We start from the raw sequence: 57,030 nt of genomic DNA, 5'->3' as shown, positions 1-57,030 counted from the left end.
GATTGAGTGATCGGTTGCTTTTCAGGTGAGCGAAGCAGGCCTCTCATTAGAGCAGGCTTAGGGCTCATACCGCCTCCAGCCGGAACTGACCTCTCAAAGCTGGAACAGCTGGGAACACATTCGAGCCGTCGCGGAAGTGAAAGGAGAGTTCAATGTCTGGTGAAGCACGGTCTCCTCGTCTCGCCGTCCTGATCGATGCCGACAATGCTTCGGCTAAAATTGCCGATGGCCTGTTTGAGGAAATCGCCAAGATCGGAGAGGCCAGCGTCAGGCGCATCTACGGAGATTTCGCCAGTGGACGATCGAAAGCATGGATCGAAGTGCTGTCGCGTCACGCAATCATACCGCAGCAGCAGTTTGCGTATACCACCGGAAAGAACGCGTCTGATATCACCCTCGTGATCGACGCAATGGATCTGTTGCACAGCGGTCGCTTCGATGGCTTCTGTCTGGTCTCGTCCGATAGTGATTTTACACGTCTGGCGTCGCGGATCCGCGAGCAAGGCACCGATGTTTTCGGCTTCGGCGAGCAAAAGACGCCGGAAAGCTTCCGTCAGGCATGCCGCAGATTCATTTACACGGAAAACCTCCTACCGATCGTCGCGTCAAATGGTGCGGAATCGGCTCAGACGCCCACTCCGCTTCAGCAGCCGAAGGCCGCGACCCCCATCATCAAGAAGGTCATCTCCCAGATGGAAAGCGAAGACGGATGGGTCCCGCTTGGGTCCATCGGCACGCAATTGGCGAACCTGGCATCGGACTTCGATCCGCGAACCTACGGCTTTCGCAAGCTCAGCGATCTCGTGCGCAAGACAAACGCCTTCGATATCGAGCAAATGGAAGGCAAGCCGCTACGGATCCGCGTTAAACAACAAGCATCTAAAAAAAAGGCCTGAGTCCCCGCCATTCGAACTCCCGGAAGGTGTCGCCCTGTGCGTGACCGCCAAATGCGAGCCCCTTGCTAAGATCGCCTCTTGCCGAAGCCTGCTCGCAAGCTGGAGCATAGTCGACGCGGATCGATAGCACAGCTCTGTGTGTCGGGAGTGGCGCAAGACATTGCGAGCACCATCAGACCTTGTTTTGCTCAATGAGCGCTTCAATGGCATGAACCGCTGTGGGATAGCCTGTAGCCCCCAGACCCGCTATTACCGCAGTAGCACGCATCGAGACGTAGGAGCGGTGATAGATCGGTTCACGCCTGTGAACATTGCTGATGTGAAATTCGATGATCGGGCCTGGAAACATCTTTAACGCATCCAGCAAAGCAAGCGATGTGAACGTGAACGCGGCTGGATTGATGATGATGCCTGCAGCGTCCTCATCGATCGCTTCGTGCACCCATTCGATAAGCCGTTCCTCGCTGTTCGTCTGGCGAAATTCCACCGGCCGCTTTCCAGCCGCCTGCTTGCACCACGTTTCGATTTCGCCGAGTGTCGTGTAGCCGTAAATCTCCGGCTCGCGTTTTCCAAGCCGGTTGAGGTTTGGTCCGTTGAGAATGAAGAGGGGTTTGGGGTCTGTCATGATCGCTTTACCTGTTACCCCTGGTAGCCCGTGAGGCGCGGCAACCAGAGTACGAGGTCGGGAAAGAAGGTGATGAGCGCCAGGCAGAGCACCATCCAGCCAAGAAACGGCAACGCGTCGCGAATGATGTCGCGCACCGGCGCACCGGAAATGTTGGTCATGATAAAAAGCAACAGCCCGTAGGGTGGTGTAACCAGCCCCAACATGACGTTGACGACCACCATGACCCCGAAATGCACCATATCGATACCAAGCGCTTGCGCGGTCGGGATGAATACGGGAACGATAATCAGTAGGATTGCTGTCCCCTCCAGCACGCAGCCTAGCAGGAGCAGAAGGACGTTGACGAGGATCAGAAAGCCAATTGGTGACAGATCCCAACCCGTCAAAAGCACACGCAGTGTCTCCGGGATGTTCTCAATCGTGACAACGTAGTTGAAGACCAGCGAGCCGGCGATCAGCATGCCGATTGATGCTGTCGTCTTCGAGCTGGTCTTTAATGCGTCGTAGAAGGCCACCAACGAAATACTGCGATAGATCACGACGGAAATGGCCAGCGCGTAGGCCGCCGCAAGAGCTGCAGCCTCAGTCGGTGTCGTGATGCCCGAATAGATGCAGCCAAGCAGAACGACCGGCATCATGAGCGCCGGAAGCGCCTGCCAGGTGATCTTCGGGATATCGCGAAGCGGTACGGGGTCCTCCACCGGAAAGTTCTTGCGCCGCGCGGTGATTGCAACCTGCACCATCTGCAGAAGTGCCATCAACAGTCCAGGGATCATGCCGCCGATAAAGAGATAGCCGATCGATGCGTCCGAAACGAGCGCGTAGATTACCATTGGAATGGAAGGAGGAATGATCGGGCCGATGACGGAGGTCACAGCCGTCAACGCGGCGGCATAGCTTGGCGTGTAACGCCCGTCTCGGGTCATCATATTCTGCATCATGCGCCCGCTGCCCGCCGCATCCGCGATCGCAGAGCCGGACATGCCCGCAAATACGATGCTCTGCACCACGTTCACCTGCGCAAGGCCGCCGCGGAACCGACCAACGAGAACATTACAGAAGTTGAGAAGCCGCTCCGTCATCGAGCCGATGTTCATGAATTCGGCAGCGAGCACAAACAGCGGCACTGCAAGAATGATATAGTTGGAATACATGCCGTTCAGAAATTGCTCGGCCACCGTTCCCATGTCGGCTCCGACAAGAAACAGGTACAGGATCGAACCAACGATCATCGACAGCCCTATCGGCAAGCCCAAAAAGGCAAGAGCCGTGATGAGGACAATGGTAAGCGAAAAAGGACTGGTGAAATTCATACGCCGGAGCTCGCTTTCGTGGGATCGAAAGCGTCCGGCGCTTTGCCGAAGGCTGCCTGCCATGCAAGCCAGATGTAGCGCACGATCATTGCTACCGCAAAGACGACGTAGATCGAGTAGAGATAGTCGAAGCGGATCTTGAGATAGGCTGTCTTCTCGACCTTCATAAACATGACGTAGTCTATGACGGCCGGCAGCGAGACGCCGAAGGCGACGACAAGAGCCACGGCAAAAATCAGCGTCATGATGCGGCGGGCACGGGCGGACGCGCTAGCCCAGAAGAAATCGAACCGGATTTCTTCACTCTCGCCGATCACGAAAGCGGACCCGAAGAGCACTATCCAGATCCACAGAGCAACGCTGACTTCGTGCGTCCAGCCAATGGAGAGATTGAGGACATAGCGGAACAGGATCTGCAACAGAAACACGACGAACATGCCCAACAGCATGAGGGCCAAAATGTTTTCAGCCCGCCGGCGCAGCCACCGGCCAAAGGCAAGCAGTCTCTCGGACACGAAATTCCTCCTCACCTCACCCAATCGGCCGGGTCGAACCCGGCCGACATCTTTTTGTCGCTGATACGACTACAGGGCTGCTATTTTCTCGAGGATGCCTTCAGGCCACGATTTTGCGAGATCGGAGGAGAGATACTTCTCCTGTGCATGCTTCCGGAATGCGGCAATGTCCGGTTCATAGATTTTGAGGCCGGCTGCCTTGAACTCGTCGACCAGAGCCTTTTCCTGCGCCAGGTGCTGTTCCTGGCTCCAGGCCATCGCCCTATCCGCCGCCGCCTGGAACGCTGTCTGCTGTTCCGGCGACATGTCGGCCCACACCTTGCTGGAAACAGTCAGCAGATCGTAACCGATCAGATGCGAGGTCAGCACGATCTGCGACATCACTTCATAGAACTTCATGTTCTTGACGTTCGGAAGCGGATTGTCCTGTCCGTCGATCGCGCCGGTCTGCAGACCGGTATAGACTTCGGCATAGGCCATAGGCGTCGGATTTGCGCCGAGCGCAGCCCCCAGGAACTGCCAGGCGTCGCCACCCGGCATCCGAAGCTTGATACCGGCCATGTCGGCAGGTGTTGCAATCTTCTTTTCCGGTTTAAGCCCCACCTGACGTGCACCGAAATAGGTCGGACCCAAAATATGCACGCCGAGCTGATCTTCCGCCATTTTCTTGAATTCCGCGCCGGTATCGCTGTCGAAGAACGCCTTGAGATGGGCGGCATCGCGGAACAGATAGGCTGAGGTCAGCACAGACCATTCGGGAATCTGGTTTGAGATATCCTGCGGGGCGATATTGCCCATCTGCAGGTTGCCGCGCTGGAGAGCCACCAGTTCGGTGCCCTGCTTGAAGAGCGTTCCGCCATAGAACGGCTCCAGCGTGAAGCTGTCCTTGATGGCATCCTTGAAGGATTTCATCATCTCGGCGCGGATGTCCTGCTCGGAGAACACCGCCGAAAACTTCAGCACGGGTTTGTCCTGTGCAAATGCTGGGAAAGCAAAAGCCGCGGTCGCCGCCGCGGAAACGCCAAGAAAGCGGCGTCGGTCGATTTCAAAAACCATTGATTTTCCTCCCGTTAGCCGACCGTCGAGTGGCCGGTCTCTTTCCCACTTTCACTCTTCCCTCCTCGGAAGAGCACCTTGTTCATGCACGGACCAGTTAGTTAAAAAAGGCGCGGACAAGCGGCCAGCTATAGCCGGAGTTTCTGATGTTCAATATCTCATGTCAAATAATTTTTATCATAGATTTTTCATTTCATAGGATATAATTCGAGTAAGGGAGGAAACATGATCGTCCAAAATATACCATCGGAAACTGCGAGCGAGATGGCGTTTCGCCAAATCCGGAGCGATATCATCGCGGGCACATTATCTCCGCGTCAGAAGCTGAAACTCGACGACCTACGTGATCGATACTCAGTAAGCATCTCCACCCTCAGAGAAACCTTATCGCGGCTTGCCACCGAAAACCTTGTGATTGCCGAAGGGCAGCGCGGCTTCCATGTCGCACCGGTTTCCGCGAAGGAGCTGCGGGATCTCGGTGACATGCGCCTTCTGCTCGAGAGTCATGCTCTTGCTCTGTCTCTCGCCGCGGGTGACCTTGAATGGGAAGCGCGCGTTGTGGCAGCCAGACACAAGCTTGCCGCGGTGGAGCAGCGTTTGCTAACCGGCGACGTCGACCGAACGCCGGATTGGGTGCGCTACGACTGGGAGTTCCATCAGGCGCTCGCGTCGGCTTGCGGCTCTACGGTGCTGATGGAAACGCTGGCAACGACGTTCGATCGATTTCTACGCTACCACTTGCTTGCGCGCAGCTTCCGGGGGAAACCGGTTGCGGACGATCATCGCAAACTCTTCGACCTTGCCATGGCCCGCGACGTGGAAGGCGCAAGGTCTATGCTGCGCCAACACGTGGAGCACGGCATCGATCACGTGCTACGCACCGGTCGGTTTGACTGAATGCTTCAACGGAGACGGGAGATTGGAAAAGCGAGAACAGGTATCGCGCAAAAATGACCCCGAAAGAACGCGAGAGAACATTCTGGCCGTCGCGACGGAGGAATTCGCCGCTCATGGGTTAGCAGGCGCCCGGGTCGACGCGATCGCGGAGCGAACGCGCACATCCAAGCGCATGATCTACTACTATTTCATCAGCAAGGAAGACCTCTATCTCGCTGTCCTTGAGAAGGCCTACCGCAAGATCCGCTCACGCGAGGCCGATCTCCAGCTTACCGAAATGCAGCCAGTCGCGGCGCTGCGGACGCTGATCTCAAACACCTTCGACTACGACGAAAACCATCCGGACTTCGTCAGACTGGTGAGCGGCGAGAACATTCTCCTGGCCGCGCACATGCGTCGCTCCACCGAGATTGCCGACCTCAACGTCTCGATCATTCGAACGCTGACGGACATTCTGGAGCGCGGCAAAGCGGATGGAAGTTTTCAGCGTGAGATCGACGCAATCGATCTGCATTTGCTGATCAGCGCCTTCTGCTTCTTCCGGGTCTCCAACGCCCATACCTTCAGTACGATTTTCCAGCGCAATCTTTCGGAAACTGCCACGTACGAACGGCATAAGAAAATGATCGCGGACGCTGTAATCACTTACCTGCGTCTAGCAATATAAATTATCGCTCTCGAACGGATTCGAACCAGCTTCTATTGATGTATCGCTAATTAAGCGAATGCGTTAATTAACAAAAATGCCGTTTCGCTTATTAAGACGTAGTGCTGTTTAACTTCAGCACAACAATCGACTTGGGAAGCCATGGTCAACAAAGACCCCAACACCAACGGGCGACTAGGTCGCTTCGTGGAAACCGCCCTAGGTGGCGAACTAGACAGGCGTTTGTGCCGCCTCTCCTCCCTCCGGTTCCGTTCGATGATGATGTAAACTACACTGCTTGCGAAGACTTCGGCCAATGGCGGCTTTCGGACCGTCGCATCAGGTGACTTGGCGTGATGCCGAACTGCCGGCGGAAGGCCGTCGCGAAGTTGGCCGCGGAAGAATAGCCCGCAACAACACTGGCCTCCAGGACAGTGGCTTCGCCGTTGCTCAAGGCCGCGAAGGCCTGTGCCAGTCTCAGTTTGCGCACATATTCGAACACGCTCTGGTTCTCCGCGATTCGGAAAAGACGCTGCAGGCCGCTCGCGCTGATACCGGCGGCACGCGAGATCACTTCAACATTGAGCGGGTCGGCCCATCGCGCTGCGACGTAATTCTTGGCGCGATCGAGGCAAATGGCATCCTGCCGCGTCAGAATCATGCCGGTCGGTTCACGCCGGCTCGCCTGCAATGCCGCTGCCATCGTTTCTGCCACAAGTTCCACGGCGCGGCTTTCGAGATAGAGGTCGCGCATTGCGGGCAAAAGCGGTGGGGGCGCGAAGATCTGGCGAACGATCTCTATCAGGCGAGGAGTGACGGTCCAGCGATGTTCGAAGAGGTGTTCGCGGAGAAGCCTTTCGCCGCCCTTGGTGTCGGCGACTTCATCGAGCGCGTCGAGATGCAGCCATTCCGGCGTCGCGGACACGACGAGATGGCGCAGGTGCTGTCCTCCCAGAGAGGCACGACTGAAACTCTCAGGGGAGGCGTTCATGATCGCAACGCCCTGTACGACGCCGCCATGCGCATCAAAATGAAAGTGGCGGTCGCCGATTGAGAGATCGACATTGCCGTCCAGAAAGAAGATGCAGGAAAGTTCCTCGCCACGACGCGACGTGGCGGTGAAGGGCCGCTCCTCGATCGCATCGCTGACATGCAGCACGAGCCCACGGCGGAGTTCTCGGTGCAGGAATTCTCCCCTCATCAATGTATCGTCGGGAGAAAGTCCGTCGGGGCTTTCGAGGACGATCCCGTCCTGGCGCAAGAGATCTCGGACACGGAGGTGCCGCCTCGTGCGGCTCTCATCTGCCTGCACCTCGCCCTCGGCATCAGGTTTCAGGCCATTGCCGTACCGGCATACTGAAGTTGTCATTTCCAACCCTCGCGGCTTGTAGTGCACACGGCATTCACCAGCAACCTTGCAGCGCCATTGAAGATGGCAGTCCGAACAGGACATTTGCCGTCACGCAAAGATATCAGCGCGTTGCGCAAAGGACCCGCCGTTGCCCGTCGTGGAACAATTGCCCTAAAGCAATAACTTAACTTGATTTAATCAGTCAAGTTTAACAAAAGATGCAATCGACTTGGGGTAGGATCATGACGAGCGAAGACGGCAGGTTTGGCAAAAGACGCGACGCGAAAGAGCGTGCACGCACGTTCGCTGCGCACCGCAAAGAGACGACCCTTTTTGCCTCGACATTTGCTGGCGTCCTCGGTCTCGCGGCACCTGTGTTGGCACAGGATGTGGCCCCGGGAACCCGGCTCGAGGCGATCACCGTAACTGCTTCTAAGGACAACCCAAGGGGGCCGGACAATGGGATTGTCGCCAAGCGAAGCCTCAGCGCGTCAAAGACCGATACTTCTCTCCTCGCGACGCCACAGGCAATCAGCGTCGTCACGCGTGACCAGATGGACGAGCAAGGGGTGAACACCGTGTCGGAGGCGCTGCGATACACTCCGGGTGTGTTGACCGAGAGCAACGGCTACGACATCCGTTACGACTGGCTCTATATCCGCGGCTTCAACACCTACGGTACGATGTGGCTCGACGGACTGGTGCTTCCGGGCGACCCCAACAACTATGCCACTCCGGCCGTGAACCCCTACGCACTTGAGCGCATCGACGTCATCAAGGGGCCGGCGTCGGTTCTCTACGGCCGGGCGGTCCCAGGGGGGCTCGTCAACCAGGTCAGCAAGCGGCCGCAACCGGAGCGCCATAACGAGGTAGGCATCCAGACCTCGTCTTTCGGTGGCATCGAAGGGATGTTCGACTTCACAGGACCGGTCAGCGAAGGAAGCGACTGGACCTACAGGCTTACCGGACTCGGCAAGAACATGGGCAGCCAGATCGATCGAGAGCAAGAACGCCAGCTCATGCTTGCGCCGAGCTTGACCTGGGCGCCGACCGACCAGACACAACTCACTCTTTATGGCTACTATCAGAAGGATCGCCCGAAGGACTTCAACCCCCGTTTCTACCCGGCGATCGGGACACTGATCGACAATTCATTCGGACAGATCCCACGAGAGCTCTATCTCGGCGATCCCAACGCCAGCATCTTTGAACGCAATTTCTATACGCTCGGATACGAATTTTCCCACGAGTTCAACGACACCTGGAGCGTGCGTCAGAACCTGCGCTACGGCCGCGCGAGCCAGAACATGTTCCTCGCCCTCGTCAACCCGGCCTTCGCCTATCGGCCCGACGGCCATACCCTCAATCGGGCTTCGGCAGTGTCGGATGATTGGCTGACAAGCTTCAACGTCGACACCCAACTGGAAGCCCGGTTCGATACCGGTGCCCTCGATCACACGGCTCTCTTCGGCATCGACGTCCTCCGGGCCGATTCGTCGACCAATTTCGGCAACGGCACTGTCGGAGTGCCGCCCCTCGACTATCTCGACCCGGTCTACGGCACCGCACCGATACCAGTCCCGGCCATCCAGCGCTCTGGCCTGCAGAAGCAACGGCAGGTCGGCTTCTATGCCCAGGACCAGATCCGCTACGACAACTGGGTAGGGACGGTCGGCCTGCGCTACGATCTCTCGGACATCGATACCCAAAACCGCCTGGCTCCGGATCGGTCGACCGTCTCCAACGATGATCGCGAAGTGACGTGGCGGGCCGGCCTCTCCTATCTCTTCGACAACGGTATCGCTCCCTACGTCAGCTATTCCACCGCCTTCTTGCCGGCCCTGGGTGCCAGCCGGTCCGGAATGCCCTTTGAGGCGCAACGGGCCGAACAGTACGAAATTGGCGTGAAGTTCGAGCCGCCGGGCGGCTGGGGCATGATCACGGTCTCACTGTTTGACTTGACGCTCGAAAATGGCCTCACGCCCGATCCTGCCAGTTCGCTCTACAGCGTGCAGACCGGCAAGCAGCGCGTGCGGGGATTGGAGCTTGAAGGGAAGTACGAGATCACCCCCGAATTCGACGTCCTTGCCTCCTACGCCTATTCGGATTCCGAAGTAGTCCAGTCTACGAACGCGGCGGCCAGGGGCCGCGAGATGTTGAGATCGCCAGAGCATCAGGGCAGCGCCTGGATAAACTATCGTCCTTCTGCCATCGAGGGCCTTTCGCTGAGCGCCGGGGTGCGGATGACCTCGTCTTATCAGACCGACGCCACCTATCGAGATGATTTGCGCATCCCCAGCCGCGTACTGGTCGATATCGGCGCCGCGTATGACTTCGACGCCTTGCACAAGTCTTTCGAAGGCACGAAATTTCGCGTCAACGTCACCAATCTGTTCGACGAGGAGTATGTCTCGCATTGCCTGAACATTACCGGCGGAAGTTGCAACTACGGTGCTGGACGGGCGGTTACGGCCAGCCTGAACTACGCGTGGTAGGCCGCATGATCCTGAAAATGCCTGTCCAGACAACCGTCCCATTGGTCCGACTTGCGGCAGCATTCGTCATCGCGCTCTTCCTGGGCGTGCCGGCGGCGGCGGAAATCCGGCTCACCGACGCCGCAGGGCGTGACGTCCGCCTCGCAATCCCCGCCCAGCGCATCGCTACCAATGAAAGCCTGCTGCTCCTGTCGCTGGCGCTTATCGATCCGGATCCGGTTTCGCGCCTCGCCGGCTGGGCGGCGCCGCAAAGGATCGACAGAGGTTTCTACCAGTCGTTCCGCGCCCGCTTTCCCAGCATCGATTCTATCCCGGTGGCGGGTGGCGTGGTCGGTTCAAAGAACTCGCCTGAGGCCATTCTCGCCGTCAAGCCGGACGTCTTCGTCGTCTCTCTCTGGGACCAAAGCTGGACACAGGTCGCTGCGACACTGGAGGCCGCCGGGGTGCCGGTGGTATTTCTCGATGGCCCCGCCAACGATGGACGCGGCCCGGCAGAAACTACCATTTCCTCGATCGAACTTCTTGGAAAGGTGATCGGCCGAGAGGCGCAGGCCCATGCCTTTAGCGATTTTGTCCGGCCGCGTTATGCGCTCATCACGGATCGCACGCGCAATCTCAGGCGCCCTTCGGTCCTGATCGATGCCCACGCCGGCGAGGACTGTTGCTCAACGCCGGGGCGCGACAACCGCATGACTGAATATCTCAAGCTGGCCGGAGGCGAGAGCATTGGCGTCGGCGTGCCCGGCTACGACGGAAGGCTGAGCGCCGAGTACGTGCTGGTAAAGGACCCGGAGGTCTACATTGCGACCGGAGGACCGCACCTTGCGGCCCAGAACGGCCTCGTTCTTGGCGATGATATCACCGCGGATGCGGCATCGAGATCGTTCGCCATGCTTGTTTCGAGCGACTTGCGCTCCAGTCTGACAGCAGTGCGTAGCGGCCGTGCCCACGCAGTGTCCCATCAACTGTCGATCTCGGTTCTCAATGTTCTGGCCTTTGAATGCTACGCGCGATGGATTCATCCGGATCTGTTCACTGACATTGATCCGGCCGCGACCCTTGCCGAGATCAACAACCGGTTCTTGAGCGTGCCACTCGAAGGCACCTTCTGGCTCGACCTCGACGTTTCAAGGATCGCGCAATGACAGGAATGTCCCCATGGTAGGCAGAACCTATTCGGCTCAGGCATTGATTGCCTTGCCTAATCCTGAACCCGTCATAACCCGGCTTTGCCATCACATGCTCGAGCACGGCGCAGAGGTCAGCAGGCAGGCGGGCGAGGTCGTGCTGCGACTATCCGGCTGCACCGCCCGCTTTTTCGGCGAGGGCGCACGCACGTGCGTCGAGATAGAGGCGCCTGATTTCGAGCACCTCTATTTCGCGCGTATGACGATCGCCTCCCATATCCTGGAGTTCGCCGGAGAGGCGGCCCCCGAGATCCGCTGGAGCGGCGATAGCGACGGTCAGACACGGCCACCCAATTTCCAGGTCCTGACGGTCATCGGCAGTCACGACGTGACGCCCCATATGCGGCGCCTGAGGTTTCGCTGCCAGAACGCCGCCCGTTTTGCAGGTCTCGACGCGCTCCACCTCAATCTTCTGATCCAAAGACCGGAACTCCGAAGCCCGGTTTGGCCATCGGTGGCGTCGAGTGGCGTGATCGAATGGGAGGATCCGGACCACAAACCATTTTTGCGTAAATATACGGTCCGCTCCGTCGACGTCGAGACGGAAGAGATCGAGATTGACTTCGTGATCCACTCCGATGTCGGGCCTGGCTCTCGGTTTGCCGAGACAGTAGTCATCGGCACGGAAGTAGGCGTATTCGGACCTGGCGGCGGCGGACTCGTCGTGGCGGACTGGTATCTGTTTGCCGGAGATGAGACCGCCCTTCCCGCGATTGCCCGGATGTTCGCCAACCTGCCTTTTGCTGCGACGGGGATTGCCTACATCGAGGTGGCTGACGGCGAAGAAATCCAGGCTTTAGAGAGTTCGGCGGCGGTCGACGTGCGCTGGCTCGTGCGCAACGGGGCAAAGCCAGGAAGTCTGCTTGTCGATGCTGTCAGGAATAGCGAATTTCCGGAAGATGGCAGGTCGATCTATCTCTGGGCTGCGTGCGAACATGGCGCGTTCAAGACGATCCGCCAGTTCGTCCGCGAGCAGACGAAGCTAAAGCGCGACGAGCAACTTGTCGTCTCCTATTGGCGTGCTGGGACTTCTTCCTGACGCGCCTTAACCGGATCAGCTAGCCAATGAAGCAGGCCATACCCATTGCCGACCGCGGAATGGACCAACCACATTTAATGGGCTACCAGTTCCCGTCGATACTTTATGCGGATCTTTCGAGCACAAAGAAAGTCCGGCGTGGCAGCAGATCTTCGCCCCCTGACCAGAAGGAAGATGGCTTACGCGGCACGATCAAGACGCCAATTCAAAAGACCAGAAGCGAAAAGAATACCATGGCAGTCGAAGAGGTGCGTCTTGAATCTCTCCACGCCACGAACGGGCTCGCGACGGCCCCAGAGCTTTCAAACGGATCCGATCTGTTCAGGGTAGACGACTGCGCTTGCCGAGCTGGCAACGCGCTTTTCGGAGTAGTTAAGCAGGAACAAATAAGAAAGTGGTTCAGTTGATTCAGTTGCTCGACTCTCGAGGGGACCGCATTTAACATCTTCAGTAAGATCAGCAGGTCGCCATAAGGATAGGGAGAACACATGGCCGACTCCCTCGACCACGCACCGGCACAAGCGAAAAATCTGCCGCAGTTTCTGGCGCTGACCGTCGGGGCAATCGGCGTGGTCTATGGCGACATCGGGACCAGCCCTCTCTACGCCTTCCGCGAGGCACTGCGCCCGTTTGGGCCAGGTGGCGTCGGGCGGGACGAAGTCATCGGTCTCGTGTCGCTGGTACTCTGGACGCTGACCGCCATCGTGACCATTAAATACGTGCTCTTTCTGCTTCGCGCCGACAACGATGGTGAGGGTGGCACTTTGTCCCTGCTCGCCCTGTTGCTGAAGAAGGGCACCAAGTATCCGGTCCTCATGTTTTTTGCCGGCGTTCTCGGTGCCGCCCTGTTCATCGGTGACGCGATGATCACTCCGGCGCTGTCGGTGCTGTCGGCCGTCGAGGGATTGAAGCTCGTGACGCCGGCGCTTGACGACTACGTGCTGCCGATCTCTATCGTGATAATCCTGCTGCTTTTCGCCGTCCAGTCACGCGGGACCGGTGCTGTCTCGATTTTCTTCGGTCCAATCACCCTTATTTGGTTTCTGGTGATGGCAGCTGCTGGCATTGCGCATATAGGCGACGATTTGGCGATCCTTGCAGCCTTCAACCCGCTCTATGCGGTTGGCTTCTTGTGGGATGCCGGCCTCGTCGGCTTTATCGTACTCGGCGCCATCTTCCTTACCGTGACCGGCGCTGAAGCGCTTTATGCCGATCTTGGTCATTTCGGCCGGCTGCCCATCCAGTCGGCGTGGTTTACGGTCGTGTTCCCCGCCCTCGCGTTGAACTATCTGGGACAGGGCGCGCTGGTTTTGTCCCATCCCAATGTCATCGACAATCCGTTTTTCCTGATGTTCCCGAACTGGGCCTTGTTGCCGATGGTGATCCTTGCCACGGCCGCAACGATCATCGCCAGCCAGTCGGTGATCACCGGAGCCTTTTCGCTTATACGGCAAGCGATCCACCTCGGCTTCCTCCCCCGCTTCGAGATCTACTACACCTCGGAAACGCAAACGGGTCAGATTTACCTACCCTTGGTCAACACCATCCTTTTGACCGGTGTTCTCGCCCTCATGCTGATGTTCGGTAGCTCCGAAGCCCTTGCCCCCGCATACGGCGTATCCATTACGGGCGCGATGGTGATCGATACGATCCTCGCCTTCGAATTCGTTCGGCGCCAATGGGGCTGGTCCGCTTTGACAGCCATAGCCGTCTTGCTTCCCCTGTTCAGTCTCGAACTGGTCTTCCTCGGCGCCAATTTGTTGAAGGTTCACCACGGAGGGTATGTGCCCATCCTGATCGCCGGCATCTTGATCACGATGATGTTGACCTGGCGGAAGGGGGTCAGCCTGCTGCGCGAGAAGACCGCCCGTCACGACATTCCGCTGAGCCAGTTCATGGCCATGGTCGAACGAAAGTCCGAGCACGCTCCTGTCGACGTCCCCGGAACAGCGGTCTTCCTGACCGCTACGCCCGACACAACGCCGGCAGTTCTGTTGCATAACATCAAGCACAATCACGTCCTTCATCAGCACAACGTCATCATGACCATCAAGACCGCCAGGGTCCCGTATGTGCCCGAGAAGGACCGCTACACAATTACACAGCTGTCTGATCGGTTCAGCCTGCTGGAGCTGAGATTCGGCTTCATGGACGATCAGAATGTCTCACGGGCACTGGCGCGCTGTCGAAAGGGGGGGTTCAAGTTCGAGATCATGTCGACGTCCTTTTATCTCGGCCGGCGCAAGCTGATAGCCGACCCCCAGTCAGGACTGCCCCACTGGCAAGACAAGCTCTTCATCGCCATGGCCGACTCGGCGATTGATCCAACTGATTACTTTCATCTGCCCGCCAATCGAGTCGTCGAGCTGGGAGAGCAAGTCATTATCTAAAGTGCGCAGGCCACGCTTGGAAGCGGCATCACTGGGCCTCAGCCGCGGAGCTTGATCTGCACTCGATTGAAGGAACATTTCAACAACAAGAAGTTTGAAGAGCGTTCCTATTTCAGCAGGATGTTCTCCTCTGAAATGTTGGCTTAGCGGACCGTCAAGTCGACCAACTGCAGCGCTCCTTTTCAGTCTACCGGGCGCCCTGCTTTTCTCTTAACTTTCGACAGCTTCACCCGGAAACATATCGTCGGCTGCAGGGTTGAGCGCGACAGACAGAGGCAGGCCGAATGGGCCCGGTCAACGTCGCCGGCATCATGATCCTCTTGGTATCGTTACGATATTTGCCATGACCTGGCTCGCGGCCTGAGGAGTAAATCGGGACTGAGTTGCAATTAGATCAGCTGTTGAATCGCAAGAAAGCCGTAGATCGCGATCACGAGCAGGACAAGGACCAGCAATAGAAAAATTATCGTCGATCCTCTCTTGCCCATTCCGAGTGAAATAAGGGTTCACAAACGGGTTTGAATAGGACTGAAGTCTTACGCCAACGAGTTTCTGCAACCTCTGTGGGTCCTCTCTCGTCCTCCCTTTTAGAACATCCGGGCACTCCGCGCCGCGGAGGCTGGCTGGGATTGGCGGCCGTCGCTGGCGGTGCAGCGTGGTTGATCAACATTCCGCCCCTGGCATTTCACTTGAGCGCCGCACGATGAATCGGAAAATGGGCTCACCTTTACATAGACATGCAACGTACCCTTGGCAGGTCGCTTGGATACCCCAGGTGTTCGGTCAGATTGCTGAGGTTGCAACCCGATTTCCCGATCGCGCACCATATTCACGCGTTTCGTGCCGCCGTCCTCTCCGGAGGAGAGGCCGCCATACTACGAAATATATCCCTTCATTTCCAGAGCAGCGGTGGCCGTCTCCATCAACGACATGCCGTCCGGCGGACTGCCGAGCTAGAGCGATACGATCAACTCCGACGCCTGCGCGCCTCAGCAGAGGTGTTTAGCAGAGAGGTCGACCAGTCCCGAAACCGCCCCAAGCCTCGATGCATCGCGCCCTCGAACCAAGCTTAAGTTAACAGGCTGCGCAGCCTTCTTGGCCGGAACCGCTCTGCCTTCTACACAAGCTCTTGCAAAAGGCTGCGTAAACATCCATATACCATCCAGGTAGATGGTCAGTGGATGGTATGAAAGACAATCTCTTACGCGACAGGGGCGGTGAATCTGAGAAGATCACCATCAATCTTGGTTATGTCGATCTCGGTCGCATCGACGTTCTCGTGCAGGAAGGATGCTATTCCAATCGCAGCGACTTCATCCGCACAGCGATCCGCAACCAGCTCACGGCCGAGGCCGAGGCCGTCAAGCAGTCGATCGTCCGGCACAGGCTGGAACTGGGTTTGCGCGACTACAGCAGAGCGGAACTGGAATCGCTGAAGGCGGCCGGCGAAAGAGTTCACATCAAAGTGGTCGGGCTTGCCCGCATCGCGTCCGACGTCACACCAGAACTTGCTCTGGCAACAATTGAATCCATCACCGTGCTCGGCGCCCTCCAGGCCAGCACCGAGTTGAAATCAGCGCTTGCCGAACGCATCCGGTAAAACTGCGGCCCGACCAAGAAGGACAACTCCATGAATGACGATTTTGAAGCGGCCATGCGCCGTGCGCTACGGTCCACGCGCGCCTTGAACGTCGCCGAGGCGACACGCGTGATCCAGGATGCGCTGGCCGGCCGATCGGTCTCCGATACTCGCATCTCGTCATCGGACATCACGCCACCGCGGCCAATTCAGCGTTCCGCCCCCTTCCCGGTCGATCCGGATGCCGAGATCATCGAGCCACCGACACGGTCTGATGCCGAAGAGCCCGCCCAAAAGGTTGGCAATGGCACGTCGTCGCCGAAGTTGCGGAAGCCCTTGCGAGAAACGGTACGGATTTTGAGCGAGAGTCGGCTGGCGCGGGGCGTCTTCGGATCGCTACACGACGTCGGCCTGCCGGGCACGGCAAGACAGGTCCGAGAGCCCGTCATCTCGGATGGGGCACAGTTCTTGGCACGATCCTTCACCTGCCCCGCGGGTTCGCGAAGCTACAGGCTCTACGTTCCCGCGTCCGCACCCGATCGGCCGCGCGGCCTTGTCGTCATGCTCCATGGCTGTAAGCAGGATCCCGAAGATTTTGCTGCAGGAACGGGCATGAACGCGGTTGCCGAGGCGCACGGTCTCATGGTCGCCTATCCCCGTCAAAGCGGTGCTGACAATGCGTCGTCCTGCTGGAATTGGTTCAGGCCCACCGACCAAATGCGCGACGGGGGAGAACCCTCGATCATTGCCGGAATCACCAAGGAGATCATGTCGGAATTCGGCCTCGATCGCGACCGGGTCTTCGTGGCAGGCCTATCGGCAGGGGGAGCAATGGCGGCGGTCATGGGCGAGACCTATCCCGATCTCTATTCGGCCGCGGGGATCCATTCCGGCCTGGCCTACGGATCGGCCAACGACGTCATGTCAGCCTTCTCCGCGATGCGCGGCGACGGCGGTCTTGCATCCGATCCGAAGCGGCTCGCTAATGGTCACCGTCTCCGGACGATCGTCTTCCAGGGAGGTGCTGATCGGACGGTCCATCCCTCCAACGCCGATCGGATCGTCGCCGAGGCAACGCCTACCGACGCGCGATGCGCGGTCCGTAAGGAATCCGGCCGCTCCGCGAGCGGGCGGATCTATACAAGAACCATCGTAGCAGATTCCGGTGGAAGCCCGGCGGTCGAATACTGGCTGGTAGAGGGCGCCGGTCATGCCTGGTCCGGCGGCAATCCCTCGGGAACGTATACGGACCCGCATGGTCCGGATGCCTCTTGTCAAATGGTGCGCTTCTTCCTCGATGGGAAGGAATGAAGGCACTCGGCCGCCGGAGGAATGCACACGTGCCGGCATGCTGGTCCGTCAGTCATAAGCGCTTGCGAGGACCAATGGTATGTTCCGTGCCCGCAACGGGCGGCAAGAGATACTGTTCGGCAGGCGCAAGAACAGGTTCGCACGGCAGCTTCAATGCTTTAAGCCTCGTCTACGGCAACTTTAACTGCGTCCTTTAGCTTTCCTTTGGCTTGCTGGGCACCGCGCCTTGCCTCTTGTGCCGCGCCTGCGGCTTGCTTGGCCTTACCACCGGGCTTATTGGCCTTGCCCCCAACTTTGTCCTTTGCACTGTCCATGCGGGTCTCCCGATTTGGAGGACGCGACTTGCGCCCCAGTTGTTCGAACGGGCGGCCCGGCAAGGCTCGGCACACGTGTTCGATCTGGCCTTCATTGCTCGTCGTAGGCGACCATATCAACGACAGCGTCTTGAGTGTCCGAGCCGGCGCGGCTCATCAAGTGAACTGATGAGGAAAAGGCGCTGAACGCCGCATTCTGACATTGCGGAACGAGGTCTACTCATTCCGACGGGTCGGCCTATTCCTTTCTGCCATGGCAATCCGAAGGCTTGACCACGGGCCCACGCCAGCGGCCCAACGCGACCCGCAGAATTCAAGGTGGAGCCACGCCGCACTTTATTGCCACACATCACTGTGGGGGTCGGTGCTGTAGTGCCACTGGCAGCATTCCACCCAATTCCAAACGTCTCACGCGAGTGTTTTCAGGTACACTTCACCTGACGGATTATTCCGCTCCTGGCTCTTCGGCTTGCGAACTGACGGGCATCCTGACCTCGAAAGTGGTTTTCTCGTTCAACGACGAGACTGTAACCGTTCCGCCGTGGGCTTTTGCGATCTCGGAAGCGATGTGCAGTCCAAGACCCAACCCCTGCTCGTGACGTCCCCCGGGGTCTTCGCCATGGAAGAAGGGTTGGAAGATCGGGCGGAATGGGAACGCAACCTTTTGAGACGGAAATAATCACGGTTTCTTCGACCACTTGCGCAGATAGCTCAACGGGCTTGTGTTCCGCTCCATGAGACAGGGCGTTTCCGAGCAGATTGGAGACCAACTGTCCAACACGCCCGGCATCCACGAACAATGGCTCAGGCGGCAGATCGATCGCGACGTCGATGTGCTTTCCGCTAGCGCTCGACAGTTCTGCGACTACCTGCTCCAGATAAAGACGAAGCTTGTCCTCCCTCCTCCGCGATATTGGAAGGCCGATTCCCATTCGACGTTCGGAACGATCCTGCCCAGCTTCAAACCCGCGCGGTATAGAGTGAAGGGCGCATGTCCGCAGGCTCGCCAAGCGCAGGCCAGCCGCTCCTGAACCGACCATAACCCTTTTGGCCAGTGCACAGCGACCATGTGAACCCATTACTTCCATCGCGTCATGTTCTCGCCTGATAGGTCGCGGACCGGAACTTTATCAGGTCTCGAGGATTCACTGAGCGGACAGCCATGTCGAGGGAGGTTCGAAGTTGAAGACAATCGTACGAACGACGGGAGCAACTTCGGATCGAACGGACCCATGCCGAACCCAAACGCCGAAGGCTAATTGCACCGCGCGTCGCCGAGGCGGGTGATGGTCCGCCTTGGAAAACCTGGGATATCGGGTCGGAGGAAAAGGCGATGCATTTGATCCAGATATTTTTGCCGCTTGTCGGCAACAAACGCGATTCTTCGAAGAGATTCGCGGAGGTCCGCGACCAGCTGACAACTCGTTTTGGCGGAGCCACGCTCTACCGTAACGCCCCTGCGGAGGGTTTGTGGGAAGACGAAGGGGCGGTGGAAAAGGACGTTATTATAATCGCGGAGGTGATGGCCGTCGAGCTGGACCAGAATTGGTGGGCCGACTACCGCAAGGAACTCGAGCGCCGCTTCAAGCAAGACGAGATCGTCGTCCGCGCGGTGTCGATGACACGCCTGTGATATTCACCAAGATCAACGCTGTCGCCCACTTGCCAGTCCGCGTCTGTCGTCTGGGTTACATCTACCCAGTTTCTATTGAACCTCCTGGGCGTGGGCATCGGCGTGGCGCACAGGGCTTGTGAGAACAGATCCGCTGGCCCTTTTCTGCCTTTCCGCCGCAAAGCCTGAACGGGATTCCTGATCGCTTTTGACTGTCGCTAGCGGCATAGCGGATGGCCGCTTTGCGCGCCCACGCTAATCGTTGAGGTCGATTGGGCTTCGCCCCGAAAACAGCCAGTCAACCATTGCATAATCAACCAAGGCAGCCCCAGGCTCCGGAGCCCAGCGAAAGCTGGGTCAGTAAGTGGAACGTGTGGGCAATGTCGTCACGCTCGGTGGCTAGCAGTAGAGCGACCGTCGAACGCAATTCATTGATAAGGCTTCGCCCCGTGTTTTAACGGTCGAGACCCCAAACGTCCGGGTTCCGTTTGAAGTACTCGGTCAGCATTTCGGTAAGCACACGCACTTTCCGCGTGGGATGCTGACCCGGCGGGCGGACGACATACGCCGCCCCCGGAGGGACCGGATAGCGTGTCATGATCGGGACCAGAGCGCCGGAGGCCACATATCCATATGTGATGCAATCGGGGAGCCAGGCGATGCCGAGACCTGCCGCCGCCGCAGCGGCAAGCGCCGTGGCGCTGTCGGCCTTGAACCTGCCCTGCGGCTGAACCGTGACGACCTTGTCGCCATCCATGAACTGCCAGGGTTCCGTTCCCTGCATGAGGGCCTGATGGGTGACGAGTTCGTCCAGGGTCTCAGGTGACCCGTGCGCTTTGATGTAATCCGGGCTGGCGACAAGCTTGCCATGGATCGGCCCAACGCGCTTCGCGATCAGGTTTGAGTCTTGGAGGTAGGCACCCCGAATCGCGCAATCAAAACCCTCTGCGATGAGATCGACGAAGCGATCGCTGTAGGAGGTATGGATGTGAAGCTGCGGGTGCTGGCGCGCCATGTCCGCAAGCACGGGGGCGAAGTGGGTCGGGCCGAACGTAAGCGGCATGGCAACCCTCAGGCGGCCGCGCAACTCACCCGTGGGGAGGATCGTTTCCTTGGCGGTGTCGATCTCGGCGCTGGCTCTGGCCGCATGGTCCCTGAACGTGATTCCCGCTTCCGTGAGCGCGGCGCCGCGGGTCGTTCGTGCAAGAAGCTGGACGCCAAGCTCCGCTTCGACCCGGAAGAGTCGCCGGCTGACGATCGATTTGGAGACGCCAAGCCGGCGCGCGGCGGCCGATACGCCCCCGGCATCGGCCACTGCGACGAATGTCTGTAGGTCTTCGATGTCCATTCCGGCGTTCCTTATTTCGCGACACAGCTTGCCCGACTATGGCACTACCGCACCACCAAAAGGAACAGCAAATTGCGTCCAGGCAACGTCACCCGCTGGCGCATGTCTCCCGTGAACCCATCGCCGTCCATAGCGGCAGAGAAAGGAAGTCTTGATGCCCCCTCGTAACGGCCTCGATTCGCTTCTTCGTCCCGAAGATTCCGTCCTCGTTCTGATCGATCACCAACCTTATCAACTCGCGAACCTGAACAGCCACGATCCGCATATGGTGGTCAACAACACGACCGCGCTGGCGAAGCTGGCAAGAGCCTTCAATGTTCCGACCATTCTCACCAGCGTGATCGCGGCGCGCGGTGGCCTTCTCTTTAAGCAGATCACCGACGTGTTCCCTGGACAGGAAGTCATCGATCGCACCTGGGTGAACACCTGGCAGGACGAGAATGTGGTGAACGTCGTCAAGGCGACCGGCCGCAAGCAACTGATCATCGCCGGACTGTGGACCGAGGTCTGCGTTGCCATGCCTGTGATCCACGCCGCCGGCGAAGGCTGGGACGTCACCGTGATCACCGACGCGTCGGGCGGGATTTCGAAGGAGTCTCACGAAGTCGCCATCCAGCGAATGATCGCGGCCGGCGCGAACGTGATGACCGTGATGGCGCTCGCTGGCGAATGGCAACGCGATTGGGCGCGCACCGAGCATGTCGAGGAGCTGACCGAGATTCTCATCCAGCACTTCGGCGGCAGCGGCATCGCGTATCTTTGGGAGCAGCAGCTTCTCAACACGCCGGTGCCGAGCGAAGGCTGACCCGGGCCGGGTGGCCAAAGCCGTCCTCGTCGCCGCCATTCCGCCGCTGATGCTGAAGACCGACGACAAGCCCGAAGGCCGCCCATGGAGGTCTTCGACGGCTTCCGGACGGCACTGGCCTGCAACCGTTCATAGTCTCCTTCCGCGACGTCCCGTCAGGCCCGTTCTACGGCTTCAACCGCGAGGGCGCGGCGGTCCATGAAGGCGTGCTCCAGAACTGGTGGCGGCAGGGCATGATGGGAGCGCCAAGGCGCACTACGATGGCATCAAGGCCTTCTCGGAAACCGACCAGACCGATGACCTCAAGGCGATCACCGTGCCGACGCTGGTGCGGCACGGTGAGCACGACCCGGTCGTTCCGATCGCCGCCGAACGGTTCGTTGAAGACCTATCCCGGTGTCTCGCACGGGATGCTGACAGTGAACGCTGATGTGCTGAACGCCGACCTTCTGGAGTTCAGCAAGAACAGCAGGGGCTGGGGGCGCGGCTCCCGGCCCCGTCCCGTAGTTCGAGTCGATGCTTAAAAGGTTGTGCGTGCGTCGGTAGAGCACAAGAACTCCATCTCGCACGACAGAAGCGCTGCGCTCATAGTGGCCTCGCTGCGCGTTTGTCAGCTAATCTTATTACTGGGACCGAAACTAGACGGTCTGCCATCGGCCCCAATTGAGACGCAGGGGTCACGCTGGCCAAGACTACGCTCCTGACGCTTCCTCGGCGTTCAGAGCAAAGGCAGTAACGCGAATGCACTCCACCCGACTTAGTCGGCCGGAAGCCGGCAACATATCGCCCCGACCGGGTGCGTCCCTCGCCTTGATGGGATCAGAACCAATGACCCAGTTTTTTACCATTTCCCTCTGTTACACGTTCATTCGGCACGATATGAACTTGGCCGGGCTGGAATGACTGATTTATGGCCGATCGCTACCCAATTGTTTGGGCAGCCCGCCCGGAACGGCGGCGGGGTCAAAACTTGGGTGTCAGGCCATTGAAGGTGATCCGGCCGTCCAAATGCGACCTGTCTGGCGTCAATGGAAGCTTCACGAAGCCGAGAACTTCACCGTCACGCCGCGCTGGCGAAAGTAGGCCTGCATAAACTTCCTGCCAGAACGATTATTTTGCATGAGCTTAGCAGGGTCGAACACGGCCTCTTTCAAACCTGCCCGCACCAACGCTTCCTTGAGGGTCGCGATATGCACATCGATGTCGGCATTGTCCGCCTGGAGCGATTCATAAATGCGGTTTGTTGCATCTGCTACGGTCGGCTCACTCACGATTATTTTCCCTTTGGCTGGCGCTTACCACGTTTTCTTGCTTGATCCTATGTTGGGGAAAAATGCCCACGTCAAGGCGAAGGCCGTCGCGCCGCTTCAGCACCGTTAGTGCATCGGATTGCCCGTTGGGGTCCCTCTGCCCCGGGCGCCTCCCTCGGGACAGCGCCAGTGACCGCAAACCGGGGCGGGTCGCGCTGGTCTGCGTCCAGTGCCATATGTCTTCGCATGCGGACCGGAAGGTTCCAACCCATCGCCTTCCGTTGGCCGTCGACGCTCAACGTCCCCAACTTGGCCTCGCTCGGTGGTGGTGGTCCGCTAACCTGAGCGAGAATAATTGATGCGATTGAAGTCCGCGCTCCAAATGGGCCTTACCGCAGACTGTGCCCTGCCCGATATCCGGCCCTCTTCGTTTAGAACGCCACTCTCGACCTCACCCTCGGTTCCACTGAATTCAACCGGATTGATGAAGTCGAGGTAGCTACCCGGTTCGATGATTGCGAGATACATGCCCGATGCCTTCGGGTCCGGGATGACCTCGGTCACCTTGGCAACACCAAAGTAACCGCGGGTCGCGGCGACCTTGCGCGGCTCGTAGTAGATGATCCAATCGCCTACAGGCCACGCACCCGTCCAAGATCTTGGCTCGGAAACTGGCGCAAGACACAGGCCGAGCTTGATGCCGAGATCGTGACCGGCGCCAGACCGCCGTCGCGCAGCGCATATGCGTTGATCAAGTCCTCGAACGCGTCGGGATTGTCCCCACCCGCTGTCACATCTCCGGCAGGCCAGCCTTTCGGAAGCCGTCGACAAAATGGTCTCGTACAGATGCATCGCGCAGCGGCTGGGAGCTGAGCCAATGGCCGATCGTGAAATGAGGGTGGGCAATCAGGAACAATTCTGCTTCTCGCCGCGCCTCCTCACGCTGGCCCAACTGCGCAAGCGCAGCAGCCAGGAATTTGCGTGAGTTGGTACGATACGTGTCTTTCCTGCGGAGTGTAGCGGTTGCCGCCTCATAGTCACGCGCGGCGTATTGCGCCTGCCCAAGATGACATAGATACCAGCAGGTTGGATAGGGATTGAGCCGCAGAGCTTTTTCGATCTGCGCTAGTCCGTCGGCAACCCTGCCGTCCAGCACGGACATGTCCGACATGGCGGCCCAGGTGTCGGCGTGGTTGGGGTCCAGCTCCAGGGCCTTGGCGAAGGCGGCCTCCGATTCCTCCCATCGCCGCTCATAAGCCAAAATGGTCCCCAGAACGTAACGGCAGCCGGCATCGTTGGGATCTAGGTCGACCGCCTTCTGCGCAAACGTCGCCGCCATCCGACGGTTAGGATCTTCGGGTTCGCCGAAATGAGTCCAGGCGAGCCAACGGTTATAGGCGAGCAGACCGACCGCCTCGGCATATGATGGCTCAAGCTTAACCGCGCGTTGGAGCAGCATATAGGCCTCACGCTCAGTTTGCGGCGACTCTTCCGTCAGGAGGCGGGCGCGCACACACAGATCGTACGCCTCAAAGTTCTTCGGCCGATTGCGCTGCGTCGGGATGGTCAGCCGGCCGACGAGGGCTTCAACAATCTTGGCGTTAACTTCATCCTGTAATTCGAAAACATCTTCCACGGTCCTGTCAAACCGGTCGGCCCACAAGTGCTGGCCGCCTAGCGCGTCGATCAATTGGGCATTGATGCGCACACGGCCCATTGCGCGTCTGGCGCTCCCCTCGAGGACGTAGCGGACGCCGAGTTCCTGGGCGACCAGCCGTACGTCGACCGGCCTGCCCTTGTAGCCGTACACGGAATTGCGCGCGATGACGAACAGGCCAGCCGTACGGGAAAGGTCGGTGATCAGGTCTTCGGTCAAGCCGTCGACGAAAGGCGCGTCCGCTTCATCCCCACTCATATTCGTGAACGGCAATACAGCGATCGAGGGACATTCGGGCAGCGGCAATATGCTCTGCAGCGCATCCGGCCAATGCCACAGGTGGACCGGGCGAGTCAGGTTCTTTAGGTAGCGTTCGCCTGCATCAAAGAACCGGTCGCCGATCTTGCCGACGATCTCGCCGTAAACTTTGGCTGAAATGCAGATACCTCCCGGTGCGGCCTGCGTCTCGAGGCGCGCCGCGACATTGACGCCGTCGCCGAGGACGTCTGAACCGTCGTCAATGACATCTCCCAGATTGACGCCTATACGCAAAAGCAGGCGCCGGTCTCCGGAAGCCTCAACAGCAGTGGTGGCCCGTTGCATTTCCAACGCTGCTGCGACAGCGTCCACCGCGCTACCGAATTCGATTAAGAAACCGTCGCCCATGACCTTGAAGATGCGACCGTTGTGGCGCATCACAGCCGGCTCGATAACGCCAGAACGGAGTTCCCTGAGGTTCGCCAGCGTTGCGACTTCATCAGCCTCCATCAGACGTGAATATCCCACCACATCGGCAACGACGATGGCAGCAAGGCGACGCTGAAGAGATTGATCCGTCATGTGAGGACAAGCCTAACGACCGAGTTCGCAAGTTATTGTTCAACCGCGGGTGAGTCAACAAGTGGCAAGAGGTAATGTCCAGGCGATCTCCACCTCCATCGAGCCGTCATCCTTCTTTGTGACTGACGGCGTCGAAGTGGGCTACACGGAAATGAGTATCCACGGAAAGCGAGGATCCTGCCGCTTTGGGCCGACCGGCATGGAACGTCGGCCGAAAGGTCGGCGTCAAGAAGCCTCTGAAACAGCGTCAGATTTGGGCAATCCGCTTCTTCCTAGACCGGGAGGAGCGTATGAGAGATCGCGCGCTGTTTGATCTCGCAATCGACAGTCAGGTCGAGAGATTCGAACCCGCGCTATGGTCGTTCAGCAAAAGACCGGCCGTCCGGTTCAGTTCGAAATCACGGCGGACGTGAGGGCAAGTTTGCTTGCGTGGCTTGAGCGGCGAGGCGGAACAGTAGACGACTACGCCTTTCCCAGTCGGGTTGACCATACCGATCATCTGTGTACTCGCCAGTACGCTCGATTGGTAGATGAATGGGCGACCGCGATCGGGTTGCGATGCGAAGACTACGGCACGCATTCGCTCCGGCGCACGAAGGCCGCAATGATCTACAAAGCGACAGGCAATCTTCGCGCTATTCAAATCCTATTGGGCCATACCAAGATCGAAAATACCGTCAGGTATTTGGGTGTGGACATCGAAGATGCGCTGGAATTGGCGGAGCACACCTAAATCTAAGAAGCGTGGGCTCCGCTGTTAGCGTGGCCGCATTTGCGGACTGACATGCCACAATCGAGACGTTGCAACGGGCTACTACGCGCGCCCATTTCGGTCGTAGGGCCCGCGGTGGCGTCTTCCCGAAAGCAGATGTCGATCAAGCCAAGCTTTGACGGCATCAATGCGCCATGAGCGATCGTCGCTTAGATCGCTCCAACTTCGGCAAGTCGCTGTTTCGCGTATTCGTCATCCCAACAGACGGCGGCTTCCCATGCGGCCGATGCTTGCGCGGCGATGTCATACGCCCCGGTTTCCAGATCGGCAGCATTATGGGGCAAGACGAGGTCAAGGTCGGGGACGTCGATATGCGACTCATCCCAGTCGATCAGTGCGACGCGGTCCGTGGTCATGCGGATGTTGGCAGGGTTGTTGGGATTGCCGTGGACGACGCTTGTCTTACGTCCGATAAGCCGTGCCCATGCCGCGCGGCATCGAGCGACGCCATCTGGCGGCATCGCGGCAAGATCGATCCTCGTCCCCGTCTCGGCATGCAGGAGGTCCGTCGAGGATTGCCACCCTGGGCGCTGCGGCCAGCCTTGCGTCAAACGATGCAGTTCGCGCAGGGTCTCGGCTACGCGACGCCAGTCGCCCTCAGTCTCGGGTGGTCCGCCATGCATGTATTTCATAACCATCAGGCCATCCGCGAATACCCGGCCGTCCTCCGCCGGGATCGGCACCGGCACGCTCAGACCTTCACTGTCAAGGTGCCGGAGGAGTTCAACCTCCCACGCCAGATCAGCGTTGCTCCTGGTACCCAGACGACCGACTGCAAGTTGCCCGTGGATGTGCACGCTCCAGACGTCATTGGCAACCCCGCCAGCGAGCCGTTCTATGCGAACCGCGTCTTTCCCCCACAGCTCTAATGCTTCCCATCCCACTCGCAGCATCCTTGATCAACCCGATTGAGACCTGGTTAAACCAAGCGCAGGAACGGGACAACGTGGATCAGCTCGGCTACGATAACGCTGTTAAGCTTGTGCGCACTAGTCGCGGATCGAACGAGCCCGGGTCACCAGCGTCCGAATTGGCCCGGTAGCATTGCGCCCCCATTTCAGTCTTAGAGATAGCTTTGGCTCTTTCCGGGAAGACGACATGTTAGGCGCTTAGGGAAGGACAACCGCATCTTGCAGCATTCGCACCGGTGCGCCCCACTGCCATCAACGGTGGTGCGCGTGAGCGGGACGCTAGTAAGCCAGCTGCGTGCGTAGGCTTGGGACGATCCAGTCGAGGAAGCACCGCACCTTCAGCGGCAGAGGATCCACTGGTCCATGGATAACGTTCACAGGTAGCGGTTCCGGTGCAAAGTCCGTCAGCAATTCGTGCAGAGCACCGGAGCGCAACTGATCGGAGATCTGGTAAGACAGCACGCGGATAATGCCGATACCGGCTATTGCAGCCTGAATGGCAGCCTCCGTCGTATTGACCGCGAATTTGGGGCGCGGCTCGATGGTAAAGGCCGCGCCGTCCCGGCGGTAGCGCCATTCCGGCGCGGTCGCAAAGCCCTGAAAGCTTATGCCGTCATGCTGGCTGAGGTCTTCCGGCTGACGCGGAACGCCTCGGCGGGCAAGATAGTCGGGGCTCGCGCAGATCACCCGTCGGACGGCGCCGACGCGCGTTGCGATCAGCGCGCTGTCCGCCAAGTGTCCGATCCGCAGGGCCACATCGACGTGCTCATCTGCCAGACTTAGCTGCCGATCGGCGAGGGTCAGGCGCAGGTTGATATCGGGTTGCTCCTTCAGGAACTCCAAAGCTATTGGCAGCAGATGGCGCTCGCCGAAGGCAATCGGTGCGGTCACGTGCAGCCCTCCACGCAGCGCGCCATAGTCGCCGCTGGCCTGCCGTTCTGCCGCGTCCAGTTCCTCCAGAATACGACGTGACGCGGCGACGAAGCTGCGGCCCTCATCCGTCAAGGTGAGGCCGCGGCGGGTGCGCCGGACCAGGTGCACGCCAAGGTGCTTTTCCAGATCCGCGACTCTGCGGCTGACCGTGGCGAGCGGTGCATGCAATCGCCGCGCTCCAGCCGAGAGGCTGCCGGCGTCCACCACCGCCAGCAGCACCGACATCGCTTCAAACCGATCCATCGTATCCTTCCGGAAATTGAGAGGAAAGTTCCTGAAATGGCAGGATACCCTATTGGTTTCGGACATCCTAGCTTTTGTGGCGTTCCAGGGGACGCCGGCCGGCTCCCCGTATTGCCAATGATCAGGAGAAAGACGTCATGCCTCAACTCTCACGTCGTGCCTTTGCCAGCGCTCTTCCTCTCGGCCTCCTCGGGGGAGGACTGATCAGTGGCGCACCGGCCCTTGCCGCAGCGCAGAATACCACCAAAACGCCGGTCAGCATTACGCCACTGGCGCAGATCCGCATCGGTCGCTTCACGGTGACGGCACTGACAGACGGGTATGCCGATATGCCCTTCGACTATTTTCCGGGACGCGCCCCGGCCGAGGTGGAGCAGGCGGCAGTCGCTCAGTTCACCGCCCGGCCGAGTGGGGTGCGGTTCCTCTTCAACCAGTATCTCATCGATGATGGCGAGCGCCGCATCCTGATCGATGCCGGTGCAGCGGGCTCGATCGGGCAGACCGGCAAACTGCCGCAGGCGCTCGGTGCGCTTGGCCTGCAGCTTGACCAGATCGACGCGGTGATCGTGACGCATATGCATCAGGACCACATGGGCGGTCTGATCGCCGGAGGCAAGAGCAACTACCCCAAGGCGGAGCTCTACATCGATCGTCGCGACGTCAAGCATTGGACCGACCCGGCCAAGCGCAGCGGCGCGCCCGATTATCTGCAGACCAGCTTTAAGATGGCGCAGGAGGTGGTGCGCCTCTACCCGAAACTCCAGGCGATTGACGGAGAGCGTGAAATTGTGCGCGGTGTCTCGATCGTCGACCTGACCGGTCATACACCCGGCCATATCGGCGTGCGGGTTGAAGATGAAGGGAAGAGCCTCATCATGGTGTCGGACATGATCTTTCCGGTCGTGCATCCGGGAGCGACCGATGTGTTCTTCCTGTTCGAGCAGGACCGTGCAGCAGCCAAAGCGATGCGCGACCGCTTTTTCCCCCGCGCAGCCTCGGAAGGCGCGCTGATTGCCGCCACGCACATGCCCTTCCCAGGGCTCGGCCGTGTCGTCGCCGACCGTGGGCAGATGCGCTGGGAGGTGGCGGACTGGGCCTTGCAGGATTGAAGTTAGCTCCGGCGGGCTAGAAGGTTAGGAACGGAATGAGCAGCAGATATCTCAGTATCGCCACGACGCCCTCGGTAGCGGCCGCACAGGCAATATGCCGCCCAGGCCCGATGTCTCCAATCCCTCGCCTTGAACGGAATCGAACCGACGATCGCGGTCTTGTGCGGAAAGTCACTTCAACTGACCGTGAAACCACCCAGTGGCCGCCGATAACACATTCCGCATAATATTGGTCGAGCGGAACGGTGGGAATCTCTGCTCCGTAGCGATGCGGAGGGCCCGCCTGAAAGGACTTATTCCCTATGGAGCGGATCAAGAGCTTCGAGGAAATTCGCCGCACGATCTTAAATCACGTCTGAAGCCGAGCGCGTTCTATGTGTCTCCCGCCTGCCCTCGTCGCTCGTCGCAACAAGGGCCTCTGCTTCAGTAAGCAGACGTGGAAGTTAATGGACAATCTGTTGGAGGAAGCGTCTCGTCCTCTCGTTTGCCGGCGCATCGAAGAAGGCATCCGGCACGTTGCTTTCGACAATCATCCCCTGGTCCATGAACACCACTCGATTGGCCACCCGCCGAGCGAAACCCATTTCGTGAGTCACCACGATCATAGTCATGCCTTCTTCGGCGAGAGACACCATCGTGTCGAGCACCTCCTTGACCATTTCCGGATCAAGCGCCGATGTCGGTTCGTCGAACAACATTACCTTGGGCGCCATGCACAGTGCGCGGGCGATTGCCACGCGTTGCTGCTGACCACCTGAGAGCTGACCTGGAAATTTGCGTACCTGCTCCGGAATGCGCACGCGTTCCAGGAACTGCATCGCGCGCTCTTCCGCATCCTTGCGGGGCGTCCGGCGCGACAGTATCTGCGGGAGTGCGCAATTTTCCAGGACCGACAAGTGCGGAAACAGGTTGAAGTGCTGGAACACCATTCCGACATCGCGCCGGATCGTGTCGATGTTCTTCAAACTCTCGTTGAGCGCGGTACCATTGACGATGATTTCGCCCCGCTGATGCTCCTCAAGATGGTTGACGCAGCGGATAAGAGTAGATTTTCCAGACCCAGATGGACCGCAGATCACGATCCGTTCGCGCGGCTTGACAAAGAGGTCTACGTTGCGCAGGACATGGTAGTTTCCGTACCACTTGTCCAAGTTTCGAATGACGATCGCGGGTTGATCGACGTCCCGCTCTTCATGGATAGACATTAGCGATAATCCTTTGCCTTTACCCGGATCTCGAGCCAACGGGCGTAATAGGAGATACCGACGCAGATCGCGAAGTAGATCAGGCCGACGAACAGATAGGCCTCAGTGTAGGGAGCCGGCCAAACCGGATCCATGGCCGCCGAGCGGCCCGCACTTAGCATATCGAACACACCGACAATCATGACGAGGCTGGTGTTTTTCACCATGACGATGGCGGTATTGGTCAACGGCGGGATGACCTTTTGGATCGCCTGCGGCAGAACAATGTGCTGGATCGCCTTCCAATGCGGGATCCCAAGCGCCTTGGCGGCTTCTATCTGCCCAGGCGGGATTGCCTGCAGTCCTCCCCGGATGACCTCCGCAAGATAGGCTGCGGAGAATATCGTAAGGGCAGCGAGCGTCCGGCCAAGCTTGTCGATGTCGAAGCCCGGAGGTAGGAGCAGAGGCAGCAGGATCGAAGCGACGAACAGGAGACCGACTAACGGAAGTCCGCGTACCGTTTCTATCAGGCCAATCGAAAGAAGGCGCGGTATCGGCAGCGTCGATCGGCGGCCCAATGCCAGGAAGATCGCAAAGGGAAAGCCAAGCCCGAGAGACAGCAGTGCAAGAAGAAGCGTCACTGGCAGCCCGCCCCAATTTGCGGTGGAGACGTGCGGAAGCCCTGCAAAGCCACCCCACATGAGAGCAAGCATCGCACAGACGGCGCCTGTCCAGGCCAGTGCGAGCTTTCTTCCCCAGAGCGCAGGAGTAAGCGAGACGAGGATCATGAGAAGGATGAGTGACATCACCACGACAGGTCGCCACTGTTGATCGGGTGGATAAAGACCGAACATGATGAAGCGAAGTTTCGCGCCAATGAACGCCCAGCAGGCTCCGCCCGACCTGCAAGCGGAAGCATCATCGGTCGCCCAGATGGCATCGGTTACGGCCCATCGGAAGGCCGGAAGCAGCGAAACGATTACCCCGACCGCGCCGAGTGAAAGGAGGGCGCTCATCATGTCGCCAAACAGAAGCTTCAGGATCGGCATGCGCTTGGCAGGCGGTGCTTTCTGCGGCGCCATCAGCTCGGTCGCAGCCATGGCGTAGTTCATTGTCGCAAGGCTCGTCATCGGGTCACCAATGCTACATGTGTGTTGTACCAATTCATGAACAGCGATACTGCGATGCTGATCGTGAGGAAGACGGCCAACAGGATGGCGATGCTTTCGATGGCCTGTCCCGTCTGATTGATCACGGTCCCCACCACGAGGCCGAGTTCCGGATACCCAACGGCGAGTGCCAGCGTCGTGTTTTTTACGGTCGAGAGGTACTGAGAGGTCATCGGGGGGATGATGATGCGGAGCGCCTGGGGAATGATGATCCGGAACACCGTCTGCCGCTCTGACAAACCCAAGGCTCGGCCGGCCTCCCATTGACCGCGGGAGACGGCCTCGATCCCACCGCGGATTACCTCGCTGATGAAGACTGATGTGTAAATGACGAGGCCGACCATCAGCGCCGCAAATTCCGGCGAGAGCCGCATACCGCCGACGAAGTTGAAACCCTTGAGTTCCGGAAAGCTGACCGAGGGCTCTATGGCGATTGTCCCGAATATGATCGCTGCCACGAGAACGCCGCCAAGTGAGATTCTTCTCTCGAGCGGGGAACGGCCCCTCATCAAACACCAGAGAACCATCGTGATTGCCGCGAAGGCGAGGACCAAAGCGACGCCGTGCCGTCCGAGAGAAAGCGACGGGAGGTAAAGTCCGCGCAGCGACAGGTAGATGCCCGAGATTGGATTAAACGCAAGTCTCGGGGACGGGAGAAGCGTGGTCGCGAGTGCGTACCAGAACAGCAGTTGAACGATCAGCGGCATGTTGCGCACACCACCGACAAAAACGACGGCCATTTTGGAGGAGATCGGATTGTTGGCCAGGCGAACCAGGGCAATTAAGAGACCAAAAATGGTCGAGGCGACGATGGCAAGGACCGCGATAGCGGCTGTGTTTGCCAGGCCCACGAGGTAGGCCCAGCCGAAGGTGTCGGATGGATCGTAGGGCAGAATGCCTTCCGAGATGGGGAAGTTCGCCTGCCGATGCAGGTAATCGAATCCTACGCGAATGCCGCGTTCAGCCAGGTTGCTCGCGGTATTCGACCACAGCCAGTAAAGAAGACTGGCAAAGCCCACGAGCAACAGGACCTGGAGAGCGGTGCTCCGAGCATGGCGATTGTCCAACAGTGTCGAGAACATGCCAGCCTCCAAGGTTACTGGAACGCCAACGGGAACATCAACCCGCCATCGCTAAAGAGCCGGTTGGCACCGCGATCCAGCTTCAGCGGACTGTCCTTGCCGAGGTTGCGATCGAACATCTCCCCGTAGTTGCCCAGCTTCGCGATGATGTTGCCGGCGAACTTTTCGTCGAGACCGATTGCGGCGCCATTTCCGGGCTCGACCCCGAGGAAGCGTTTGACGCGCGGATCTTCCGACTTTTCCATCTCAGCGACATTTTTCTGCGTGATCCCAAGCTGTTCACCGGTGATCAGGGCCTGGATCGACCAATTGACAATGTCGAGCCACTGGTCGTCGCCGTGACGAACCGCCGGCGTGAGCGCGTCCATGAACTTGGTAGCGGGAAAGATTACATAGTCGTCGGCATTTTCGGCCTTTGTGGCTCTGATCGATGCGAGCGCTGCGGCATCGGTAATAAGCGCGTCACACCTGCCGGAGAAGAAGGCTTGGCTCAATGCGGAACTGTTTTCGAACACGACCGGCGTAAGCCCAAGATTGTGCTCTTTCGAGACGTCGTTTGCGACGACCTCTGTCGTCGATCCGGTCTGGACGCACACCGAGGCGCCCTCCATCTCCTCGACTTTCGTCACCCCGAGCGACTTCGGCATCATGAAGCCGGTGAACTCATAGTAGTTCGGAGTCGTGAAGTTGAGTCCATTCGCATCGCGGCGCAGAGTCCAGGTGAACGTCCGCGGAAGGATGTCGATTTCGCCGGTTTGCAGAGCAGGCACCCGTTGCTGGCCACTCAGGGGCACGAACTCCACCTTGTCCTTGTCGTTGAAGACTGCGACCGCCACCGCTCTGCAGGTGTCAACGTCAAGGCCGCGCCAATAACCCTTTTCATCGGGAGCTCCGAAGCCAACGGTACCTTGGCTCGCGGCGCATTTCAGAAAGCCGCGCGCCTTGACGCTGGCAAGTGTCGTTTGCGCGGACGCCGAAGGTGACCCGACGATTAGACTAGAGACGAAGATCGCGGTCATGCTCATTAGTTTCAGTATCATTTTGGTTCCCCATTTTTTTGGTTGTGAGAATTTTGGAAGACGTCTTCAGCTCGCCTTGGAGACCTTCGCTGGCGCAGATCGTTCGGCGATGTCGGCGAGGAATGCTTCGATGTCGGCTTTGAGGTCATCCAGATCTTCCAAGCCGATGCTGACCCTCAGAACCAGATCCTCCCCATGCCATTGGCTGGCACTACGATTCTGTTTGACCGGCATGGGTGCGATGAGGCTGCGCGTTCCTCCCCATGACGCACCAATGGCAAAGGTGCGCAGGACGTCGAGGGCCGCAGCAGCGTGTTTGCTCGCTTCAGGCTTCAGCACCACGCTGAAGACCCCGCTCACGCCGAGGAAGTCACGCTTCCAGATGTCATGCCCCGGAAAATCCACCAGCGAGGGGTAAAGTACCTGTTCGACCAAGGGATGATGCTGAATCAGGGCAATGATCTCGGCAGCTCCTTCCGCGGCATGCCTGAGGCGCACCCCAAGTGTTTCCATTCCTCGCAGTACAAGCGTTGCATCATCGGGCGAAACACCGATGCCGAGGCGACCGAGAGTCGCGCGAAGGGGAACGATGTGCTCCTCTGCGCGCACCGTAATCGAGCCCATCAACACATCGGAGTGGCCAGAGACGTATTTGGTTAGGGCCTCGGTGACGATGTCGGCGCCGAGCGTGAGGGGTTTGTAGTTGAGCGGCGTTGCCCAGGTATTGTCGCAGCCGACGAGTGCGCCATGGCGATGGGCAATTTGCGCGATCCTCGGAAGGTCCTGGATTTCCATCGTCGTGGAGCCAGGGGACTCGCACCAGACAATCTTGGTGCGGCCATCGATTTGCCGCTCGAGATCGTCGATCGCCACCGGATCATAGTAGGCGACCTCAATTCCGAAGCGTGCGAGGTCGCGGTTGGCGAAGTCGCGAACCGGAGGATAAGAGTTGTCGGCAATCAGGATCCTATCGCCAGTACTCAAGAACGACAGCATGGCGACCGAGTTCGAAGCTTGCCCGGATGGGACCAGGAACGTTCGCACGCCCATCTCGAGCGCCGTCAGTTTTGCTTCCAGGGTCCGCGTCGTGGGTGTGCCATACAGACCATAGGTGTAGCCCTGATGCCCCCGCTCGCCGCGCGTCCTGTAGGCTTCAGCGTTCTTGAACACGATCGTGGAGCCGCGATAGGTCGCCGCGCCAAGCGTTTCAAAACCGTCCATATCAACGTCCGGCGTGATCACGCACTGGGTGAGATCTTTCATCTTGCCTTCTTCCCGAGAGATTTCTTTGATCGGATTAAACATGGGCATTCCCATTCCGTCCAATATCAATACGGTGATACCTTATTCTTCCTGGTTATAAGGTTGCGTACGATGAACATCCGACAGATCGAGGTCTTTTACGCAGTGATGACCAACGGCACCGCGTCACGCGCAGCCGAAGTGCTTCGCATCTCGCAGCCTGCGGTCAGCAAGGCGATCCAGGAGCTCGAGCGCGATATAGGTTTTGCTCTTTTTCGCCGGGAGAAAGGCAGGATGTTTCCCACCTCCGAAGGACAGATGTTCTTCCGAGAGGTGGAAGGCTCGTTCTCAGGCCTGGTCCACCTCAAGAGTGCAGCGGCCCGTATCCGCGATTTCGGATCCGGTGAAATCCGGGTGGCCAGCCTTTCGGCTCTGAGCACCAACGTGCTGCCACGCGCGTTGAGCGGTTTCCAAAAAAAACACCCGAACGTCGCAATTACGTTCCAGGCACAGATGTCTTCCGTGGTGAAAGACCTCGTTGCGAGCGGTCAGTTCGATGTCGGGCTTGCGGCAGATGAGATCGATATTGCAGGCGTCGACGTACGCCCCTTTGCGCGCTATCGGGTATCGATCGCCGTGCCTTCAGGGCATCGGCTGGAGTCAGCCGACGTCATTCGACCCCAAGATATCGATGGCGAAGCGTTCATAGCGCTGTCGCCAGAAGACACGACACGGCGATCGGCAGAGACAATTTTCTTCAACGAAAACATCAAGCCGAAGATGGTTCTTGAGACGCCCTACTCGACCACGATCTGCGCAATGGTCCAGGCTGGGATGGGAATTGGAATGGTCAATCCCATGACCGCCGAGCCCTATGTGGGTCGCGGCCTTTCCTTGCGTCCCTTCGAGCCTGCGGTCTATTTCAGGACGTTGCTACTCTTGCCACCCAATCGGCAACCCTCTCGTATCGTTTCCGATTTCGTAGAGGAAGTCATGCGCCACTCGGTGTTTCAGGATTGAATGTGCTGTCTGCAGAGTGTCAGGAACCAGAACCAATCCCTCACCCGACCTGACCAACGACCGGGCGATATCGAGGATGTCGTCGCGAGCGGCTGTCGGATCATCCTTGCTCCCGGCGACCCCAGGCCCGATGCGGAAGTCGACACCGCTCACCTTCCTGAGGTCCAAATTGCGGTTGGGTAGATCCAGCGTCCGGCGCACAGCCGATGCCAAGACCGGCCGAGACCAGCGACAGCGCCTCCATCCTTCTGCGGCCTTCACAGTTGCTCTTCCAACGGATACCCGTCGTCGCGCGTGTCAATCGTTTGCGGCACGACCCACGAGGACAGATCGCCGAGGGTAGATCCTTCCGTGACTTTTCTGCCGCGAGCGCCTGGCGGACGGCAGGTCCGTACGATCCGAACTAGAGCGAGGTGAGGACTGGCGATAGGCCTTGACGGCCCATGTATCATCCAACCCGCGGGTTGGCCTTTCGAGCCCATTGCCGGATCGACTGCCGTCCTGGCGAGAAGCCAGATGGATGCGTGTGGCGCTTCCTCTGTTCTCAGCAAGCTTAACGGCTGGCTGGCGCACGACCATAGAGCAGAAGCATGAGTATGATCATCACGCCGTAGATGATCTGGCGCCCGGCCTCTGGCATCTGCGTGACGGAGAGGATTGACTGCAGGAGTGTGATGAGGATTACGCCGGCGACAGTGCCGAGATAGGATCCCCGGCCGCCCAGGATCGAGGTTCCGCCAAGAACAACAGCCGCTATGGCAGGAAGCAGATAGGCATCGCCCATCGATTGCGAGGCCTTGGAAGCATAGCCTGCCAGCAGGACGCCGCCGAAGGCTGAGAGCCCGCCCGAGGCGGCGAAGGCGGTCATCACGATGCGGCGGGTATTGATCCCTGAAAGATAGGCCGCCCGTTCGCGATTGCCTATGCCGTAGACGGCCCGCCCGAAGCCCGTCCGGCGCAGCAGGAAGACCATCGCCGTGCCGACCAGCCCCCAGATGAAGACGACATTCGGGATGCCGGGGATCAAGGCGCCGGTGGAGAGATAGCGCATGGCCGCGGTGGCGGAATCCTGCGGCGAGAACCCGCCTGTGTAGACCACCATCACCCCTTGAGCGACGGCATTCGTCGCCAGCGTCACGATCATCGAGGGTATGCGCAGATATGCCACCCCGACGCCGTTGACGAGCCCGATGCCGATCCCGCAAAGGATTCCGAAAGGGATGGCAAGAGCAGTGCCGACCGGACCGTAGGCGGCAGCCGCGCAGGCCATCATGGCGCCCGTTGCAACGGTCCACGGTACGGAAAGGTCGATCTGCCCGAGCAGGATGACAAGCATCATGCCGGTGGCGATGATGCCGAGGAAGGATGCCACCTTCAATTGCTGCAGCAGATACTCCGGTGACAGGAAACTGCGCGAATAGAAGCTGCCAAGGACAAGCAGCAGCAGGATGCAGCCGAACGCGGTGACCACCGCCGGATCGAGTTTGCGCAGGAAGTTCGGCTTGCGTCCGTTTACGTGCGTCATCGCCGTCTCGCTCACAGGAACCACTCCAATCTATTGCGCACCCGGAAAAGGGCCAGAGCGCCGAGGCTGATGGCCGCAAGCAGGATCAGTCCCTGGAAAAGCGGTTGCCAGAGCGGGTCGAGATCGAAAACGAACAAAAGGTCGCCGATCGTGCGGAACGCCAGCGCACCAAAGACGGCACCGATGGCGCTGCCCTTGCCGCCGAACAGCGAAACGCCCCCCAGCACCACTGCGGCAATCGAGAACAGCGTGTAGGCGTTACCGCTGGCGAAAGCCGCGTCACCGGTATACGTGAAAAAAGTAAGAAACAGCCCGCCGAGGGCGGCCACCAGGCCCGAAAGCGTATAGGCAAGCAGCTTGCCGCGCCGGATCGGCATGCCAGACATGTAGGCCGCCGTTTCGGATGAACCGACAGCATAGGCGGCCCGGCCATAGACCGACCGGCTGAAGGGCACCCATATCAGCACAACCACCGCCGCGAGTGCCGCGAGGCTCGCCGGGACGACTCCGAATATCCGTCCCGTCAGGGCGTCCGCCAGACCCTCGTTAACGGAACCTCCCGGAAAAGGTCGCAGCAACAGGGCGACACCGAAATAGATCGCCCCCGTCGCAATCGTCGCCACGATCGGCTGCAGCCGCCCATATATGACGATGGCTCCATTGATCGCGCCGCACACAGCCCCGACGGCCAGGACGATAACGACGCCGAAGGTCGTTTCGAGCGGCGAGCCCACAACCAACCATGAGGCCAGGCAGTTGGTGAGAAGGAAGATCATGCCCACGGAGAGGTCAATGCCCGCGGTTATCACCACCATGGTTTGGGCCATCGCGACAAAGGCGAGCAGCACCCCCTTGTTGGCAGCCGTCTGAATAACGTTGGCTGTGAAACCAGCCGGATGGTTCGCCGTGTAGATGATGAACATCACCACGAAGATCGCAACCGCAGTCAGCGTGCCCCGGTGCTCGGCCAGTCGATACTGCCAGTCGTTCATTGCGCGGGCTCCTGATGGAATGGTTCCGCGGACGGGATGTTAAGCGCGCTCGCGATCAGGGCGCGCTCCGTTATCTCAGCTCCCACCAGTTCCCGCTTCACCGCCCCGTCATAAAGCACGAGGACCCGGTCGCAGCAGCCGATGAGCTCGGCATAGTCGGTCGAATAGAACAGGATGCCCGCGCCCGCGTCAGCAAGGCGCCGCAAGAGCAGATAGATCTCCTGCTTGGTTCCAACGTCGATGCCGCGTGTCGGATCGTTGAGGAGGACGATGCGTGGCTGCCGCATCAGCCATTTCGCGATGACGACCTTCTGCTGGTTGCCGCCCGAAAGTGCTCCAACGGGCGCATCAATATTCCCCGCCTTGATGGCGAGCAGCGTCATCATCTGATTGATGGCGCTCTCCTCTTTCGCGCTGTCGATGATCCCGCCGCGCGTCAGCCGGTCGAGCGACGCAAGCGAGAGATTGTCGCGCACCGTCATCGGCAGCATCAGCCCCTCGGTCTTACGGTCCTCCGGGATGAGCGCCATGCCGATACCGTGCCGGCGCGCCTGCGCGGGGCTGCTGATGCTGATCGGGCTGCCGTCGACGAGGACCGTGCCGCGCAGCCCGCGCAGGACCCCGAACAGCGCTAGAAGGAGATCACGCTGCCCCTGCCCGTCCAACCCGCCAAGACCGACGATTTCGCCCGAGCGGAGCGAAAACGAGATGTCGTGGAGCCGGTCCGCCCAGGACAGATTTCGTGTTTCAAGCACTGGCGCAGTTTGTGCAAGCCGGCCCGGTTTAGGAGGGTAGACGCTGTGATACTCACGGCCGATCATCATCTCGATGACTTCGCCGTCACTCTTGGAGCCCGCCGCGTAGCTCGCGACCTTGCTGCCGTTGCGAAACACCGTGCAGTCGTCCGCAAGTTCCGCAATCTCGTTCATTCGATGCGAGATGTAGACAAGCGCCAGCCCTTCCGCACGCAATCGCTTCAGCACTGCAAAAACCTTCGAAACGTCGGCCGCAGTCAGCGCCGATGTCGCCTCGTCGAGGATGAGGATGCGCGGCTTGCGGGCTAGCGCCTTGGCAATCTCGACGATCTGCTTGCGCGACAGCGGCAGATCCTTGACCAGAGCCAGAGGATGGATGTCGACGGCACCGGCGCGCGCCAGCGCCTCCTCTGCCAGGCGCCTCTGGGCCTTGCGGTCGATCATGCCGAACCGCGTCGGCGGATTGGAAATGACGATATTGTCGGCAACGCTGAGTTCTGGGATCAACGACAACTCCTGGAAAACGCAGACGATCCCGGCGGCGTTGGCGGCAGCCGGCGAAGCGAATTTCACCGGCTGTCCATCGAGCGTCATCTGGCCCTCGTCCGCAGCCACGACGCCGGCCATGATCTTGATGAGCGTCGACTTTCCGGCGCCGTTCTCGCCGAGTACGGCGTGGATGGCCCCTGCCCTGACCGACAGCGCGGCATTTTCAAGCGCGCGAACCCCACCATAGCGCTTCGATATCCCCTCCATGCAAAAGAGCGGTCCGCCATTTTCCATTGCGCTCTCCGGGAAACCGTTACGGACGACGGGCACCGCACGGCTAGCTGTGCGGTGCCCGTTCCTGATCGACCTACTTGTTTTCCTTGCTCTGCTTCATGATCTCCTGGGCGGAGAAATTAATCCCGCAGGTAGGGAAGGAATTACCGACGAAGAAATTGTCGGATTCGGACTGGAAGTAATCCTGGCCCTCCTTGAAATTCGGATCTTCGACAATGGCCAACGGCAACTTGACCGACTGCGGCACCACCTGTCCCTCGAGCGCGGCGATCGCCGTCTTGATGGCAACGGCCACCTGTGCAGGTCCGGTTCCAGCCGACGAGCATTTCAGGCCGTCGGCGGCATGTGCTGCGCAGAACTTGCGAAACCCGTTTTCGGTTTCGCCGCCAAACGGCACGAACGGATGTTTGGCGTCGATCATCGCCTGGACGATGCCGGTATCGCCACCCTGACCGGTAATGCCGTCAAAGGGACCGCTGGTGGCGATCGCATCCGCCGTCACCTTCTGGGCCACCGCGTCATCCCACTTTCCCATGACCTCGACGACTTCGAATTTCTTGCCCGATGCCTGGAGTTTCTCATGGATCCCATCGTGACGGTCGGTGTCGACCGAAGTTCCGGCCACACCGCGCACCTCGAGTACCTTGCCGCCATTCGGCAGATGTTTGACGAGCCATTCGCCCCACAGTCCGCCGAGCCCCTTCTGGTCGACGTTCACGTTAATCGCGTCCTCGGTGTCGAGGATGTTATCGAAGGCAACCAGCACCACGCCGGCTTCCTTCGCCCGCTTGATGACGGGCGCGAATGCCGTCGGGTTCTGGGCGTTGACGACGATGGCGTCATAGCCGGAATCGATGAAGTTGTTGATCGCCGAGATTTGGGCGGGCACGTCCTCACCCGTCGATACGACCTTGAACTCCTTCAGCTTGGCCGCGACGTCGGGCTGAGCGGCATAGGCCTTGGCTGTCTGCACCATCTGGATACGCCAGGTGTTGGCAATGTAGCCGTTCGCAAGAGCGATGCGGTATGGGCCGTCCTTTTTCGGAAACTTGAAGAATTTGGTGTCTGCCGACCAGGGCGCGAAACATTCCGGCTCCGCCGCGGGCCCTGAAACCACTTCCGGCTCTGCGTAGGCGGCCGATCCCAACATGAAAAAGGCAGTGGCAGCAACGATGCCGCCAGCGAGTGACTTCACCATCGACATTTCCTCCCATTGGCGCGCCGCTGATTTTGTTCTCCGGTTCGAGAGGGAACTCCTTCCCCCGGAACGGCACGAACTTCTCTGGCACCGGCACGCTGGATGCCTGCTTTCAACCATTGACGAGGCGCTCTGGTCTCCTCCCGAAAACACCGCTGTCTCTTAATTAGGTAGCGCTACCACAAAAAATTGTAAAGTAACATTTGCGGATTACCGAGAACCGAACTTCCCAATTTTCAGTTGAATTTCGGCGACGGTCGACACCGATCGAGGAAGGCTATTCACTTCCGTGATGTTAGCGCTATCATGCAGCGGTCAGAGTGCGATCGTTGCCGCATGAGGGTACCCATGGCCGAGGATTTCGAGATCGTAGACCAGCGCTTTGCCAGCCTGGTCAACCACAGCGCCCGAGTGGAACAGCTCTACACGGGGTGTCGCTGGGCCGAAGGGCCGGCCTATTTCGCCGCCGGGCGCTATCTGGTGTGGTCGGATATCCCGAATGACCGGATGCTGCGTTATGACGAAACCGACGGGCATGTGAGCATCTTTCGCCAACCGTCGAACTTCGCGAACGGCAATACCACCGACCGGCATGGCCGTCTGGTGACCTGTGAGCACGGTGGCCGCCGTGTCAGCCGCACCGAACATGACGGGAGCATCACCACCGTCGCCGATCGCTGGAACGGCAAGCGGCTCAACTCGCCGAACGACGTCGTCGTGCGATCAGACGGGTCGATCTGGTTCACCGATCCCGCCTACGGCATCGAGTCCGATTACGAGGGCCACAAGGCCGAAAGTGAAATCGGCGCCTGCCACGTCTATCGTGTCGACCCGGCGACGGGCGCGGTTGCGGCCGTCATTACCGACATGGTGCGGCCGAATGGCCTCGCCTTTTCGCTTGACGAAAAAGAGCTCTACGTCGTCGACACCGGCCGGACGCATGGGCCCGACCTTCCTGCGCATATGCGCGTCTTCGATGTGAACGAGCCGGGCGCGATATCGGGCGGGCGGGTCTTTGCCGATTGCACCGTAGGCCTCTTTGACGGGTTCCGCCTGGACGACGAAGGGCGGATCTGGACAAGCGCCCGCGACGGCATCCATTGCTACCACCCGGACGGCACCTTGCTCGGCAAGGTGAGAGTGCCGGAAGACACCGCCAATTGCGTGTTCGGCGGGCCTAAGCGAAACATCCTCTACATCTGCGCCACCAGCTCGCTTTATGCCGTTCGGCTGATGGTCAACGGCGCAAGACTCGACTGAGGCAGGAGGCCAGCCATGCCGTTCGTGCGGATCACCATCGTGGGCGAGACCCTCGCCGACGATCCTGCGGCCAAGAAGGCGGCAATCAGCAGCCAGGTCACTGCCGCGATTGCCGAGGCAACCGGATTATCCGAGCGCGAAATCTCCGTCGTCTTCGATGAGGTGGACGCAGGGAACTGGTATGTCGGCCGCATCGATGTCGGGACCCTGCGCTCACGCAGCCAGCAGGAGCCGACGTGAAGGACGACATCACTTCCAAAGACCAGAGCCGGAAGGCAAGCCGACGCGGCAGTGGGAGGCCAACCATAGCCGACGTCGCAAAGCTGGCAGGGGTTGCCGCGATTACCGTGTCGCGCGCGCTACGCGATCCGTCGCTGGTTTCGGCCGAACTGCGCGCGGAGATCGATACGGCGGTGGTCCAGCTCGGCTATGCGCCCGACCCCAATGCGCGCGCGCTCGCCTCCTCCCGAGCCGATGTGATCGGTGTTCTCGTGCCGTCACTGACAAACATCGTCTTCGCCGACACGGTGAGAGGCATCTATGACGAGCTCGGCGACGGTCCGTTGCAGATACAGATGGGCAATACCCACTATTCGCCCCGGGAAGAGGAACGGCTGATGCGGATGTTTTTGAGCCAGCGGCCATCGGCGCTGATCGTGTCCGGCATCGACCAGACCGAAACGACCCGCAAACTGCTCGAGAGCGCGGATTGCCCTATCGTGCAGATCATGGAGTATGGCGACGATCCGGTCGATATGCTGGTCGGGTTCTCCCACTTCGATGGCGGTAAGGCGGCGACCAACCATCTGATCGAGGCTGGATATCGCCGTATAGGCTTCATCGGCGCGCGAATGGATCCTCGCTCGCAGCGTCGCCTCGCCGGTTACCGCTCGGCTCTGGAGACCGCTCAGCTCTTTGATCCCAAGCTGGTAACCACCACGCTGACGCCTTCACGCGTATCGCTCGGTGCGCCGCTCCTGGCCGATGCGCTTGCCAAGGTCGCCGATCTTGATGCGGTCTTCTGCAACAATGATGACCTTGCCATGGGCGTGCTGTTCGAATGCCAGCGGGCGGGTATCGCCGTGCCGCACAGCATGGCAATCTGCGGCTTCAACGATCTCGACATGATGCACGTCGCCTATCCGTCGCTCACCAGCGTACGCACGCCGCGCTATGAAATCGGCCGGCGCTCGGTGCAGATGGTGCTGGATCGACTTGCCGGCCGGCCAATTGAATCGCCGATCGTCGACTTGGGCTTCGAGCTTCAGGTTCGCGAAAGTACGGCGCGATGAAACGGCACATTCTCAAGGATCGGCCGCAGCGCACAATCCAGATGATACATGATGCACTTCGGTTAGGTTCTCCATAGCGGCAACATCGGCTGCGCGGAGACCTCTCGCTGCCACTAGACCGTATGTTCGTGGGGTGAAGGTGGCCGCCCCCGCGGTAAGCTGAATTCGGGGGTTGCTCTGGATAGGCCGGAGCCGAGCCCCACGCTTAGCGAGGGCGAACCATGAAAGAAGATAGCGTAATTTTCATCGGCTTGGATACGTCCAAGCTGAAGATTTCGGTGGCGGTTGCGGATGGATTGCGCAACGGCGAGGTGCGGTTTTTCGGCGACATCCCCTCGGATCCGGCGTCGGTGGCATCGATGGTCAACAAACTTTCAAAGCGCGGAGCCAAGCTTCACTTTTGCTACGAGGCCGGTCCCACGGGTTACGGTCTTTATCGCCAGATTGTCGAACTGGGGCATGACTGCGTGGTGGTGGCACCGTCGCTGGTTCCCAAGCGTGCGGGCGACCGAGTGAAGACAAACCGCCGGGATGCCGTAAGCCTGGCGCGCCTGCATCGCGCGGGCGAGCTGACCGCGTTCTGGGTTCCGGACGAAGCTCATGAGGCGATCCGCGACCTGGTACGGGCTCGCGAGGCTGCCAACGACGCGTTGAAGCAGGCACGTCAGCAACTTCAGTCTTTCTTGTTGCGTCATGGCCGGACCTATACCGGCCGCACGCCTTGGACGCGTGCCCATACAAGATGGCTAACACGCCAGGCCTTCGATCACCCGGCCCACCAAATCCTGTTGGCAGAATATTGCCAGGCCATCGAGGATGCCGGCGTGCGTCTGGACAGGCTGACCCAGCTGGTGGTGGAGACCGCGGCATCCTGGTCGATGGCCCCGGTTGTGGCCGCCTACCAAGCAATGCGCGGCGTCGCGTTCATGACCGCGGTCACCTTTGTGGTCGAGATCGGCGATGTCAGGCGCTTTGATAATCCCCGTCAGTTGATGGCGTATCTTGGTCTTGTGCCGTCGGAAAGCTCGACGGGCGAACGGGTCAAGCGTGGGGGGATTACCAAGGCAGGCAACATGCGCGCGCGAAGGGTCCTCATAGAAGGCGCCTGGACATATCGCTTCCCGGCCCGTGTAAGCTCGACAATCCAAGCACGGCTGGAGGGACTGCCAAGGGCGGTTCGAGAGATTGCCTGGAAAGGCCAGGTGCGACTCTGCGCGCGCTATCGCAAGCTGATGGCGGCCGGCAAGCCGAAGGTCGTCGCTGTCACCGCCATTGCCCGAGAAATGGCAGCGTTCCTGTGGGCGATTGGACAGGAGGTCAATCCCAAGGCAAAGATCTAATGCCCATGGCAGGCTTGAAGAGAGACACATAACTCAAAAATTGAAATCATCTGCTGTTGGACAAGGCTGGAGACAGGGCTCCGGTGGGGGAACCCTCGTCGTCTGCTATGTGGCGGATAAAATCCATGCCCGATCCTAGACAGAGGCAGCCCCAGACGAAAACACGGAAATGCGGTACCCAACCCGCGCATAAGAGTATGCCAGCCGTCGTCTAAATGCCCTGTCTCCTGCCTTGTTCAACAGCTCCACGCATATGCTTTCGTCGTCAAAGCCGGAAAGGAAAGAGTTATGACTAAAAGCTTGCAAACGAACATAAGAGCAGACTGTTGAAGAAGTCCCTGGTTTGGCCTTTAGAACGGCCTCGTCGCCATTGTCGTAAGCGAACACGATCTCGATTGCGCCATCGTCTGGAAATTCGGAGTGGCCGTCACCAGTGACTTCGTCCATTTCTTCAAATCCAGACCATGTGAAGGAAACCGCAGATTGGCCGTAGCCGAGATCGAGCGTCGCATGTTCGCCACTACGCGAGGTTCGCGTAACGGCTGTCCAACAGCTTCTATCATTGGAGCGGTCTTTCATTCTCATCCACATTGAGATAGAAGCAGACCAATAGCAGGCTCTTCCTGCGTGCGGGCGTACAGTCGCTCCCTCTAAATTCCCCCATTCGACTTTGCTCCGGTGCTATGTTTGCGACCGCAAACACTCGCGCGCCGGTTACCTCTCAACACGACATTGAAGGAGGATAATCGTGCCCTCACGAATTCTCTTGCATATTCTTGCTCTCGCCGTCTTTTTCGTCGGAGCGACCGAGTTCATGCTGTCTGCCATGCTTGCGCCACTCGCGCAGGCTTTCGACATAACGCCCGCACACGCATCCTGGCTCGTGTCCAGTTACGCGTTGTCCTATGCTATCGCGGCTCCAATCTTCGGATTTCTGTCTGATCGCATGGACCGTCGCCGTCTCCTTTTAGTCTCCCTTGTCCTTTTCGCCGTTGACGGCCTAGCGTTGACGATTGCTCCAAGTTTTGGCGCAGCCATCGCGCTGCGGGTGTTTGGGGGAGTGGCATCGGCGGCGCTCATTCCGACAGCCTTCGCGTTGGTGTCTGATATCGTCCCGGCTCGCCGGCAATCTGCCGCCATGGGAGTCGTCATGATCGGCATGACCTTCGGAATAGTAGCTGGTCCGGTGTTTGCCGGCATCCTGACGGACGCCTTCGACTGGCGCGCACCCTTTCATGTTACCGCGACTGGATGCCTAGTGGCCTTCATCATCGCGCAGCGTGTGATCCCCTCTCAACCGTCCCGCCGTCCAGCAAAAAAGCCGAAGCGGCTCGCCTGGATTGTTCGAGGAAGTATCACTCGTCCGCTGTTTGCAAAAGGTCTATGGAACGGAACGGCAGTGGCTGGTTTCCTTCTTGCCGGCGAAGTGCTTCGATTACGTCACGGCCTAAGTGTTGGCGCAGTCGGAGTTTCGGTGTCGGCGTTCGGCCTCGGGCTTGCAATTGGTAATCTCGGCATCGGCCCCGTCAGCCGCCTTTGCCGAAAAGACGACGTGACGCTCGTTGTAGCCCTCGCACTTCTTATTTTGGCGGTCAGCACATTCATGCTCGCGCCCCTTCCCTTAACAGGAGGGCTTGTCTGTCTTGTCATCTGGGGATTTGCGCTTGGCCTCGCCGCGCCAGCGAGCACGTCCATGCTCGCCACCCGCAGCGACGCTGACAAAGGTCAGGTTCTGGCAGTTTCTGAAAGCCTCAACAATCTGGCTATCCTGGTTGTTTTGCCCATCGCGGCAACGCAGCTGGAAGTGGCTGGCACCGCTAGCGCCATGATCGTTCTCGGTATCAGTTTGGCAGCTTCACTTGCCCTGACCATGGTCGACCGGCGGTTTTTGCGGCTGCAAGGATCCTAAAGCTTGTTACGTTGCAAGAGTTCGGCGTTAAAGTCGCACGAACTCCTCTGAGCGCTTTTCATCACATTTTCTTCGGCTTCTTTCTTCATCATGGGAATCGTGCCCGCGTGGGTAGCTTTCCACGTCGGCGGCTCCCGCTTGATGGGGGTGGTGTGTTGCTTCATTCAGCGTGGCGAGCTTGTTGCTTACGCCGCTCGATAGACCGCGATAGAAATGCCTCGATCTTCGGCGCGAGTGGGACCGCTCGAAACCGGAACTAAAAGATCGCCCTGCTGTGTTCCACGAAGGGCATGTATGCTGCTGACGTCACCGCCTTGCGCACCAAGACCCGGAGCCAGAATGATCGAGCGCGGGAGAAGCATTCTTTCACTGTTGATTGTCAAACTCGCGTCACCTCCGCCAATTGGCGAATATGCAGCTGGTGTGTCCGTCGATTGGCTCGATGAAAGGCAGCGCGATATCGTCAGGCTTGAGACATGTGTGGAAAAGGCAAAAGCGATCCTGGATCAGACGGGAATATCCTTCGACGTCGCCACGATGTACGCAGAAATTGCCTGGGCAGACGACGAAATCGGAGAGAGGGGGCGCTATTGCGATCTCACGCTTGTCGGCGATGGGCTGATGGCCGATCCGGAACTACGCTCCCGCACGCTCGATGGAGCGTTGTTTCGTTCCGCACGTCCGATACTGATCGTGCCCAGAGGCAAAACCGCGACACTTACTCCGAAAAAAGTCGTGCTGGCTTGGGATTCGGGTTTCGAGGCGGCTCGGGCGGCCCGCGAGGCAATGGGCATTCTGGCAGGCGCAGATGACGTGCAGGTCACGATGGTGGATCCCCGCGCCAGCTACGGTCGCAATGGCGAAGAACCCGGCGCCGACATCGCGGCATACCTTGTTCGCCATGGCGTCTCGGTCGCCGTCGAGCGGTGCCAAGCGAGGGACGCAGCATTGACGAAGTGCTGAACCGATACGCGCGGGACGCCTCGGCAGAGCTGATGGTGATGGTGATGGGCGCCTATGGCCATTCGCGAATGCGCGAGCGGGTTTTTTGGCGGGTTAACCCGCTCGATGCTCGAGACCCCGTCAGTGCCGGTTCTCATGGTACATTGAACAACTGCTTCGAAGCCTGCTGCTTGGTGGGACGCTTGGCCTGCTGTTCGGCATCGAGCGGTCAACCGGGGGCTGCCGCGCCGGTACTCTATTGCGGCACAATCGCCTGAGCCTCGGAATGGACAGCGGGAGGTGCGGATTGCATGAGAGCGGGTTTCTTCCACCTTGCATTTCTGGCGGTCGCTCTAGCCGGCATGCTTGCCGGCTTACTGGTAAAATACTTCGGCTGGCCGCTGGCACCCGACCTCATTTGGAGCGGCGCGACAGTTCCGGTGGTCGCAGCGCTCGCAATCACGATTGTGCGCGATTTCCTGGTCGGACGGATGGGTGTGGACGCCATAGCGCTCGTGGCGATGATAGCTTCGATCGCCATGGGGCAGCCACTCGCGGGTGTGGTGGTCGCCATGATGTATACTGGCGGCAACCTGCTGGAAGATTACGCACGCGGCAAAGCCGAACGCGACCTGAGGTCGCTTCGTGATCGAACGCCCCGCATTGCCCACAAGGTCGCTGAGGGCGAAGTAACGGACATTGCGGCTGGAGAGATCGTCGTAGGTGATGACTTGCTGGTAAGAGCCGGCGAGCTGTTGCCCGTAGACGGGCACCTTCTTAATGAACAGGCCAAGCTTGACGAGTCCGCCGTGACCGGCGAGCCTTTGCCGGAAATTCGGCGGAAGGGTGAACACCTTAGAAGCGGCACCGTCAATGCCGGCGAGGCGTTCCACTATCGAGCGTCTGCCCCAGCCAGTAAGAGCACCTATGCCGGCATTGTCCGTATGGTCGAAGAGGCACAGACCGCCAAGGCACCGTTCATCCGAATAGCCGATCGTTTCGCCCTGCTGCTTTTGCCAGCGACGCTTCTCGTTGCAGGTCTTGCGTGGTGGCTATCGGGTGATCGCATCAGGGCACTCGCCGTGCTCGTTGTCGCCACTCCCTGCCCGCTCATTCTCGCCGCACCCGTTGCCTTCATCGGCGGCGTCTCGCGCGCCGCACGCGCGGGCGTCCTGATGAAGGGAAGCTCCGCGCTCGAGGCGCTTGCCCTTGTCCGCACTGTCATTTTCGACAAGACGGGGACATTGACTGAAGGCGGGGCACGCATAACTTTCTTCGAAACGGCGCCAAATAGCGACGCCGAAGAAATCTTGCGCCTTCTCGCATCCCTCGAGCAGGCCTCACACCATGTTCTGGCCGAGACCATCGTTGCCTTGGCGCGAGCGAAGGGAATGCCACTGTCATCGCCGACAAATGTCCGGGAGTTTCGCGGCTCCGGATTGGAGGGCATTGTCGAGGGTAGGCATGTGCGCGCCGGGTCGCGTGCCCTTGTCCTTGCAGATGGAGAGGCACCGGCATGGGCCTGTTCGGTTGCATCAGCTAGGGAAGGCAGTTCGGGACTCGCAATCTATGTGTCCGTGGACGGTCGGATCGCTGCATTCCTCGTTTTGGCGGACGCAATCCGCCTTGAGGCGCCGGCCGCATTGGCTCAGCTTCATGCAGCCGGCATTTCGCGTATCATCATGGTCACCGGCGATGACGCCGAGACCGCCAGCATCGTCGGATCTTCCCTTGGGATCGACGAGGTCTATGGCGATCGTAGTCCGGCCGAAAAGCTTGCAGCCGTTGCGGCCGAACAACGTCGCCAGCCGACGATGATGGTGGGTGACGGGATCAATGATGCGCCGGCACTGGCTGCGGCTGATATTGGCATCGCCCTGGGTGCCCGCGGGGCGACCGCCTCGTCAGAAGCTGCGGATGTCGTGATCCTGGTCGATCGGATTGATCGCGTACCTCATGCTGTCATGATCGCACGGCGTACAAGGCGAATCGCCTTGCAAAGCATCGTTGTCGGTCTGGCTTTGTCGGGGATCGCGATGGTCTTTGCGGCCTTTGGATACATAACTCCGGTCGCCGGCGCCCTTTTGCAGGAAGGGATAGACATCGCAGCGATCGTTAACGCTTTGCGAGCCTTGAGTGGGCCGTCAAACATTTCCTCCACCGAAGGATCGGCCTCGCCTGCCCCGGCAAATTCGTAAGTGCATATCTTCCAGAAGGTAGCGAGGGCCGCCAATGGAGCTTCGGTCTTTCCTCAAACCTAATCACCACACGCCGACCACCACCGGCCCTTATCGTGCAGCCGATCGAAATAGACAAGCGCCATCGGGTGTATCTGGATGGAGTTGGTGATCACAAATTCCATGCATGCAAGGCCGACACCGTCTGCGAACAACCTCCACCAGTGCGACGCGGCGAACCGTGCGTTGTTTGCTGATGCTGATTTCCACGAAAAGTTCACTATCAATCGATTGGAAGCACATCCCTCAAGCAAGCGGCATCGCTCGTTGACAAACGACGAGATTGAGATCGGTTTGGGCCGCGCATTTTGACGCGCATCAATGCGCGTTTCTCTGGATGTGGCGTCATAGATTGATAGCCGAGTGACCACCCGCTTGAAGCGCTGGTGCAGCGGGTGTCACGTCGTGGCACCCGAGCAACGTCAAGGTTCGGACACTGTTCCAACATTCGCACAGATCGCCGAAGCTGAGCGCTTCGATGAGGCCACCCTTGCAACGTTCCTGGCGGCACCGCACCATTCCCGAATGCCCAACCTTTCGCTCACTCGCTCCTATATCGCGGCGCGACGACATTGACTCAGCCATTGCTCATCTCGGCGACTGTCGATCTATCGGTTAGTCCGTCCTGGGTAGCGCGCGGTCGCCTTGTCGGCATGTTGACTTACAGCACGGTCATCACGCAATATCTGGCCCACCTCGGTTTCGCAGGTTCATTGACCGGTGTCCTGCTGGCGCGCGCCTCGCGCGCCATGTAGTGCAATACCGGACCTCGGGTCTGAACCCTCGTCATTGCGGACGTAGCAAGCTCCTCGCAGATAACGATGCTGAAGCCGACTGGGCCGACGCCGACCTCGACATTCTCGTCGTCGGGCAGCCTGATCCAGCTCACCAGCCACCGTTGCGTCGCGCGGATCATTTCGAAGTCACGGTAGGCGAGCCGCGCTCTGGCCCTCCGGTGGCGGCGCGGAGGGCGAATTGGCCGCATGTGATGGCTTGAAATCGCCTTCTGTGGGCCTACCTACCATCGCGTTGCCTACCTTGAAGGAGCGCAGCCATGGAACTCACCGTGGTGCCCATCGTCAAGCCGGACGCCGCCAACTTCATTTTTGGCCAGTCGCATTTCATCAAGACCGTGGAAGATCTCCACGAGGCATTGGTGGGCGCGGTTCCAGGCATCCGCTTCGGGCTGGCCTTCTGTGAGGCCTCCGGTAAGCGGCTGGTGCGTTGGTCGGGTAATGACGAAGCCGAGCTTGCCCTGGCACGTGACAACGCATTGGCCATTGGCGCCGGCCACACTTTCCTGATCTTCCTCGGCGACGGATTCTTTCCCATCAACGTGCTGGCTGCGGTGCGTGCGGTGCCAGAGGTCTGTCGCATCTATTGTGCGACTGCCAACCCGACACAGGTGATCGTCGCGCAAACTGAACTGGGCCGCGGCGTGCTCGGCGTGGTGGATGGCGCCTCACCGCTGGGCTTCGAAACCGATGCGGACATCGCGTGGCGGAAAGACCTGCTCCGAAAGATCGGCTACAAGCTGTAGTGGCTGGACAAAGCCGGCGCCTGCGGTGCCAAGGGAATTCGAGACTGCCGGATGCGGAGGGCGACAAACCGCCGGGAATGAAGTTCAATTTACGACCCTGCATCAGAATGCCAACTCGATATTGGAAACCGTATTATCGATTGCAAAAACAAGGGGCTGGTTGTCACCACGGCCCTCGTTTTTTGAGCGCAACGACAAACGGTGAGCAATTGTTTTCACTACGATGCAGGCATTGCGCCAGCTACACAGGCGCGGCGGAGCCGCGTGTGGGGACGTTTGCGAACGGACGGAACCGGCTCTCCAGACCTTTTTATGGTCCGCATGCCGGCGAAAAAGCCGGTTTCCAGGCCTCATTGATCGCGCATGAAGGCCTGCATCTCCTCGGGCGTCACCTTGCCGTCCTTGTTCGCATCGACCGTCTCGAAGATCCTCTTGTGGATCGTTGTGACTTCGTCGAACGACAGGGCGCCGTCGCCATCAACATCGGCAACGGCAAACATGATCTTCATCATGTGGCCTTGCATCATGTTTTGGCGCATGCCACCCATCATGCCGCGCTGCCTCCCCCCCATCATCTCGCCAGGCATCATCTCAGAGTAACCCGGCCGCGCATCTTGTTTCTCGGCGGGGGCTGTTTGAGCCAAGGATGGCGTGGGGCTGTTTGCTAGGAGCGTGGCGCCAATCGCCACATATGCAAGTTTTGCTGTATTCATGTTCGTTCTCCTTTCGAGAAGCAGGAGAGCCGAGGCAAGGCACGGGTTTGCGTCCGCGCTTTGGCGCTCAAGTGCAGTCGTATGAACATGCGACAAACTACCAATAGTGCGGACCGGTTTCCTTGCGCCACGTCAATTGGAGCACGACATTTATCCGATGGGCATGATCGCAGGTTCAAGGATCGAAATTCGCAGACCGCCCCTCCACTCCGACGCAAAGCCGATGCCAAGACCGGCCGACACCAGTGACACCAGCGAGAAGGTGTCGTCACAGGTGTTAAATGACGTCCTATGAAAGATCGCGCTCCTCGAAGTTCTCGGCGCAATAGCCCTCGGCTGTTTAATCGCATTCCGTTCGTCAATGGCGCGCATCAAAGGGCCCGATCGAACACGACGGCCCATAAATGGGCGCTCAGCGAGGCTTGAAACGTCGATGGTGAGGTTGAGAGCTATAATGAGAACGGACATCGATAACTTTGTGGACAGCGTAAGCGGTTCCAACCTCACACGCGACACGGAGCACAGTGCTGACACCGCCGCCTGCGCCCTCCCCCGCAGCGTACCAAGCTGAGGCTCGCCTGAGATTTTTTGGTGCAGAAGAATAGAAATTATGCCCGGCTGTCGGTCGCAAGTATCGTAAAACTAGTTTGCGGAAATCGATCCGGAACGCGACCCGAGAGCCTACATTGATCGGCATCAAGAATGCCGATGCCAAGTCTGCGTGGCCGCAGCCGCGCTGTCCGTATTATCCGGCGCCTTGGCGCTCGCCGCGACGTCAGCGCAGGTTTCGAAATACGCTTGCAGTCCTTTGACCAGTATCAATACATTCCGCCTCAGTTGTGGGAGACTTGCTGAACCGGAGGGACGATGATGATCAAACACGTTCTTGTTGCAACAGACGGCTCCGATACGGCTTGGAAGGCCGTGGAGGTGGCAGCCAACATCGCAAGGGGTCCGGGCGCGCGCGTTACTATCCTTCACGTCATATTGAACGCCGTGAGGGCCGAGGAAGCAAGCCAACTTGCACGAGCCGAGCATATGGTGCGGCGTGTCTCGGCGATCACGATGCCTGGGCAAGAGCGCGCCCTCTCCTCGAGGCACGATTTATTCAAAAGTTCGCAAGGCGGCATTGGCGAGACGAGGTCGGTGCTCGGAGAACGCATTGTCGAGAATGCGGCGGAACGTGCACGAACTCTTGGCGTCAACGACGTGCACACGCGGGTCGAACCTGGCGACTATGCTGAGACCATTCTCGCCGTAGCGGACGAGATTGGTGCAGACATGATCGTCGTCGGCAGCCGTGGGCTGGGAAGGTTAGCCGGGATGCTGCTTGGAAGCGTCTCGCAGAAGGTCGCACAACAGGCGCTTTGCTCGGTCACGATAGTGCGGTGAACTCACCCGCCAGCGTGAGATCAGCCGTGGACAACACAAATCGCCCTACGGATGTATAGACCTTTGAAGTGTGCTGTCGAAGTCGTGTTTGGACCGGTCGATGACGACGTATTTGCGGGACCTGACCCTCGAGGTTGTTTCATATTACGCTGATTCATGCCGACGAACCCCGGCGGCGGGTCAATGGCCGATCGCCCCGCAGAATCCCCGCTCTGGGGATGGGTCTAGCCTTCTTCCCGGTGCAATGGTTTGCGCAATCGTCGCTCGCCGCGGAGATGCCGGAGGTAGAGTTCGGCGCGCGAAAGATATTCTTCATGCATTTTCTGATGCGTGGCCCGATTAACGTCCTGGTGCCTTTCGGCATCATCGCAAATGACTGTGACCCGCGCTTTCGACGTCGGATCGCCAGGTGAGCGATCCTTTTCTCGGCCGCCGCACTGGCGATAGCCGGTTTGCTTGGGCGGAGCACGCTGGTGAAATCGAGATCCCATTACCCGTCCTAGCGATGACTACGCGTACGCAACGCGCTCGAAGTCCGTACCCAGCAATTCGACAGAATGACAGGAAACCGACAGGACCAGGCCCTTAGGTTCCGGTGCCTTTCAGCATCCCTCTAGACCTCAAAGCTGCCCATTCAAAAAGGAGAACTCCGCATGCGATACCTCCAGAACACATTTGCCGTCTTTGCCATTGTCTGTCTTGCAACGCCTGCATTCGCCGCAACCATCGTCAAAGTCACAGAGGGTGGCGAAGCTGGTGGTCCAATGACCCTGACTCTCGACCAGTCCACGATCAAGGCCGGCGAGGCGACATTTCTCGTCCACAACGACGCCATTGCGGAAGAACATGAGGTGGTACTTGTGAAGCTGAAGTCGGCCGATCAGCAAATTGTTGTTGATGCCGCCAAAGGGCGGGTCGACGAGAAGAAGCTCAAAAGCATGGGCGAAGTTTCCGAGCTGAAGCCAGGTGCCGATGGTCAGTTAAAAGCGAAACTTGCGCCGGGCTCCTACGTACTCCTCTGCAACATCAAGAGCCATTATGAAGCCGGCATGCACGCCATGTTGACGGTGACTAAATAGGTCCCATGCGCCTCGAGCCGATATCGGGAACGAGACGGCGACGGGCATGGGCCGAGAAAACCGCGCGGGCGCGAACATATCGCCCGTCAGTTCGGTTATCCGTGAAGGCGGGACGCTTCCGATGCCGTGGTCAGAATGCGCAAGGACGCGGACCGGACCAGCGTCTCGACATTCCGATCGGAACATTGAAGAGTATCGAGAAACAAGCAGGACTTAAGCTGAGGTAATGAACATGCGCAATTATATCGGATTGATCCATAAGGATGCCGACAGCGATTACGGCGTGTCCTTTCCCGACTTTCCGGGCCTGATCACCGCCGGAACCGACCTCGACGATGCGCGAGCTATGGCCGAAGAAGCCTTGTCTCTACACATTGAAGGGCTAGCCGAAGACGGCGAAGCAATTCCCGAGCCTTCTACACTGGAGGCGGTTGTGGCAGACGCGGAGACCAGGACGGTGTTGCAATTCTAGTTGGCGTCAGGGCGGAAGCCAAAAGAACCGTTCGCGTAAACATCACCCTGCCAGAAGACGTCCTAAAGGCGATCGATGCATTCGCAGTCACGGTAGGCTCTTTATTGATCGGGAGTATTGTTTCGGACTGACACCATACGAGCGGTGTCCCGCGACCGATTGCACTCCCCAATAAGTCTCGAAATTGCCCGTTTATGCTCGCAGTGTGGGGTGCTCATGAGCGTGTGAATGGCTTGCTGCCACCTCTACATGCCCCTTTCGATGGGGTGGCTGGGGATTTCAGTCGGAATCCGGCTGCACTAGCGACTGGGGCAATGTCGAAATGGGCGTATGAGAAAACGATGTCGTCAACGTGGGAGGAAGTAATGAATGAGAATTGTAGAATTTTGTTCGCGGCGATCATCTCCACCATAGCAACCGCCGCCCCCCTTTCTTCTCTTGCACAAGAATGCGACGGAGATTACTACCCGGGGATTGGCGCAAACCAACATTACACCGGCGACAAACGCCAACCCACCAATACCTATATCTTTAAGCACAGGGCTAACCAGCAACAGCCTCAAAGAGCTACAGATGCCGCTCACAACCGGGCACCAACTTAATCAAGGGGGCCATTGAGGAGCCCTGCCGCAAGGCCTAGGAGGGGATGTTCGCTTCGGTCGAGGCGGCGCAATCATGGCTTGAGCGGCAACGACCGATCAGATCGCCTCGCGCGTTCGCCCGTGTGCTCGGCTTAAGGATGTGGTCCGATCCCTTGACCTCAGGCTTCACGCCGAGGTCGCCCGCCTGCTCCACGCACATACCGGTCTTTTGCCGCGAAAGCTCTCGGTGATGACAATGACATTGTCGCCGCTGAAGCCGCTCCCGCTGCCGCTTCGCCTCGATGGCGCCGCGGCAGTTCGACCGCTGCAACTCTGCTCCCGATGTCTTGCCGATGACGCGCAGCCGTATTTTCGGCGGCGCTGGCGACTTGCGACCCGAGGCCGGTCCCCATGCCTCCTTCGAACTCGGCAAGGGCAGGGGTACGAGCCTGCTCTATGGCGGGTCGTCTATTTCTCCGAGACCGTTGACGACTATGGGGTGACGAATGGCGCCGGCGACATCGTCGACTTGAAAGGTTTTACCGAAGAGCAATTACGGGTGAGCCTGAGGGCGGAGATCGCCCGCCAGTTCACCCTTGAACACCATGACCTACAACGGGTATCACGCTCGCATCGAGTTCGACGCTGACGACGAAGTGTTTTTCGGCAAGATTGCAGGTATTTCCGATGTAATCGGCTTTCACGGTGACAGCGTCGCTGAACTCAAGAAAGCCTTCCATGAGGCAGTCGATGACTTTCTCGACACCTGCAAGAAAATCGGCAAAGAGCCTCAGGGGCCCTATTCTGGGAAGATGATGTTTCGGGTCGCTCCGGAGGTCCATTGCCGAGCAGCTCTTGCTGCCGAGCTTTCGGGAAAGAGTCTCAACCAATGGGCAGAAGAGGTGCTGGAAGAAGCCGCCGACCACTTTGCGGAGGCACGCCTATCGGCGTAGTGCCATTGCGGCATCGTGGATCCGTTCACGCATCACCAATCGTCCGATGGATTGGCATTCCAGTCGATACATTATGCGATCTTGAGTGGCAGCCGACCGCGCCTGATTGTGGACGAACGTAGTCGGGCTCTCACATGTTGGGATAGACCGGTCCCTCGCCGCCCTGCGGCGGCACCCAGTTGATGTTCTGGTTCGGGTCCTTGATGTCGCAGGTCTTGCAGTGCACGTTGATGTCGCAGGTCTTGCAGTGCACG

At 59.3% G+C, this 57,030-nt stretch carries 51 protein-coding genes and 7 pseudogenes; 32 read left to right on the top strand and 26 right to left on the bottom strand.

Annotated features, from left to right (window positions below; all coding sequences use genetic code 11):
- The first annotated feature begins 152 nt into the window (after positions 1-152).
- Entirely contained in the window at positions 153-896 is a 744-nt protein-coding gene (locus tag ASD52_RS19000; protein WP_057210170.1) for an NYN domain-containing protein, read from the top strand.
- Between the two features lie 172 nt (positions 897-1,068).
- On the opposite strand, the gene ASD52_RS18995 is transcribed toward ASD52_RS19000, so the two are convergent.
- From ASD52_RS18995 to dctP, 4 genes are all read right to left on the bottom strand, one after another.
- Positions 1,069-1,521, bottom strand: coding sequence for a type II 3-dehydroquinate dehydratase (locus tag ASD52_RS18995; protein WP_057210168.1), 453 nt, complete (start codon positions 1,519-1,521; stop codon positions 1,069-1,071).
- 14 nt (positions 1,522-1,535) lie between these two features.
- Positions 1,536-2,837 (bottom strand): TRAP transporter large permease, encoded by a 1,302-nt coding sequence (locus tag ASD52_RS18990; protein WP_057210166.1) that lies wholly within the window; start codon positions 2,835-2,837, stop codon positions 1,536-1,538.
- Positions 2,834-3,352: a TRAP transporter small permease subunit gene (locus ASD52_RS18985; protein ID WP_057210164.1), complete on the bottom strand. Its 519-nt coding sequence runs from the start codon at positions 3,350-3,352 to the stop codon at positions 2,834-2,836. Before ASD52_RS18985 ends, ASD52_RS18990 begins: the two co-directional genes overlap by 4 nt.
- A 69-nt stretch (positions 3,353-3,421) precedes the next feature.
- Positions 3,422-4,408, bottom strand: a complete 987-nt coding sequence (gene dctP / locus ASD52_RS18980; protein ID WP_057210162.1) for a TRAP transporter substrate-binding protein DctP — start codon at positions 4,406-4,408, stop codon at positions 3,422-3,424.
- A gap of 225 nt (positions 4,409-4,633) precedes the next feature.
- On the opposite strand from dctP, the gene ASD52_RS18975 reads away from it, so the two are divergent.
- Both ASD52_RS18975 and ASD52_RS18970 read left to right on the top strand, forming a co-directional pair.
- On the top strand, positions 4,634-5,305 hold the full coding sequence (locus ASD52_RS18975) for a GntR family transcriptional regulator (protein ID WP_057210161.1): 672 nt from the start codon (positions 4,634-4,636) through the stop codon (positions 5,303-5,305).
- A gap of 22 nt (positions 5,306-5,327) precedes the next feature.
- Entirely contained in the window at positions 5,328-5,972 is a 645-nt protein-coding gene (locus tag ASD52_RS18970; RefSeq protein ID WP_057210159.1) for a TetR family transcriptional regulator, read from the top strand.
- Between the two features lie 268 nt (positions 5,973-6,240).
- On the opposite strand, the gene ASD52_RS18965 is transcribed toward ASD52_RS18970, so the two are convergent.
- Complete coding sequence (locus tag ASD52_RS18965; protein ID WP_162254172.1) at positions 6,241-7,320, bottom strand: AraC family transcriptional regulator; 1,080 nt, start codon at positions 7,318-7,320, stop codon at positions 6,241-6,243.
- Positions 7,321-7,544: 224 nt separating this feature from the next.
- Between ASD52_RS18965 and ASD52_RS18955 the strand changes: the two genes are divergently transcribed.
- The 8 genes and pseudogenes from ASD52_RS18955 to ASD52_RS18925 all read left to right on the top strand — a co-directional run bounded on the left by ASD52_RS18955 (position 7,545) and on the right by ASD52_RS18925 (position 17,303).
- Positions 7,545-9,797, top strand: coding sequence for a TonB-dependent siderophore receptor (locus tag ASD52_RS18955; protein ID WP_082571846.1), 2,253 nt, complete (start codon positions 7,545-7,547; stop codon positions 9,795-9,797).
- Between the two features lie 17 nt (positions 9,798-9,814).
- Positions 9,815-10,942, top strand: coding sequence for an ABC transporter substrate-binding protein (locus ASD52_RS18950; protein WP_063991854.1), 1,128 nt, complete (start codon positions 9,815-9,817; stop codon positions 10,940-10,942).
- A gap of 13 nt (positions 10,943-10,955) precedes the next feature.
- Positions 10,956-12,023: a siderophore-interacting protein gene (locus ASD52_RS18945; RefSeq protein ID WP_057225191.1), complete on the top strand. Its 1,068-nt coding sequence runs from the start codon at positions 10,956-10,958 to the stop codon at positions 12,021-12,023.
- Between the two features lie 26 nt (positions 12,024-12,049).
- Positions 12,050-12,430, top strand: coding sequence for a hypothetical protein (locus ASD52_RS18940; protein ID WP_057225189.1), 381 nt, complete (start codon positions 12,050-12,052; stop codon positions 12,428-12,430).
- 81 nt (positions 12,431-12,511) lie between these two features.
- A complete protein-coding gene (locus ASD52_RS18935; RefSeq protein ID WP_057225186.1) occupies positions 12,512-14,413 on the top strand; it encodes a potassium transporter Kup in 1,902 nt (633 codons plus the stop codon).
- A 737-nt stretch (positions 14,414-15,150) separates the two neighbouring features.
- A pseudogene (locus ASD52_RS40125) lies at positions 15,151-15,313 on the top strand (cysteine hydrolase); the annotation flags it as partial.
- A gap of 286 nt (positions 15,314-15,599) precedes the next feature.
- Entirely contained in the window at positions 15,600-16,013 is a 414-nt protein-coding gene (locus ASD52_RS18930; RefSeq protein WP_057225184.1) for a hypothetical protein, read from the top strand.
- Positions 16,014-16,043: 30 nt separating this feature from the next.
- Positions 16,044-17,303: a PHB depolymerase family esterase gene (locus tag ASD52_RS18925; protein ID WP_057225182.1), complete on the top strand. Its 1,260-nt coding sequence runs from the start codon at positions 16,044-16,046 to the stop codon at positions 17,301-17,303.
- Between the two features lie 158 nt (positions 17,304-17,461).
- Here the strand turns inward: ASD52_RS18925 and ASD52_RS37510 are convergent, their stop codons facing one another.
- Positions 17,462-17,617: a CsbD family protein gene (locus ASD52_RS37510; RefSeq protein ID WP_082523738.1), complete on the bottom strand. Its 156-nt coding sequence runs from the start codon at positions 17,615-17,617 to the stop codon at positions 17,462-17,464.
- 1,333 nt (positions 17,618-18,950) lie between these two features.
- On the opposite strand from ASD52_RS37510, the gene ASD52_RS18915 reads away from it, so the two are divergent.
- Positions 18,951-19,250 carry a hypothetical protein gene (locus tag ASD52_RS18915; RefSeq protein WP_057210148.1) on the top strand — a complete coding sequence of 100 codons (300 nt, stop codon included), beginning with the start codon at positions 18,951-18,953 and terminating at the stop codon, positions 19,248-19,250.
- A gap of 433 nt (positions 19,251-19,683) precedes the next feature.
- On the opposite strand, the gene ASD52_RS18910 is transcribed toward ASD52_RS18915, so the two are convergent.
- On the bottom strand, positions 19,684-20,577 hold the full coding sequence (locus ASD52_RS18910) for a LysR family transcriptional regulator (protein ID WP_057225180.1): 894 nt from the start codon (positions 20,575-20,577) through the stop codon (positions 19,684-19,686).
- Between the two features lie 154 nt (positions 20,578-20,731).
- Between ASD52_RS18910 and ASD52_RS18905 the strand changes: the two genes are divergently transcribed.
- Together ASD52_RS18905 and ASD52_RS18900 are read left to right on the top strand one after the other, a co-directional pair.
- On the top strand, positions 20,732-21,382 hold the full coding sequence (locus ASD52_RS18905; RefSeq protein WP_057210146.1) for a hydrolase: 651 nt from the start codon (positions 20,732-20,734) through the stop codon (positions 21,380-21,382).
- A gap of 4 nt (positions 21,383-21,386) precedes the next feature.
- A pseudogene (locus tag ASD52_RS18900) lies at positions 21,387-21,906 on the top strand (alpha/beta hydrolase); the annotation flags it as partial.
- 513 nt (positions 21,907-22,419) lie between these two features.
- Here the strand turns inward: ASD52_RS18900 and ASD52_RS18895 are convergent.
- From ASD52_RS18895 to ASD52_RS18885, 3 genes and pseudogenes are all read right to left on the bottom strand, one after another.
- Positions 22,420-22,656: a hypothetical protein gene (locus ASD52_RS18895; protein ID WP_107027993.1), complete on the bottom strand. Its 237-nt coding sequence runs from the start codon at positions 22,654-22,656 to the stop codon at positions 22,420-22,422.
- A 333-nt stretch (positions 22,657-22,989) separates the two neighbouring features.
- Positions 22,990-23,306, bottom strand: a pseudogene (locus tag ASD52_RS18890) (restriction endonuclease); the annotation flags it as partial.
- 116 nt (positions 23,307-23,422) lie between these two features.
- Positions 23,423-25,129, bottom strand: coding sequence for an adenylate/guanylate cyclase domain-containing protein (locus tag ASD52_RS18885; RefSeq protein WP_057225178.1), 1,707 nt, complete (start codon positions 25,127-25,129; stop codon positions 23,423-23,425).
- A gap of 185 nt (positions 25,130-25,314) precedes the next feature.
- On the opposite strand from ASD52_RS18885, the pseudogene ASD52_RS18880 reads away from it, so the two are divergent.
- Positions 25,315-25,862, top strand: a pseudogene (locus ASD52_RS18880) (tyrosine-type recombinase/integrase).
- A 188-nt stretch (positions 25,863-26,050) separates the two neighbouring features.
- Here ASD52_RS18880 and ASD52_RS18875 read toward each other — a convergent pair.
- The gene (locus ASD52_RS18875; protein WP_057225217.1) at positions 26,051-26,785 is read right to left on the bottom strand and encodes a phosphotransferase; all 735 of its coding nucleotides are present in this window, start codon (positions 26,783-26,785) and stop codon (positions 26,051-26,053) included.
- 306 nt (positions 26,786-27,091) lie between these two features.
- Positions 27,092-27,988: a LysR family transcriptional regulator gene (locus ASD52_RS18870; RefSeq protein ID WP_057225176.1), complete on the bottom strand. Its 897-nt coding sequence runs from the start codon at positions 27,986-27,988 to the stop codon at positions 27,092-27,094.
- 137 nt (positions 27,989-28,125) lie between these two features.
- On the opposite strand from ASD52_RS18870, the gene ASD52_RS18865 reads away from it, so the two are divergent.
- Positions 28,126-29,097 carry an MBL fold metallo-hydrolase gene (locus tag ASD52_RS18865; protein WP_057210142.1) on the top strand — a complete coding sequence of 324 codons (972 nt, stop codon included), beginning with the start codon at positions 28,126-28,128 and terminating at the stop codon, positions 29,095-29,097.
- A 443-nt stretch (positions 29,098-29,540) separates the two neighbouring features.
- On the opposite strand, the gene ASD52_RS18860 is transcribed toward ASD52_RS18865, so the two are convergent.
- From ASD52_RS18860 to ASD52_RS18840, 5 genes are read right to left on the bottom strand one after another with little or no spacing between them, the layout of a single operon-like run.
- Complete coding sequence (locus ASD52_RS18860) at positions 29,541-30,302, bottom strand: amino acid ABC transporter ATP-binding protein (protein WP_057225174.1); 762 nt, start codon at positions 30,300-30,302, stop codon at positions 29,541-29,543.
- Positions 30,302-31,411 carry an amino acid ABC transporter permease gene (locus tag ASD52_RS18855; protein ID WP_057225172.1) on the bottom strand — a complete coding sequence of 370 codons (1,110 nt, stop codon included), beginning with the start codon at positions 31,409-31,411 and terminating at the stop codon, positions 30,302-30,304. Before ASD52_RS18855 ends, ASD52_RS18860 begins: the two co-directional genes overlap by 1 nt.
- Complete coding sequence (locus ASD52_RS18850; RefSeq protein WP_057225170.1) at positions 31,408-32,532, bottom strand: ABC transporter permease subunit; 1,125 nt, start codon at positions 32,530-32,532, stop codon at positions 31,408-31,410. The genes ASD52_RS18855 and ASD52_RS18850 overlap by 4 nt, the downstream gene beginning before the upstream one ends.
- A gap of 14 nt (positions 32,533-32,546) precedes the next feature.
- A complete protein-coding gene (locus ASD52_RS18845) occupies positions 32,547-33,572 on the bottom strand; it encodes an amino acid ABC transporter substrate-binding protein (RefSeq protein ID WP_057210138.1) in 1,026 nt (341 codons plus the stop codon).
- 45 nt (positions 33,573-33,617) lie between these two features.
- Positions 33,618-34,814, bottom strand: coding sequence for a PLP-dependent aspartate aminotransferase family protein (locus ASD52_RS18840; protein ID WP_057225215.1), 1,197 nt, complete (start codon positions 34,812-34,814; stop codon positions 33,618-33,620).
- A gap of 111 nt (positions 34,815-34,925) precedes the next feature.
- Here ASD52_RS18840 and ASD52_RS18835 point away from each other — a divergent pair, with 111 nt between their 5' ends.
- On the top strand, positions 34,926-35,813 hold the full coding sequence (locus ASD52_RS18835) for a LysR substrate-binding domain-containing protein (protein ID WP_057210137.1): 888 nt from the start codon (positions 34,926-34,928) through the stop codon (positions 35,811-35,813).
- Positions 35,814-35,855: 42 nt separating this feature from the next.
- Here ASD52_RS18835 and ASD52_RS40120 read toward each other — a convergent pair.
- From ASD52_RS40120 to ASD52_RS18810, 5 genes and pseudogenes are all read right to left on the bottom strand, one after another.
- Positions 35,856-36,048, bottom strand: a pseudogene (locus ASD52_RS40120) (hypothetical protein); the annotation flags it as partial.
- A gap of 318 nt (positions 36,049-36,366) precedes the next feature.
- Positions 36,367-37,353, bottom strand: coding sequence for an ABC transporter permease (locus ASD52_RS18825; RefSeq protein ID WP_057213370.1), 987 nt, complete (start codon positions 37,351-37,353; stop codon positions 36,367-36,369).
- Entirely contained in the window at positions 37,350-38,330 is a 981-nt protein-coding gene (locus ASD52_RS18820) for an ABC transporter permease (protein ID WP_025430850.1), read from the bottom strand. Before ASD52_RS18820 ends, ASD52_RS18825 begins: the two co-directional genes overlap by 4 nt.
- On the bottom strand, positions 38,327-39,868 hold the full coding sequence (locus tag ASD52_RS18815) for a sugar ABC transporter ATP-binding protein (RefSeq protein ID WP_057213363.1): 1,542 nt from the start codon (positions 39,866-39,868) through the stop codon (positions 38,327-38,329). The genes ASD52_RS18820 and ASD52_RS18815 overlap by 4 nt, the downstream gene beginning before the upstream one ends.
- A 73-nt stretch (positions 39,869-39,941) precedes the next feature.
- Entirely contained in the window at positions 39,942-41,066 is a 1,125-nt protein-coding gene (locus tag ASD52_RS18810) for a sugar ABC transporter substrate-binding protein (RefSeq protein WP_057210211.1), read from the bottom strand.
- Between the two features lie 348 nt (positions 41,067-41,414).
- Here ASD52_RS18810 and ASD52_RS18805 point away from each other — a divergent pair, with 348 nt between their 5' ends.
- The 4 genes from ASD52_RS18805 (at position 41,415) to ASD52_RS18790 (ending at position 44,958) form a co-directional block, all read left to right on the top strand.
- Positions 41,415-42,326, top strand: coding sequence for an SMP-30/gluconolactonase/LRE family protein (locus ASD52_RS18805; protein ID WP_057225168.1), 912 nt, complete (start codon positions 41,415-41,417; stop codon positions 42,324-42,326).
- Between the two features lie 15 nt (positions 42,327-42,341).
- Positions 42,342-42,566 (top strand): tautomerase family protein, encoded by a 225-nt coding sequence (locus tag ASD52_RS18800; protein ID WP_057210132.1) that lies wholly within the window; start codon positions 42,342-42,344, stop codon positions 42,564-42,566.
- The gene (locus tag ASD52_RS18795) at positions 42,563-43,618 is read left to right on the top strand and encodes a LacI family DNA-binding transcriptional regulator (protein ID WP_225968559.1); all 1,056 of its coding nucleotides are present in this window, start codon (positions 42,563-42,565) and stop codon (positions 43,616-43,618) included. Before ASD52_RS18800 ends, ASD52_RS18795 begins: the two co-directional genes overlap by 4 nt.
- 221 nt (positions 43,619-43,839) lie before the next feature.
- Positions 43,840-44,958, top strand: a complete 1,119-nt coding sequence (locus ASD52_RS18790; RefSeq protein WP_057225167.1) for an IS110 family transposase — start codon at positions 43,840-43,842, stop codon at positions 44,956-44,958.
- 135 nt (positions 44,959-45,093) lie between these two features.
- On the opposite strand, the gene ASD52_RS40115 is transcribed toward ASD52_RS18790, so the two are convergent.
- Positions 45,094-45,537 (bottom strand): hypothetical protein, encoded by a 444-nt coding sequence (locus ASD52_RS40115; RefSeq protein ID WP_244497485.1) that lies wholly within the window; start codon positions 45,535-45,537, stop codon positions 45,094-45,096.
- Positions 45,538-45,706: 169 nt separating this feature from the next.
- On the opposite strand from ASD52_RS40115, the gene ASD52_RS18780 reads away from it, so the two are divergent.
- From ASD52_RS18780 to ASD52_RS18755, 6 genes are all read left to right on the top strand, one after another.
- Positions 45,707-46,867 (top strand): MFS transporter, encoded by a 1,161-nt coding sequence (locus ASD52_RS18780; protein ID WP_057225165.1) that lies wholly within the window; start codon positions 45,707-45,709, stop codon positions 46,865-46,867.
- A gap of 339 nt (positions 46,868-47,206) precedes the next feature.
- Positions 47,207-47,830: a hypothetical protein gene (locus tag ASD52_RS18775; protein ID WP_057207919.1), complete on the top strand. Its 624-nt coding sequence runs from the start codon at positions 47,207-47,209 to the stop codon at positions 47,828-47,830.
- Between the two features lie 290 nt (positions 47,831-48,120).
- Positions 48,121-50,007 carry a heavy metal translocating P-type ATPase gene (locus ASD52_RS18770; RefSeq protein WP_057225162.1) on the top strand — a complete coding sequence of 629 codons (1,887 nt, stop codon included), beginning with the start codon at positions 48,121-48,123 and terminating at the stop codon, positions 50,005-50,007.
- Between the two features lie 138 nt (positions 50,008-50,145).
- A complete protein-coding gene (locus tag ASD52_RS38555; RefSeq protein ID WP_057225160.1) occupies positions 50,146-50,358 on the top strand; it encodes a hypothetical protein in 213 nt (70 codons plus the stop codon).
- A 260-nt stretch (positions 50,359-50,618) separates the two neighbouring features.
- A complete protein-coding gene (locus ASD52_RS38550; protein ID WP_156408098.1) occupies positions 50,619-50,801 on the top strand; it encodes a hypothetical protein in 183 nt (60 codons plus the stop codon).
- Between the two features lie 299 nt (positions 50,802-51,100).
- Positions 51,101-51,586: an adenosine-specific kinase gene (locus ASD52_RS18755; RefSeq protein ID WP_057207912.1), complete on the top strand. Its 486-nt coding sequence runs from the start codon at positions 51,101-51,103 to the stop codon at positions 51,584-51,586.
- Between the two features lie 350 nt (positions 51,587-51,936).
- On the opposite strand, the gene ASD52_RS18750 is transcribed toward ASD52_RS18755, so the two are convergent.
- Complete coding sequence (locus ASD52_RS18750; RefSeq protein ID WP_057225158.1) at positions 51,937-52,299, bottom strand: EF-hand domain-containing protein; 363 nt, start codon at positions 52,297-52,299, stop codon at positions 51,937-51,939.
- A 192-nt stretch (positions 52,300-52,491) separates the two neighbouring features.
- Positions 52,492-52,575 (bottom strand): annotated as a pseudogene (locus ASD52_RS40110) (transcriptional regulator); the annotation flags it as partial.
- A gap of 594 nt (positions 52,576-53,169) precedes the next feature.
- Between ASD52_RS40110 and ASD52_RS18740 the strand changes: the two are divergent.
- The 5 genes and pseudogenes from ASD52_RS18740 (at position 53,170) to ASD52_RS18720 (ending at position 56,776) form a co-directional block, all read left to right on the top strand.
- Complete coding sequence (locus ASD52_RS18740) at positions 53,170-53,691, top strand: universal stress protein (RefSeq protein ID WP_057225213.1); 522 nt, start codon at positions 53,170-53,172, stop codon at positions 53,689-53,691.
- A gap of 653 nt (positions 53,692-54,344) precedes the next feature.
- Positions 54,345-54,770 carry a plastocyanin/azurin family copper-binding protein gene (locus ASD52_RS18730; protein ID WP_057225153.1) on the top strand — a complete coding sequence of 142 codons (426 nt, stop codon included), beginning with the start codon at positions 54,345-54,347 and terminating at the stop codon, positions 54,768-54,770.
- Between the two features lie 232 nt (positions 54,771-55,002).
- A pseudogene (locus ASD52_RS18725) lies at positions 55,003-55,373 on the top strand (type II toxin-antitoxin system HicB family antitoxin).
- 610 nt (positions 55,374-55,983) lie between these two features.
- On the top strand, positions 55,984-56,472 hold the full coding sequence (locus tag ASD52_RS38545; RefSeq protein ID WP_244497484.1) for a TniQ family protein: 489 nt from the start codon (positions 55,984-55,986) through the stop codon (positions 56,470-56,472).
- Positions 56,420-56,776, top strand: coding sequence for a type II toxin-antitoxin system HicB family antitoxin (locus ASD52_RS18720; RefSeq protein WP_082571842.1), 357 nt, complete (start codon positions 56,420-56,422; stop codon positions 56,774-56,776). Before ASD52_RS38545 ends, ASD52_RS18720 begins: the two co-directional genes overlap by 53 nt.
- A gap of 130 nt (positions 56,777-56,906) precedes the next feature.
- Here ASD52_RS18720 and ASD52_RS37475 read toward each other — a convergent pair.
- Positions 56,907-57,030 (bottom strand): 4Fe-4S dicluster domain-containing protein (locus ASD52_RS37475; RefSeq protein ID WP_156612996.1); only part of this gene is annotated, 124 nt, incomplete at its 5' end.

The sequence above is a fragment of the Ensifer sp. Root142 genome, assembly GCF_001426785.1.
Lineage (GTDB): Bacteria > Pseudomonadota > Alphaproteobacteria > Rhizobiales > Rhizobiaceae > Ensifer > Ensifer canadensis.
The sequence above is the reverse complement of the archived record's forward strand: the minus strand, read 5'-3'. Positions and strand labels throughout refer to the sequence as shown.

Excerpts from the sequence above, each read along its gene's own strand:
- ASD52_RS19000 (WP_057210170.1), top strand. The coding sequence starts at position 153 with ATGTCTGGTGAAGCACGGTCTCCTCGTCTCGCCGTCCTGATCGATGCC.
- ASD52_RS18995 (WP_057210168.1), bottom strand. The coding sequence starts at position 1,521 with ATGACAGACCCCAAACCCCTCTTCATTCTCAACGGACCAAACCTCAAC.
- ASD52_RS18990 (WP_057210166.1), bottom strand. The coding sequence starts at position 2,837 with ATGAATTTCACCAGTCCTTTTTCGCTTACCATTGTCCTCATCACGGCT.
- dctP (WP_057210162.1), bottom strand. The coding sequence starts at position 4,408 with ATGGTTTTTGAAATCGACCGACGCCGCTTTCTTGGCGTTTCCGCGGCG.
- ASD52_RS18975 (WP_057210161.1), top strand. The coding sequence starts at position 4,634 with ATGATCGTCCAAAATATACCATCGGAAACTGCGAGCGAGATGGCGTTT.
- ASD52_RS18965 (WP_162254172.1), bottom strand. The coding sequence starts at position 7,320 with ATGACAACTTCAGTATGCCGGTACGGCAATGGCCTGAAACCTGATGCC.
- ASD52_RS18955 (WP_082571846.1), top strand. The coding sequence starts at position 7,545 with ATGACGAGCGAAGACGGCAGGTTTGGCAAAAGACGCGACGCGAAAGAG.
- ASD52_RS18950 (WP_063991854.1), top strand. The coding sequence starts at position 9,815 with ATGCCTGTCCAGACAACCGTCCCATTGGTCCGACTTGCGGCAGCATTC.
- ASD52_RS18945 (WP_057225191.1), top strand. The coding sequence starts at position 10,956 with ATGGTAGGCAGAACCTATTCGGCTCAGGCATTGATTGCCTTGCCTAAT.
- ASD52_RS18940 (WP_057225189.1), top strand. The coding sequence starts at position 12,050 with ATGAAGCAGGCCATACCCATTGCCGACCGCGGAATGGACCAACCACAT.
- ASD52_RS18935 (WP_057225186.1), top strand. The coding sequence starts at position 12,512 with ATGGCCGACTCCCTCGACCACGCACCGGCACAAGCGAAAAATCTGCCG.
- ASD52_RS18930 (WP_057225184.1), top strand. The coding sequence starts at position 15,600 with ATGAAAGACAATCTCTTACGCGACAGGGGCGGTGAATCTGAGAAGATC.
- ASD52_RS18925 (WP_057225182.1), top strand. The coding sequence starts at position 16,044 with ATGAATGACGATTTTGAAGCGGCCATGCGCCGTGCGCTACGGTCCACG.
- ASD52_RS37510 (WP_082523738.1), bottom strand. The coding sequence starts at position 17,617 with ATGGACAGTGCAAAGGACAAAGTTGGGGGCAAGGCCAATAAGCCCGGT.
- ASD52_RS18915 (WP_057210148.1), top strand. The coding sequence starts at position 18,951 with ATGCATTTGATCCAGATATTTTTGCCGCTTGTCGGCAACAAACGCGAT.
- ASD52_RS18910 (WP_057225180.1), bottom strand. The coding sequence starts at position 20,577 with ATGGACATCGAAGACCTACAGACATTCGTCGCAGTGGCCGATGCCGGG.
- ASD52_RS18905 (WP_057210146.1), top strand. The coding sequence starts at position 20,732 with ATGCCCCCTCGTAACGGCCTCGATTCGCTTCTTCGTCCCGAAGATTCC.
- ASD52_RS18885 (WP_057225178.1), bottom strand. The coding sequence starts at position 25,129 with ATGACGGATCAATCTCTTCAGCGTCGCCTTGCTGCCATCGTCGTTGCC.
- ASD52_RS18870 (WP_057225176.1), bottom strand. The coding sequence starts at position 27,988 with ATGGATCGGTTTGAAGCGATGTCGGTGCTGCTGGCGGTGGTGGACGCC.
- ASD52_RS18865 (WP_057210142.1), top strand. The coding sequence starts at position 28,126 with ATGCCTCAACTCTCACGTCGTGCCTTTGCCAGCGCTCTTCCTCTCGGC.
- ASD52_RS18860 (WP_057225174.1), bottom strand. The coding sequence starts at position 30,302 with ATGTCTATCCATGAAGAGCGGGACGTCGATCAACCCGCGATCGTCATT.
- ASD52_RS18855 (WP_057225172.1), bottom strand. The coding sequence starts at position 31,411 with ATGACGAGCCTTGCGACAATGAACTACGCCATGGCTGCGACCGAGCTG.
- ASD52_RS18850 (WP_057225170.1), bottom strand. The coding sequence starts at position 32,532 with ATGTTCTCGACACTGTTGGACAATCGCCATGCTCGGAGCACCGCTCTC.
- ASD52_RS18845 (WP_057210138.1), bottom strand. The coding sequence starts at position 33,572 with ATGATACTGAAACTAATGAGCATGACCGCGATCTTCGTCTCTAGTCTA.
- ASD52_RS18840 (WP_057225215.1), bottom strand. The coding sequence starts at position 34,814 with ATGAAAGATCTCACCCAGTGCGTGATCACGCCGGACGTTGATATGGAC.
- ASD52_RS18835 (WP_057210137.1), top strand. The coding sequence starts at position 34,926 with ATGAACATCCGACAGATCGAGGTCTTTTACGCAGTGATGACCAACGGC.
- ASD52_RS18820 (WP_025430850.1), bottom strand. The coding sequence starts at position 38,330 with ATGAACGACTGGCAGTATCGACTGGCCGAGCACCGGGGCACGCTGACT.
- ASD52_RS18815 (WP_057213363.1), bottom strand. The coding sequence starts at position 39,868 with ATGGAAAATGGCGGACCGCTCTTTTGCATGGAGGGGATATCGAAGCGC.
- ASD52_RS18810 (WP_057210211.1), bottom strand. The coding sequence starts at position 41,066 with ATGGTGAAGTCACTCGCTGGCGGCATCGTTGCTGCCACTGCCTTTTTC.
- ASD52_RS18805 (WP_057225168.1), top strand. The coding sequence starts at position 41,415 with ATGGCCGAGGATTTCGAGATCGTAGACCAGCGCTTTGCCAGCCTGGTC.
- ASD52_RS18800 (WP_057210132.1), top strand. The coding sequence starts at position 42,342 with ATGCCGTTCGTGCGGATCACCATCGTGGGCGAGACCCTCGCCGACGAT.
- ASD52_RS18790 (WP_057225167.1), top strand. The coding sequence starts at position 43,840 with ATGAAAGAAGATAGCGTAATTTTCATCGGCTTGGATACGTCCAAGCTG.
- ASD52_RS40115 (WP_244497485.1), bottom strand. The coding sequence starts at position 45,537 with ATGAAAGACCGCTCCAATGATAGAAGCTGTTGGACAGCCGTTACGCGA.
- ASD52_RS18775 (WP_057207919.1), top strand. The coding sequence starts at position 47,207 with ATGATCGAGCGCGGGAGAAGCATTCTTTCACTGTTGATTGTCAAACTC.
- ASD52_RS18770 (WP_057225162.1), top strand. The coding sequence starts at position 48,121 with ATGAGAGCGGGTTTCTTCCACCTTGCATTTCTGGCGGTCGCTCTAGCC.
- ASD52_RS38555 (WP_057225160.1), top strand. The coding sequence starts at position 50,146 with ATGGAGTTGGTGATCACAAATTCCATGCATGCAAGGCCGACACCGTCT.
- ASD52_RS18755 (WP_057207912.1), top strand. The coding sequence starts at position 51,101 with ATGGAACTCACCGTGGTGCCCATCGTCAAGCCGGACGCCGCCAACTTC.
- ASD52_RS18750 (WP_057225158.1), bottom strand. The coding sequence starts at position 52,299 with ATGAATACAGCAAAACTTGCATATGTGGCGATTGGCGCCACGCTCCTA.
- ASD52_RS18740 (WP_057225213.1), top strand. The coding sequence starts at position 53,170 with ATGATCAAACACGTTCTTGTTGCAACAGACGGCTCCGATACGGCTTGG.
- ASD52_RS18730 (WP_057225153.1), top strand. The coding sequence starts at position 54,345 with ATGCGATACCTCCAGAACACATTTGCCGTCTTTGCCATTGTCTGTCTT.